Raw genomic sequence first — 57,671 nt, forward strand, 5'->3', positions numbered from 1 at the left:
CGGTTAATCGCGACGAGGGCGTCGCTCGCTACAACGATGTTGTGGTTTTATCGGCACGGGGGCGTGCCTCGCTACAATGATACGATATGACGTTTGTTTGTGGTTCAATCGCGACGGTGTGGTTTTTTGTAGGAGGCGTGCCCCCACGCCGATGGTGTGGTTATGGCGGTTAATCGCGACGAGGGCGTCGCTCGCTACAACGATGTTGTGGTTTTATCGGCACGGGGGCGTGCCTCGCTACAACGGTGCGATATGACGTTTGTTTGTGGGTTAATCGCGACGAGGGCGATGTTTTGTAGGAGGCGTGCCCTCACGTCGATGGTTTTGTTTTGTGGGGTTATCGGCACGGGATACCCAAAGGGCATGCTAGCGTGCTTCGCTACAAAGGTAGATATAAATCGTAGGGTGCCGGTGAGTTTTGCGAACCGCACCGGTGATGTTTGATGATTTTAATATACGGTTGTTTCCATTGGTGCGGTTCGTTCCTCACCGACACCCTACGCGAAATCGGTTGTATGGCTGCTCTGCATGGTGTTATTTTTTTCTGATAGACTCTGATTAATTATTATTTTTAAAGGTATTGATATGGCCGTTTTGGTGACGGGTGGGGCGGGTTATATTGGCTCGCATACAGTTGTGATGTTGCTTGAGGCAGGTTACGAGGTGGTGGTTTTTGACAACCTTTGTAATAGCCACCCGGAGGTATTTAATCGGATTGAAGTTATAACCGGTAAACGACCTGTTTTTATTGAAGGTGATATTCGGGATAGAGCGGCGATGGATCAGCTTTTTGCGGATCATTCGATCGAGACGGTGATTCATTTTGCTGGCTTAAAGGCCGTGGGGGAAAGTGCCAGAATCCCTCTTGAATATTATCAAAATAATTTTACCGGTTCGGTAGTTTTATGTGAAGCCATGGCCGCAGCCGGCGTTAAAAAGTTGGTGTTTAGTTCTTCGGCCACGGTTTATGGCGAAGATGCGCCGGTGCCTTATGAAGAAACCATGCCGCGGGGGAAAACCTCAAATCCTTATGGTAGCTCGAAATCGATGGTCGAATTAATGCTCACCGACTTGTGTGCTGCGGATCCTGAATGGTCGGTGGCGTTGCTTCGTTATTTCAATCCTATCGGTGCGCATCCAAGTGGTTTGATAGGTGAAGACCCACAAGGTATCCCCAATAACTTGATGCCGTTTATTAGTCAGGTGGCGGTAGGCAAGCGAGAGCAGTTATCCATATTTGGTAATGATTATTCGACAGACGATGGCACCTGCGTGCGTGATTATCTGCATGTGATGGATTTGGCCGATGGGCACCTTAAGTCTTTAAGCTGCTTGGCAGGCGCGGGTGTGCATATCTACAATCTAGGAACCGGTAATGGCCTATCTGTACTGCAGATGGTGAATAGCTTCAAGGCGGCGACAGGCATCGATATTCCTTATCAGTTTGCCTCAAGACGAGCGGGTGATTTAGCGGCCTTTTGGGCGGATGCGAGCAAGGCTAATCGTGAGCTGGATTGGTCTGCAAAATATAGCTTAGAAGACATGATGACTGATACTTGGAAGTGGCAGTCTCAAAACCCAGAAGGGTATCGGTAAGATTTTTTGCGCGTGATGTTTGTGTAGGAGGCGTGCCCTCACGCCGATGGGTTTGGTTATGGTGGTTAATCGCGACGGCGTGGTTTTTTTGTAGGAGGCGTGCCCTCACGCCGATGGTTTTGGTTATGGTGGTTAATCGCGACGAGGGCGTCGCTCGCTACAAAAATAATGCATTTGTGGGAGGCATGCTAGCGTGCCTCGCTACAACGATAGTATTTTAAGGAGGATAAGATGAAAGGGAATTCATCTGGGCTGCGTAAAGGACGTTATTCAGAGCTTGGTCGTATCTATTTGGTTACATTCGTAACCTTCGAAAGAAAACCTATTTTTAATGATTATGCTTTAGGTCGGCAGGTTGTTGATGTTCTTCATAAAGAAGCAGAATTTACCGACACATTAGCGTTTGTCGTCATGCCTGACCATGTTCACTGGCTGCTTCAGCTTGAATCGAAATCTTTAAGTGCAACCCTCAAAACGGTTAAGTCGATCTCTTCTAGAAAGGTGAAAAGAATAAGGGGTATGTCGAGTGATATTTGGCAAAAAGGCTTTCATGATCATGCGGTGAGGCGCGAAGAAGATTTAGTGAATATTGCCCGCTATATCGTGATGAACCCCGTTAGGGCGGGATTGGTAAAAAGCATTAGAGAATATCCGTTGTGGGATGCCGTCTGGTTGCAGTAGAGCCATGGCATAGGATTGTTTTGGTGATTTAATCGCGGCGGGGCGATGTTTTGTAGGAGGCGTGCCCTCACGCCGATGGTTTTGTTTTGTGGGGTTATCGGCACGGGGTACCCAAAGGGCATGCTAGCGTGCCTCGCTACAATGATGCGATATGACGTTTATTTGTGGGTTAATCGGCACGAGGGCGTGCCTCGCTACAATGATTCAATTTGTGGGTTTATCGCGGCGACGGGGCAATGTTTTGTAGGAGGCGTGCCCTCACGCCGATGGTTTTGGTTTGTGGGTTTATCGCGACAGCGTGTTTTTTTGTAGGAGGTGTGCCCTCACGCCGATGGTGTGGTTATGGTGGTTAATCGCGACGGGGTACCCAAAGGGCATGCTAGCGTGCCTCGCTACAATGATACGATATGACGTTTATTTGTGGGTTAATCGCGACGGGGGCGTGCCTCGCTACAATGATTCGTTATCGCGGTGGGGCGATGTTTTTGTAGGAGGTGTGCCCTCACGCCGATTTTTAAATTATGCTCTTAGCAAGCTAAGTAATTCGTCTGTTTTGGTTTTCATTAGGGCTTCATCACCGCGGGTTTCGACGTTGAGGCGGACGACGGGTTCGGTGTTGGATGAACGTAGGTTGAAGCGCCATTCGCCCATGTCTAGGCTGATGCCGTCGGTGTAGTCGATAGCGGTTGCGCTATCTTTGTAGGTATCGAGTACTCGTTCGATAGCCGCTTTGGGATCGTCTAGTTTACTGTTGATTTCACCGGGGGAGGGGTATTTGGTAATCCGATCATCCACCAGTTGTGACAGTGTTTGACCTTTTTTACTCACCAGTTCAGCGACCAGTAACCAAGGGATCATGCCGCTATCGCAGTAGAAGAAGTCACGGAAATAGTGGTGAGCACTCATTTCGCCGCCGTAGACGGCGTCTTCTTCGCGCATCCGTTCTTTAATGAAAGCATGGCCGGTTTTGCTTTGAATCGCTCTGCCTTGGCTGGCTTCCACGATATCGAGGGTGTTCCAGGTTAAGCGAGGGTCGTGGATAATGGCTGCGCCAGGGTTTTTGGCCAGAAAGGCTTCGGCCAATAAGCCAACGATATAATAGCCTTCGATAAAGCGGCCGTTTTCATCAAACAGGAAGCAGCGATCGAAGTCGCCATCCCAAGCAATCCCCATATCGGCTTTATGTTCTAATACGGCGGCGATGGTATCGGCACGGTTTTCTTCCAGAATCGGGTTAGGGATGTCGTTAGGGAAGGTACCATCGGGATGATGATGCACTTTAATAAATTCGATGGGCACGGCTGTCGCGGCAAATTGTTGCTCTAGGGCATCGATCACATGCCCAGCGACACCGTTACCTGCATTGACGACTAACTTTAAGGGTTTCAGGTCTTGCAGGTCGATATAGCCTTCTAGGTGTTCAACATAGGCGGCGAGGGTATCGATCTGTGTATAACTGCCACGTTTGGCTGCATCGGGGGTGCTGAAGTTATTATCGCGGGCGAGTTGTTCGATATCGTTCAGGCCGGTATCGCCGCTGATGGGGCGCGAGCCTTGACGCACCAGTTTCATGCCGTTGTAATCTTCGGGGTTGTGACTCGCGGTCACGACGATGCCACCGTCGGTGTTGAGGTGAGAGGTGGCAAAGTAGATCTCTTCCGTACCGCATAGGCCGATATCCAGGACATCAACCCCCGAGTCGCGTAGGCCGTTGGTGAGTGCCTGCTTCAGGGATTCAGTGGAGAGACGCATATCACCGCCGACCACGACGCTGCTGGGCTGAAGAAATTCGGCATAGGCGCGGCCGATACGGTAGGTTAAATCTTCATCCAGCTGAGTGCCAAGCTGGCCGCGGATATCATAGGCTTTGAAACAGGCTAGTTTGCTCATGGGCGTTTCTCTGAAGGTTGTAAGTTTGAAGAAGTTGAATAAAACGATTGTCTAACACGCCAGGCTAACCACGGCAGTGCAATGATGGCGATGCCTGTCAGATTGGCATACATATCATCGAGTGAAAAATACCGATGGGCTAACAGCCACTGTTGAATAAACTCGGCACTGCAGCCGAGCAAGGTTAGGCCGATGAGAAAGGGCGTCATAAACCGGCGCGAGACGGTCCAGAGGCCGACAAAGGTCATCGTTGCGAAGCCGGCTAGATGACCAAATTTATCCGACTGATCGAATAGCTGAGGCGGCGGTGTTTGACGAAATAGCCCGTAAAGCAGTGCGGCGGCGCAGAGACAGAAAAATATTTTTTTTAGAATCTGCATTAGCGGCCAATACCGATATAGGTGAAACCGTACATTTCGAGGGCTTCCTTATCGAAGATGTTACGCCCATCGATGATCAGTGGTCGGCGCATCGATTCGAGCAGTTGCAGATAATCCGGTGACCAGTATTCAGGCCACTCGGTGACCAGCAGTAGTGCATCGGCTTCGTCAATCGCCGCATAGGGGGCGGTACAGAAGCTGATCAGAGGCTCTTCAGCATAATAGCGCTGCAGGTTATTTAGGGCTTCGGGATCATGCACTCGGACGTTGACGCCCTGGGCTAATAACGCATCGATAATTTTGACGCTAGGTGCATTATCGATGCTGGCGGTACCGGGTTTGAACGATGCCCCCCAAATGGCGACGGTTTTACCTGCGAGATCTCCCTGATAGTGCTGCCATAGTTTTTTGAAGAGCAGCTCTTTTTGTATCTCGTTTTCTGAGATAACCGTTTTCAGCAGCGAGTTTTGACCCCGTTTTTCAAAAATATCCGAAAACTGAGAGATGTTCAGATTAAAGTTTTGACCGCCGAAACCGCAGCCGGGAGAGAGGTAGTGACTGCCGATTCTTGGATCGGTGCCCATGCCTTCACGAATGATATCGATATCGACACCCATTTGATCGGCAAGGTTAGCGATTTCGTTAATATAACCGATTCGTATCGCCAGCATGCCGGTGATCGCCAGCTTGGTAAATTCCGCTTCGCGGCTGGTCATGAGTAACAGTTGGTTAATATTCTGTAAGAAGGGACGGATCAGCGAGCGGGTCATGGTGATAGCCCAATTATTATCACTGCCGATAGTGATTCGCTTGGGTTGGCTGAAGCCCTGTAACGCTTTACCCTCTTGCAGATTGTTAGGAACATAAACAACCGCTTGTTTGGCGCTTTCGTTGAGGTGACGTTGCAACTGAGTCGTAGCGCCGACACCAAAATTACACTGATTGATGATTAAAAGCTTTTCCGCCACCTGCTTGGCTAGATGCTGCACAATACGTTCGGCGAGGGCGAATTCATTGTGCTCTAAGGCGAGCCAGTGAATCGTGGTTTCGCTATCTTCAGTGAGATTGCGCTTCAGTCGACCTTGCTGCATTTGTAGTTCGATCTGATCTAATAAGCCTGGCTCATCGCGTAACGCCGAGATATCCTGCAGCGGTTTATCTAACTGCGCCTCAGGGTTCTCGATACAGACATCATTACCCGCTCTGGCCAGACAGGCCGCCGCTACCCAAGCAGTCAGATTGGCACCATGCACCTTAACTTTCATGATTGTACTCCCTGTTGCTGCTGTACAAAGCGGATCAGGCCTGCGGTTGAACTATCGGTTTTGGCTGCCGTAGGGTGACTGAATTGATCGAGTAATGAGGTTGCCACTTGCTTGCCTAGCTCGACACCCCATTGATCGAAAGGGTTGATCTCCCAGATAACCGATTGCACATAGACTTTATGTTCGTACATGGCGATCAATGCACCGAAGCTTTCGGGCGTGAGCTCATCAATAATCAGGGTGGTGCTAGGTTGATTACCACGGTAGCGCTTGTGTGACGGCGCTGTATCGCCATCTTCTAGTACACTATCGCCCAAGGCTAATAAACGCGATTGCGCGAGACAGTTAGCCAAGGCGAGTTGATGTTGCGCTTGTAGATCATCGCCGTATTCTTGATACCGTCGTGCCGGTGCAATAAAGTCACACATCACGGATTCAGTGCCTTGATGCAGCAACTGATAAAAGGCGTGCTGAGCGTTAGGGCCGATCTCTCCCCAAAGTATCGGGCAGGTTGCGTAGTTCAGCTTATCACCCTTGAGGGTGACACTCTTGCCATTACTTTCCATTTCCAGTTGTTCGAGATAGGCCGGCAGATGTTGCAGACGACCATCATAAGGCAGCACCGCATGGGCGTGAATATCGAGAAAGTTAATATTCCAGATACCGATCATCGCCAGCAATACCGGCAAATTTTCCGTTAGCGGTGCGTGACGAAAATGACTGTCCATTTCATGCGCGCCCGCCAGCATTTTACGGAAGTTATCGTTGCCGGTGTGAAGCGCGATGGCCATGCCGATAGCCGACCACATCGAGTAACGGCCGCCGGTCCATTCCCAGAAGTGCAGCTGATTTTTTTCGGGAATACCCCATTCAGAGGCTTTAGCCTGATTGGCGGTAATACCGATAAAGTGATGCTGACTGATGAGTTCGAGGGATAACTCGCTGGCATCGATCAGCCATTCACGAGCGGTATTGGCATTGGCGAGGGTATCAATGGTGGAAAATGATTTTGAGGAGACGATAAACAGCGTCGATGCCGGGTCGAGGCTATTTAACAGTTGTGCCAGTTGGCTGCCATCCATCGAGGAAACAAAGTGTATATCGATATTGCGATTCGCCGGCGAAGTAAACAAATTCAATGCTCGGCAGGCCATCAGTGGGCCAAGGTCGGAGCCACCCACACCGATATTAACGACATGTTTGATGGGGCTGCCATCATAGCCTCGCCACTGACCATTGTGAATCTGCTCGACTAACGCTTCCATGCGTTCAAGCGAAGCGTGAATCTGTTTGGTGATATCCTCACCCTCCAATACCAGCGGTGCAGTTTTGGGCTGACGTAAGGCGGTGTGCAGCGCGGGGCGATTTTCGGATGGGTTAACGTGTTCGCCACCGAAAAGCGCTTCGATTTTTTGCGGTAGTTGTTGCTGTTCCGCAAGATCAATCAATCGCTGTAGCGTCGTGGCCGTGATACGTTGCTTGGAAAAATCAGCCAGACAGTGAGCGGCGCTAACGCTGAAGTTATCAAAGCGGTTAGCGTCTTCCGCGAACAATGTTTTCAGGTGCTTATGGCGCAGTTCATCGGCGTGGCTATTCAACGCCGCCCAAGCAGGAGATTGATCAACGGTCATCATTTTACTCCTGTTGCGCAAGGAACTGTTTAAAACCTTCGGCAGTATCGGGGTGTTGCAAGCCATAGGCGACGTTGGCCTGTAAGAAGCCGAGTTTATTACCACAATCGTAGGTTTTACCGGTCATGCGATACGCTTCAACCGTTTGTTCGCGTAACAGTTCATCGAGGGCATCGGTTAACTGAATTTCATTACCGGCACCAGGCTTGGTATTCGCCAGTAACGCCATAATACGTGTGGGCAGTACATAGCGACCGACGACGGCTAGATCGGAAGGGGCTTCATCCACGTTAGGCTTTTCCACCATCCCTTTGATTGGTGTCGATTCACCCGCGGCAGGCTTGATGCCGTTGCAATCGGTGATACCGTAGAGCTGTACCTGCTGCTGCGGCACTGATTCCACCATGATTTGGGCCGCATCGTGTTGTTCAAATGCTTGCACCATTTTTTGTAAATCATTCTCATCTTGCTGATAATTGTTGACTAACACATCGGGCAGAATGACCACGAAAGGTTCGTTATTGATCGCTTGTGCAGCACAGTACACCGCGTGGCCCAAGCCTTTCGCTTCAGGCTGACGTACGGAGATAATGGTGACGTCGTTAGGGATGATATTGCGCACTGAATCTAGAATAGCGGTTTTGTTTTTGAGTTCGAGTTGCTGCTCAAGTTCATAGTGGGAATCGAAGTGATCTTCGATAGCGGATTTACCACTACGGGTAACCAGAATGATCTCTTTGATACCGGCTTTAACGGCTTCTTCAACCACGTGCTGAATAACCGGTTTATCAACCACCGGTAACATTTCTTTAGGAATCGCTTTACTGGCCGGTAGTACCCGAGTTCCAAGACCTGCAACAGGGATTATCGCTTTACGTACGGTCGTCATAGTGGCTCCTAAGCGTTGAACTCGCTAACTTGAGCTCGTTTAACGTTGTGTTATTGTCAGTTTAATTGTCAGTCTTCAATTCATATCAGCTATTAACGGCGACATTTAAAAACCACACAGGCGTTTACGTTGCGCTGAGGTTTTTAATTGAGCACAGACTAAGTCCAGTTTATCTAGCGCCGCAATGCGCTGTTTAATATTTTTATGGTTACGGATAATACCGCGCTCGATGTTTAGTATGACGGCTGCTTGTGTCACGCTATCGAGCGTTGACCAGCCACGCATGCCCGCTTCGGTGACAGACACGTTGACGCCGTTTTCCCAGGGGCCTAGCGTGGTGGCTTGTATTAACGCGTGACGATACTCGGCATCAAATTGTTGTAGCGAGGCTTTCATTAGCGCAATATTCGCCCAACTATAAGGCCAGTTAGGGCGTAACTGAGTCGCTAGCTGATAGTCGGCTAACGATTGTTGCGTCTGTTGCACAAACTGATCTTGATTGCCTTGATAATAATGATCGATGGCTTGGTAATAATTCAACAGACCGTGCATGTCTCGATATTCGGCATGTAGAGGGTTCCAGTGGATAGCCGTAGTAATATTATTGAGTGCCTGATTTAGTTCTTCAGTCGGTGGGGTTTTCGCTTTTTTCTGCCAGTATTCTAAATGCTGTCGAGGACTGTAGGCATGGAGATCGGCGATACCGATACCAACAGCGAAGTAAGCCGCCACGCATAGCGCGATGATCAGCGGGGCGGTGATGAGTAAGCGCGGCTTAATCCGGTTATGCATGATGGAATACAATTTGCTCGGGTGTGTCGTTGACGAGGCGGTATGCGGCGGCTTCACCGATGATTTCAGCGGCGGCTTGTACGCCTTCGCTCAAAATCGGCGGGCGATGGGCTAAATTGTGAGCATCTGTTGCTAACACGGTTACCCAGTCTCGTGCGAGGAGTTCTTTGGCGATGGTGTAGGCGCTATCACCAAACCGGCCTGCGACCGACATCGCGGTTACTTGTAGCAAGCAGCCTTGTTCAATAAACGGGTTGATTTTATCAATATTATTGATGATCTCTTTATTCCGCTCGGGGTGAGCGATCATCGGGATAATATTCTGGGATTTTAACCAGCGAATCAGTTGATCGCTGCCGGGGGGGATATGATTGTGCGGCAGTTCGAGTAACAACACCTTCTGCCCTTGCCACTCGCCTAAAAAGGGCACGTGACCGGACGGAATCATGCTAATCATCTCGGCAGAGATGCGTAGCTCAGCCCCCATGGTTAATGTCAACGGGATCGAATGCTCAATCAAGGCCGCTTGTAAACGCTGTAAAACCGGCTCGATGGTCGCGATTTGATTATCATAGCGTCCGGGATGAATGTGAGGTGTCACCACCATATGCTTTATACCGTCACTGACCGCGGTGCGGGCCAGTGCCAGTGATTCATCCAATGTCCCCGGGCCATCATCGATACCCGGGAGGATATGATTATGCAGATCGATCATTAGGCTCTCTGTTCTGCGGCGGTGTAACCGTAAGTATCGTAATAACCATTATAATCATCACCATACTTAGCGGCTTTCTTAATATCGACCTGATTCAGTACCACACCAATAATGGGTGCTTTCACTTCGCCGAGTCGTTTAAGACCATTCTTCGCCAACTGATAGTTGGTTGAATCGGCTTTAACCACATAGATCATCGCGCCGACATGATGTGATAACACGAGCGCATCACTGACCGCTTGAGTCGGGGCGGTGTCGATAATAATACGGTCGTATTTAGTTTCCAGTAATGCCAATGCTTTAGCAAAACGTTCAGATGACAGCAGTTCCAGTGGGTTTGGCGGAATAATACCGGATGGCAAGACATCGATTCCCGATTTCTCATCCTTGTGAATGGTTTCTTCCAGTTTGGCCGTACCCGCCACCAAGTTCGACAATCCGGCAACCTTACCGGACAGGCCGAAGGCTTTGGCAATGGAGGGACGTCGCATATCCGCATCGATGAGCAAGACTTTTTCCATCTGCCCGAGAGAAAAGGCCATATTGAGTGTCAGTGACGTCTTACCTTCACCGGGTACCGATGAGGTAACGCATAGGACTTTATGCGGGTTATCCAATGCTGAGAGTACAATGCCGGTGCGAATAGTCCGCACGGACTCGGCAAAAGCAGACTGACCTTTATCTAAGTAAGCGGTATAGCTGACGTTATCGGTTTTATTCTTTTTAGCCAGTTTGGGTAATAAACCGAGCATGGTCGCGCCGAGCTTGTTTTCGACATCCTGAGCGGTTTTCAGCGTATTGTTCAGTGCTTCGAGTAAGAACGAGAACATGATACCGAACATGATGCTCACCACGAAGGCCAACGCCATAATCAGGCCTTTTTTAGGTTTTGCTGGATCCTGCGGTGGCTGTGCTGGATCCGAAATGCGCGCGTTTGCCGATTGTAGATCGCCGGTGGCATTAGTTTCGCTTAATCGAGTGAAGAAGGTGTCATAGAGCTGACGGTTGGCATCGACCTCTTTCTCGAGCTCTTTAAGACGGTAATCTTTACGGTTGATCGATTGCAGATCTCGCTTGGTCTGATCAACGGCGGCTTTCAAAGAGCGTTCAGCGGACAGAGCTAAGCGATATTCATTTTCAATACCATTGACGACCGATAGAATTTGAGCATTTAGGCTGCGTCTGGCGTTATCCAGTTCAGACTGTGCTGCCTTCATCTTCGGGTGTTTAGCTCCATAGCGCTTAGCGAGTTCAGACTTTTTAAGCTCAACCTGAAGCACTGAGCCTTTGAGGCTTTGTACCAGAGGATGTTGCAGTATGGCGGGAATGAGTTCGAAGTTCTCTGGATTACGCTTATCCAGCCGTTTAATTTGACGATTCAGGCTTTCTAGGGCCATCCGTTCGCGTCGAGCTTCAACATGTTTACTGGCGACCATGTCGAGTTCGTTATTAGCGATATCGAAGCCGCCATCACTGCCGACAATCTGTTCCTGTTCACGATACTGTTGTAGGTTTTGCTCGGATATCTTCAACTTTTCTCGTAAGCCGCTCAAACGCTCCATCAGCCAACCGGAGGCTTTGGTGGTGAGTTGTAGGCGTGCCTCAAGGTTGTTTTCAATATAGGCATCGCCAACGGCATTGGCTATCTGTGCCGATAGCATTGGATCAAAAGAATCGTAACTGATTTTAACTAATTGGGTTTTTCGAATAGGGGAGACGGATAAGTTCTCAATAAATTGAGCCGTTACTTGTTGCAACCTAACGCGTTTCTGTTCCTCTTCGCTGAGTTCTTCTTTAACCCCCAGCGGTATCAAATCTTTAATCGAGGCGATTGTCGTTGCCATAAAGCTTGGTGGCTGATTAAACTCAGGATTATTAATCAGATTGAGTTTATCGATGACTCGTTCCGCTAGTTGGCGTGACTTAAGAATTTCGAATTGAGTTAGATAATATTCACTATTACTTGAATCTAAGCCATACACTTCTTCAATAGAGACGACGTTGGCGTTTTGCGATTCGATCAATAGCGTCGCATCCGCACGATAGATCGGTTTCATGGAGAAGACCATCAAGGTGGTCAACATGGTGACCACGATGGCAAAGCCAAAGATGCCCCACTTATGCCGATTAATCGTATTCCAGTATTGGCGTAGGTCGATAACATCATCACTCATCAATTGGGAGATGTTTTCCTGAGATTTATGCGTTTCCATACTTTCCGGTTGGTCTCTTTTATGTGTATGCGGAACGTTGTTATCGTGCGTCTCTGCTGAATGAGTACTTTATAACACGCGTGTGGCTAGAAGAAGCTCTGTTCGATAGTAATAATATCGCCGGGCTTTATCTGAGTGTTCAGTTGCACCAAGCGAGGCTTAGTTGTTTCACCGTCATGGGAGACAAACAGTTTGCTTTTGGATGCCCGTTCGGTAAATCCACCGGCGAGTGCAACCGCTTTCTGTAATGTCAGCCCAGGTTGATAGGGGTAACCGCCCGGCTCTTCGACTTCGCCGTTGATATAGAATTGACGATATTCTAATACGGTAATACTCACTTGTGGATCGTGCAGGTAGCCGTCTGCTAAACCCTCTTGGATACGTTCGCTGAGGTTACCAATGGTCATATTGAGTATCTTTAACTCACCCAAGAAGGGGTAGGCAATGGTGCCGGCATCACTGAGACGTATTTCCATGCTCAGATCTTCTTCGCCGAATACCTGAATGCTCAACAGATCGCCCGAACCGAGACGATAATCGGAGAGTGTGGTTGATTCAGCCGCCGAAGTGACCGAGCAAAATAGTAACAGAGTAGCCATAAAGGCTACCCTGATCGTTTTATAACTGAGTAACATAGAGGTTTCTCGATTTAATCAGTTTAAAGCGCTGCGTTGACTGTCAGCATGACTAAGTTTTTAGTGTAATCTTCGGTGGCAATGTTGGAATCCACATCGCTGAATGTATAGCTCAAGCCAAAGGTTAACCAGCGGCGCATATCGTAGTTCATACCAACATTGATGGATGTTGTGTCATCCTCACGACCGTTAACATCACCTTCATAGGTTTCGCTAGTCATGCCGAGGCCGAGATCACTATTGATAACGTCGTTCCAAGCATGATTCCAGTTGATGTTGTAGTTTTTGGTATCGATGAAGTCGCCGGTGCCCGAGCTTTCAGCCGCTGAACGACTAGTGCTAATATCGACAACGGAGTATGTGCGGGGTGCCCAACGCACAGACGCTTCCCAACTGGCGCTGGTGAAATCTTCACGACTAGCGGACTCGAAATCTTTGTCGCTGACACCCACCTTAACCGTACCGGTGGTTTTGGCGGTGCCTTCCCACGTTGCACCGACTAGATATTTCCAAGTGTTATTGTCCAGTGAACTGCTTGGATCAACATCGTAGTCGATATCTTTGTTACGTACTTCGAACAAAAGTGATGTTTTAGGCATCACTTTATAATAAAAAACAGAGCCTAAGGTGACTTCGGTGTCATCACGACCGGTGGTAATGGTGCGGAAGTTGGTGAATTCACGTTCTAGGTGCTCGCCATAGAATTCAATACGTCCAGTCGCTTGTGGCGCGCCGTACATATATCTGAAGCTCGCGGTAGTCACATCATACTCAATGGGACTAGAGGTAACATAATCGTTAGACCCTCGGGCTTCATGACCCTTGTTATAAGCGGCTTTTAGATCTAACACACTACGTTGACTGAATTCGATATGAGCATCTGCCGACAGAGTGTGATCGGTATAGTTATCAGCGGTGTTGTTTTGATGGGTACCGTCGCTGAGTTGATAAACCACGCGGTAAGCATTTAAACCATCTTCGGCAACGACTTGTACAGACGGAGAGAGAACCGTAATGGTCTCATCTTCTTCATTGTCTGCAGTACTAAAAAAGTTATCATCATAGCCAACTTGTGCGGTTATCATTGGAATGATTTTTACGGGGCCTGCATCGATAGCTGCCGGTTCTATTGTTGCAGAAGCGGGCAGTGTAAATATCAAAGCGGAGGGGGCAATGAGGCTTACTAATGTTCGTTTTTTCATTGGCGGATATCCTTATATAAGTAGTCTGTTTGTTGCCGTCTCAGCTGAGCATTTGTATATTATTTATCTGATTTTTGAGCGCAAATAACATGAAAAGTGGCCTTACAATAATTTCTAATAGTATCATGGCTTTTTTTAAAGCGGAACTGTGATTGTTGCACTATGCGTCACTGCTGTGTGTTTTTTTGCTGTGCTGCAATATAAACCGCTATATCGCCTCGGTGATCGATTGAAAAAGTAGTGGCCTGTTGGTGTATTTGGGTTTTAATTCTACTGCTATCCATTTTTGCTGGTAGAGCTTATTTTAACGCTTTTATGTTGCATCTCAGTGACATGGCGTGATTTGGTGGGGATATATGAGTCATACAAAGAGTGAAGTATCTTTTCGGTCGTTACGCATTGCGGTACTGACGGTATCTGATACACGAACAGCGGATAACGATACTTCCGGTGATGCGTTGGTGGAAGGTTTGACTGCGGCGGGGCATAGCCTCGCACAGCGTGCGATCTGTCGAGATGATGTCTATCAGTTACGTGCGGTGGTGTCGCAGTGGATTGCCGATGAAACCGTGCAGGCGATACTGGTGACCGGTGGTACAGGTTTCACCCTGCGTGATACCACGCCTGAAGCATTAACGCCGTTATTCGATAAGGCGATTGAGGGCTACGGTGAGCTGTTTCGACAATTATCTTATGAGGAGATCGGCACCTCGACGATTCAATCTCGTGCGTTTGCTGGTGTGGCCAATCGAACAGTCATTTTCTGTATGCCGGGTTCCACGGGGGCTTGTAAAACCGCTTGGAACGGTATTATTCGTGAACAGTTGGATGCGCGTCATCGGCCCTGTAATTTTGTTGAGATGGTGATGACGGGGCAAACCGTTGACACGGCGTGTGGGCCTCGAGGATGAGTTGTGATCAATCTAATCCTGCCTTGATGCCGGTGACTGAGGCGCTGAGGGCACTGCTCGCGCAAGCTAAACCCCTAGTTGAAACAGAGGTACTGCCGATTAGTGAGGCGCTTGGGCGAGTGTTGGCAGAAGATCAGTGTTCAGCCGTTGATGTGCCGCCACAAGATAACAGTGCCATGGACGGTTATGCGCTGAATAGTGTGGCGCTCGCTGAGTTGAGTGATAACAGTTTGAGCGTTTCTCAGCGTATCCCGGCGGGGGCTGCGCCTGCGGCACTCGAAGCGGGAACGGCCGCAAGAATTTTTACCGGGTCTGAGATTCCGCTGGGTGCCGATACGGTGGTGATGCAGGAGAACATCCTTGTCAGCGAGGTTGATGGACAGGCTCGGATTGAGATTCTTGAGAGCCCGCCTGTGGGTAATAATATACGTCGGCGGGGGCAGGATATTCGTCAGGGGCAGGTGGTGATGACCGCGGGCACTCGATTGATGGCATCGCATCTCGGCGTGTTGGCATCGGTAGGTATCGCCGAGATTCAGGTGTATAAACCCTTGAAGGTGGCTGTACTTGCTACCGGTGATGAGCTGATCATGCCGGGTAATCCGTTGCAAGCTGGACAGATCTATAATTCAAACCTGTTTACGCTGAAGGGGTTGTTGCAAGGACTGAACTGTGATGTGGTCATCTCGACGATGGTTGAGGATACTCGGGAAGGTACCATTGCCGCGTTGAAGCAGGCGTCTGAGCAAGCGGATTGTATTATTACTAGCGGTGGCGTGTCTGTCGGAGAAGAGGATCATGTTAAAGCGGCGGTTGAATCTCAGGGGGAGTTGAAACTCTGGAAGCTGGCCATTAAACCGGGTAAGCCGATGGCATTTGGCTATGTTAATGGCAAGCCTCTGTTGGGTTTGCCGGGAAACCCTTCTGCCGTATTGGTGACCTTCACTATATTGGCACGGCCTTTTTTATTGCAATCAATGGGCGCTGACTCGTCACCACCGTTAACGCTGTCGGTTGAGGCGGGTTTTAGTCGTCCGCGGGCGATTGGGCGGCAAGAGTATCTTCGGGTCGATATTCAGGCGGGCAGAGCGGTGTTGGCTCATAGTCAAAGCTCGGGTGTACTGAGTTCGGCTGTTTCGGCAAAGGGCTATCTCGTGGTGCCGGCGCAGACGATCGTTAATGAAGGTGATCAACTCGCGTTTATTCCGTTTAGTGAAGTAGGGCTTTAGTGATCGAGCTGGCGAGTGAGGCTATCCTCTTTCGGTTATTTAAGTAGCTTAAAAAAGCTGGCTTAAAAAAGAATAGGTCGACTATGCAAGGCGGATCTAAAGGATGATGGATAACGCTTCTGTAAACGGCATAATAGTCGACCGATATCCGCATCATGATGTTAAGCTTGCCATGAGATGTGTATTGATGATGCTAAGTGTAGGGTGTGGTGATGGTTAAGGTGTTGTTTTTTGCTTCGTTACGTGAAGCGTTGGGGGTTGGGCAATTGGTTCATCAACCTGTCAATGGTGAGCGTGTTGTCGATCTGCTCGCGACCTTGAAGTTGCGAGGTGATCAATGGTGTCAGGCATTAGATGGCACGCTGCTTTGTTCGGTTAATCAAGAAATAGTGCCGTTAGAGACGGTGATTACTGAGGGGGATGAAGTGGGATTATTCCCGCCGGTAACCGGTGGATGAAAGGCCTCGCTCCCGTTGATGTGATTGTGCTGGCCGGTGGTGAAGGTCGGCGTATGGGTGGTCGAGATAAGGGCTTGGTGGCGTTTCGCTCGTTACCGATGGTGGGTTTTGCTGTGCAGCTTGCCAAGCCTTATGCGCGGCGATTGATTATTAGTTGTAATCGCCACCTGCCGGAATACGCTGATCTAGCTGATCAAGTTGTTATGGATGAGTTAGCTGGGTTTCAAGGCCCTTTGGCGGGTATCTTGAGTGGTCTTCATGTTTGTCATACTGAGCTTGTGTTGGTTCTGCCTTGTGATACGCCCCTGCTTCAAACTGAGTTAATTGAGCGTTTATTGCTGGCAGCCCAAGCAAAGCCGGATGCTATTACGGTTTTGTCAGAAGGGGATAAACTGCACCCGTTGCATGCGGTGATTCCTCGGCGGCTGACGGTGGATCTATCTAACTGGTTGGCAGGCGGTCAGCGAGCGGTGCAGCGATGGATGCGCAGCCATCCAATGCAACTCATTGATATCGTTGATATGGCGGATCAGTTATGTAATTTGAATACTGAGCAGGCCTTACGTGTTGCCGAAAAATCACCGCTGAACAATTAACTTTTGTTTCGATTACCTGCGAGTAGTATTTATTTCTGTATAATTGCCAGCTTTTTTATGCGTTGGGAGTAGCGGGTATGGATCCTCTAGGCAGTCTGATCGGTTCTTTTTTGCTGGTTTTTATGGCTGAATTTGGTGATAAAAGTCAGTTAGTGTGTATGACGCTGGCCACGCGATATCGCCCACTGCCGGTGGTGTTAGGAGCCGTGGTTGCGTTTGCTAGCTTGAACGTGCTGGCGGTTTTCGTGGGTTCTATGGCGTCAGCATGGCTGCCTCGCTCAGTCGTTTTGTGTCTGGTTGCGTTGTTGTTTCTCTGGTTTGGTCTGCAGTCGTTCAAAGTTGAAGAGGGTGATGAGGACGATAGCCCTGCGATGTCGGGCAAGAGTGTATTTTTATCCGCGCTGTTAATGCTATTTTTCGCTGAGTTGGGCGATAAAACCCAGCTGGCGGTGATAGGGCTGGCGAGTACCGAACCTGCTGTGCCGGTTTGGTTGGGCGCGACATTAGCGCTGCTGGCAACATCGGTGATTGGTGTTATAGCAGGGCGAGCACTGATGCGTTATATCTCGGTGGTTTGGCTGCATCGTGCCTCGGGTGTGTTGTTTATTATTTTTGCGCTTTATGCTGGCAGTGAGGCTTTTGTATTACTGCTGTAACGATTTGTTGGGGGCGATATGCTGGTTGGTTTTTTAATACTACTGCTGTTTCAATTCGCCGGAGAGTTGATTGTTATGGCATTGGCCATGCCGGTGCCTGGGCCAGTGGTGGGGATGGTATTGCTGCTGGTGTGTTTGATCATTAAGGGGGAGGTGCCCGAGTCGCTGCGGCTACCTTCCGAGGCGTTACTGAAGCATCTTGCCTTGTTGTTTGTTCCTGCGGGTGTGGGGTTGATGACGCATTTCTCTTTGTTGCAGGCAGACTGGCTGGCGATCTTGTTAGCCTTGATTGTGAGTACCGGGCTGACGATTATCGTTACGGCATTAATTTTGAATCCCTCGGCTAAAAAGCTACATCAGTTAGAAAAGGAATAGTATTGATGGCATTTTGGACCTTTTTCTCGGCGAAGCCGTTGCTTTGGCTGATCGTTACTATTGTCACCTTTATAGTCGCCTCCTGGTTGAATCGGCGTGTGGGTGGTACGCCCCTGTTGCACCCCGTGCTGGTGTCATTAACGTTGATTATCCTGTTTTTGTTACTGACGGGTACGCCTTACGAAACCTATTTTGAAGGCGCGCAGTTTATTCATTTTCTCTTGGGTCCGGCAACGGTCGCGCTGGCGGTGCCGTTGTTTGATCATCTTGAACGGGTTAAAAAAATGCTCTTGCCGCTGCTGCTGGCTTGTATGGCGGGTGCGGTGACGGCGGCGGCATCGGCTATTCTGGTGGCACAGGCGTTAGATGCTTCCTTAGAAACGCTGTTATCGATTGCGCCGAAATCGGTGACATCGGCGATAGCGATCGGCATAGCGGAAAAGCTGGGCGGCTATCCCTCGCTAGCATCGGGTTTGGTGTTGATCACCGGTGCCATTGGTTGTGTCTTAGCACCGCCTATTTATCGTATTCTCAATGTCACCGATGAGGCAGTAAAAGGATTTACCCTAGGCGTATCGGCGCATGGTATGGGCACCGCCTACGCCTTTGAATATGGTTTGATGGCAGGCGCTTTTGGGGGGTTAGCGATGGGCATGACCGGCGCTTTTACGGCGTTCATGTTGCCGCTATTGATTCCAGTGATGTCCTTGTAGGGTGTCGGTGAGTTCGACGAACCGCACCGATGGTGTGGATAGAATACCCACCAAGCCTTGTAGCGAGCGACGACTCGTCGCGATTGAACGGCAAATCAAAACAATCGCCTTGAGGGCACCCAGGGGCTATACCAGCAGGACTCTGACACCAACACCGCATCGCCGTGAGGGCACGGCTCCTACAGTTCGTCCGCTGGGTGTGTAATACCCACCGAGCCTCGTAGCGAGCGACGCCCTCGTCGCGACGAGGGTCCCCAAGGGTTATGCCAACGGTTCTGATACAAACACCGCATCGCCGTGAGGGCACGGCTCCTACAGTTCGGTGTATAGAATACCCGCCCAGCCTTGTAGCGAGCGACGCCCTCGTCGCGACGAGGGTTCCCAAGGGTTATGCCAACGGTTCTGATACAAACACCGCATCGCCGTGAGGGCACGGCTCCTACAGTTCGGTGTATAGAATACCCGCCCAGCCTTGTAGCGAGCGACGCCCTCGTCGCGACGAGGGTTCCCAAGGGTTATGCCAACGGTTCTGATACAAACACCGCATCGCCGTGAGGGCACGGCTCCTACAGTTCGTCCGCTGGGTGTGTAATACCCATCGAGCCTTGTAGCGAGCGACGCTAGCATGCCCTCTGGGTACTCGTCGCGACGAGGGTATCCAAGGGTTATGCCAACACGTTCCATAGGTTATTCGTTAGCGCAATATTTCGCGTGGGGTGTGGTGCGTTTGACGAACCGCATTCAACGATGTTGATGTGATAAATTCGCTGGTGCGGTTCGCAAGGCTCACCGACACCCTTGTTATTCTGAGGTGATGGTTTGTGGGGTGCGCTGAAGCATGAGTTGCAACGATGCCGCCTTTATCCCTTTGTTGCGTTGCAAAACCTAGTGGTGGGGAGTAAAGTGCCCAACCTTCTTTTATATCCTTTGATGATATCTGACATTAGCTTGAATGGTACGGTTTTTCGCATGACTCCTATTGCTCGTTATAAAAAAGACCTTGAACGGGAAGATTTTTCCTATGATGCCGCGCAGGAAGAGGCGGTTAAGCATCTGCAGCGCTTATATGATGACTTGGTGGCGAAAAAGGATGAGCCAAAGCCGGCTGGATTGATGGGGCGCTTATCTCGTAAATTGAAGAAACCTCAGCCGCTGGAGCCAGTTAAAGGGTTATATTTTTGGGGTGGCGTTGGCCGGGGTAAAACTTACCTGATGGATACCTTTTTCGATAGCCTGCCGTTTGAGAATAAAGAGCGTACTCACTTTCATCGTTTTATGCAGCGAGTGCATAAAGAGCTGAAGTTACTTGATGGTACGCCAAACCCGTTGGTCGAGATTGGGAAAAAGTATGCCAGCGAGTTTAAAATTATCTGCTTCGATGAGTTTTTTGTTACCGATATTACCGATGCGATGATTTTGGGCGGGTTGCTGGAAGAACTGTTCAAAAATGGTGTATCGCTGGTGGCGACTTCGAATATTGTCCCTGATGGCTTGTATGAGAATGGTTTGCAGCGGTCACGTTTTCTGCCCGCGATTGCAATGCTTAATCAGTTTACTGAAGTGGTTAATGTGGATAGCGGTGTTGACTATCGTTTGCGCACACTTGAGCAGGCTGAGTTGTATCACTACCCACTGGACGCAGCGGCAGATAAAAGCCTGAATACGAGTTTTGAAAGATTAGTGCCGGATCTCGATGAGGTGACTGAAGGATGCTCATTAGAGGTTAATGGTCGAAAGATTCAAGCGCGCCGGTGTTGCGAAGATGTTGCTTGGTTTGAGTTCTCAGAGCTGTGTGAAGGGCCGCGTAGTCAGAATGACTATATTGAACTAAGCAAGATATTTCATGCGGTGTTGATTAGTAATGTACCGCAGCTAGGTCGGACTAATGATGATGCCGCGCGTCGATTCGTTAACCTTGTCGATGAATTCTATGATTGCGGCGTTAAGTTAATTTTGACGGCCGAAAAGTCGATTTATGAGATTTATAGTGAAGGGCGGCTCGAGTTTGAGATTCAACGAACTCAGAGTCGTCTGTTAGAGATGCAGTCGCAAGAGTATCTGGCCCGCGAACATCGGGCTTAGATATTATTTGTTGGCGCGGTTCTCCACTTTATTTGTTGGCGCAGCATTTGCGCTGGGTGTCGGTGAGTTCGACGAACCGCACCGATAGTACAGATATGGACAGCACTCCGGTAATGTCCATCGAACCCTCATCGCGACGAGGGCGTCGCTCCCACACAAACAATAGCCGTGAGGCACCCAAGGGGTATGCCAGCACGGCTCTGACACAAACACCGCATCGCCGTGAGGCACCCAAGGGGCATGCCAGCACGGCTCCTACAGTTCGGTGGATAAGAATGCCCACCGAGCCTTGTAGCGAGCGATGCCCTCATCGCGATTGAACCGCAAACCCAGACATCATCGGCGTGGGATACCCAAGGGGCATGCCAACACGCCTTCTACAATTAAATGGTGTGGCGATAATCTTTTATTGGCATCTTTTTGTGATTGCAGTATAATCCGCGCTCCTTCGGATTGGTCCAAGGAATTTTGACGTTGTGAACTGCGGTTTACAACCAATAATTATAAGGTCGTCGAACCTAGCTGATCGCTTGATTGGCCTTGTTCAGACTGATGTATAGGTAAATTATCATGACTACATTTAGCGCTAAGCCTGCAGAGGTAAAACGCGATTGGTATGTTGTTGACGCTGAGGGTAAAACTCTGGGTCGTCTGGCTACCGAGATTGCACGTCGCCTGCGCGGCAAGCATAAAGCAGAATACACACCTCACGTTGATACCGGTGATTACATCATCGTTGTTAACGCTGAGAAAGTTAACGTAACGGGTAACAAGCGTAAGGACAAAATGTACTATCGCCATACCGGTTACCCTGGTGGTCTGCGTGAAACTTCTTTCGAGAAGATGGTTGAAGCTCAACCAACTCGCACCATCGAATTGGCCGTTAAGGGCATGCTGCCTAAAGGTCCCCTGGGTCGCGCTATGTACACAAAAATGAAAGTGTACGCTGGTGCAGAACATCCGCATGCGGCTCAACAGCCACAAGAACTGAACGTCTAAGGGACAGGTCAATATGTCTACAACTCAGTATTACGGCACAGGCCGTCGTAAATCCTCTACTGCCCGCGTATTTTTACGTCCAGGTACAGGTAAAATCACTGTTAACCAGCGTGAACTGGATGTTTACTTCGGTCGCGAAACTGCTCGCATGATCGTGCGTCAGCCTCTGGATCTGACAGGTAATGCAGAAAAATTTGATGTTTACATTACCGTTAAAGGCGGTGGTGGTTTCGGTCAGGCTGGTGCGATCCGTCATGGTATCACGCGTGCGCTGATGGAATATGATGAAACATTGCGTCCTGAACTGCGTGCAGCTGGTTTTGTTACCCGTGATGCGCGTGAAGTTGAGCGTAAGAAAGTGGGTCTACGTAAAGCACGTAAGAAACCACAGTTCTCCAAGCGTTAATTCGCAGCGATACAGTTTTGTATCGTGCAAAAGAAACGCCCGTGCCAGCAATGGTACGGGCGTTTTTTTGATTTTGGGGTGGTGCTTTGGGATGAGGTCAAAAGACGCTCGACTATAGGCGTAAAAAGGCGCTTTTGCGCCTAATTAGCCTTGTAAGAAGCAGGGAATTTCATTACTATTTGTGCCATTTTAAAAATCCGTTAATTCGGTATTCATTACTGAGCAACCCAATAATGACTGCGCTGCAATAGTGTGGGGTTATAGGTTGAGTGAGGGGAGAGAGTCTTAATGAGTAATGACGGCGTGAATAAGGGGCGGCGACGTCTCCTGATCGGTGCCACTTCTGCTGTTGGGGCAGTGGGTGCCGTAGGAGCAGCTGTTCCGTTCGTGGCTTCATGGAACCCGAGTGCCAAGGCTAAAACAGCTGGTGCTCCGGTTAAAGCGGATGTCAGTAAGCTGGAAATTGGTCAGCAGATGATCGTGAAGTGGCGTGGCAAGCCTGTATGGATTGTACGTCGTGGACCGGAAGCGCTGGCAAATTTGGTAAAGATTTCTGATCGTTTAGCAGATCCTGAGTCGACAGTGCCACAACAGCCAGATTATGTTCCGGGTACACCGGCGCGTGCGCTGCGTGAAGATATTGCGGTGATGGTTGGTATTTGTACTCACTTGGGCTGTTCGCCAACGTATCGTCCTGAACTGGCGCCTGAAGATCTGGGTGCTGATTGGGTAGGTGGTTTTTATTGCCCATGTCACGGTTCTCGTTTTGACCTGTCTGGTCGTGTATTGAAGGGTGTTCCGGCACCTACTAACCTGGTGATTCCGCCTCATTATTATGAGAGCGATAATGTGATCATCGTTGGTGTGGATCAGGAGACTGCATAATGGCTGGCGCACGCAATAAAGGAAATCCAGGCATCATTGGCTGGATTGATGATCGTTTCCCGCTGACGGCGATGTGGGATGATCACTTAGCAAAATACTACGCTCCAAAGAACTTCAACTTTTGGTATTTCTTTGGTTCTCTTGCCTTGTTAGTGCTGGTTAATCAGATATTAACCGGTATCTGGCTGACCATGAACTATAACCCAACGGCTGAAGGCGCATTTGCCTCGATTGAATACATCATGCGTGATGTAGATTATGGCTGGTTACTCCGTTATATGCACTCTACCGGTGCGTCGGCATTCTTTGCCGTGGTCTATCTACATATGTTCCGTGGTCTGCTGTACGGTTCTTACCGTAAGCCGCGTGAGTTGGTGTGGATCTTCGGTATGACAATCTATCTGGCTTTGATGGCTGAAGCCTTCATGGGTTACTTGCTGCCGTGGGGACAGATGTCTTACTGGGGTGCGCAAGTTATCGTCTCACTATTCTCGGCTGTGCCGGTGATTGGTCCTGACTTGGCAGAGTGGATTCGTGGTGATTACCTGATTTCAGGTATTACGCTGAACCGTTTCTTCTCTCTGCATGTTGTTGCATTGCCTATCGTTCTGCTGGGCTTAGTTGTAATGCATATCATTGCACTGCACGAAGTCGGTTCTAACAACCCAGACGGTATTGAGATTAAAGACAAAAAAGATGAGAACGGTGTGCCTCTCGATGGTATTCCATTCCACCCTTACTACACCGTTAAAGATATTGTCGGCGTGGTTGTCTTCCTGTTCGTGTTCTGCCTGATCATCTTCTTCTTCCCTGAGATGGGTGGTTACTTTATCGAGCAGCCTAACTTCGAACCCGCTAACGCGCTGAAGACTCCGCCGCATATCGCGCCGGTTTGGTATTTCACACCGTTCTACGCCATGTTACGTGCGATTCCGCCTATTGCGGCTTCTCAGTTCCCTGGTGTGGTAGTGATGGGTGGGGCGATTGCTATCCTGTTCGTGCTGCCTTGGTTGGATCGTAGTCCGGTTAAATCGATGCGTTATAAAGGCTGGATGAGTAAAGTTTGGTTGGTTATCTTTGCCATTAGCTTTGTGATTCTGGGTTATCTTGGGGTTGTTGCATCTTCTCCAGGCCGGACACTGGTGGCGCAGATCTGTACTGCACTGTATTTTGCATACTTTATCCTGATGCCGTTCTACACCAGAATGGAAAGCACTAAACCGGTACCAGAAAGGGTGACAGGCTAATGAAAAAGTTTTTTATCGCAATCTTGTTAGTATTGGCGCCAGTGACAGCTAGTGCGGCTACAGGTGGGGTTCATCTGGATGAAATGAATCCAGATCATGCGAATAAGGCGTCGCTGCAGCGTGGTATGGCGACCTTTGTCAACCATTGCATGGGTTGTCACTCGGCTGACTATCAACGTTATGAGCGTGCCGCTGTCGATTTGGGTATGCCGAGTGAGTTGGTGCAAGAGCATCTCATTTTTGGTGATACAAAAGTGGGTGAGCAGATGACTAACGCGATGCCAACAGCAGATGCTGCAGCATGGTTTGGTACACCGCCACCGGATTTGACACTGGAGACCCGTCTGCGCGGTGAGTCGTGGGTATATACTTACCTGCGTAGCTTCTATAAAGATCCAGCACGCCCTTGGGGTGTGAATAACGTGGTTTTCCCTGACGTCGGTATGCCTAATGTCTTGGAAGGTCTACAGGGGTTGCAGGTCAACCATTGCACGGCAGCAGAGATGGCTCATCAAGAGAAGACCATTGATCCTCTGACGGGTTTGCAAATGGGTGGCTGCTTGAGCATTGCTGAGAAAGGCGAGCTGTCAGTTGAAGAGTTTGATAAGACCATTTATGACCTCGTTAACTTCATGTCTTACATGGGTAACCCTGTTAAGCTTGAATCTGAATCGTTGGGTTATAAAGTGCTGATCTTCCTGGCCATCTTATTTGTCTTCGCGTTCGCGCTGAAGAAAGAGTACTGGCGCGACGTTCACTAAACGTGGCGAGTCAGGAATACCGATACGCGGGCCAATTATGTTGGTTCGCGTATATTTTTTTTTATGGAATAAGTGAAACGGGGTGATTTAATGGGTGTAGTGGCCAAGCGTTCTTCTATGACTTTTTACTCCGATGGCAATGATCATTATAGCCATCGGGTACGTATCGTTCTGGCTGAAAAGGGTGTTGCAGTTGAGATAAACGATTGCGATCCAAACAGTTTGCCTGAGGATCTGGCTTCACTGAATCCGTACAATAGTTTGCCGACCCTGCTGGATCGGGAACTGGTATTGTATGAGCCAAATGTGATGATGGAGTATCTGGATGAGCGTTTTCCTCATCCGCCGCTACTGCCTGTCTATCCTGTTGCACGTGCTGAAAGTCGTCTATATATGTATCGTATTCAGCGCGATTGGTGTTCTTTAGCCGATATAGTGCTGACGGCTGAAGATGCCGATGAGGCTGATGAAGCGCGTAAAGCGTTGCGTGATAGCCTTGTAGCTGTTTCACCTATCTTTGGTGAAAAAGATTTCTTTATGAGTGAAGAGTTTACCTTAGTAGACTGCTGTATTGCTCCGCTGCTTTGGCGTTTAGAGATTCTCGGTGTTGAATTACCAGAAGCTCAGTGTAAAGATCTTCTTAAGTATATGGAGCGTTTGTTTGAGCGTGAAGCGTTTCAGATTAGCCTGTCTGAAGAAGAACGTGAAATGCGTGACTGATGCGATACTATTAGTATTAAACAATAAAGGATGGGTTTTTACTCATCCTTTTTTTTGGAGTGAGTAATGCAATCGAGTCGTGGATATCTTATTCGTGCTCTGAATGAGTGGATTTTGGACAGTGGTTGGACGCCACATCTGGTCATCGATGCTGAAATTCAAGGGGTGATGGTACCGCAGCAATTTATCAGTGATGGCCAAATAGTTTTGAATATCGCGCCTTCAGCGGTACAGAATTTGTTGCTTGATAATGAAGCGGTCAGCTTTAATGCACGCTTCGGCGGAGTACCGATGAATGTTTTTGTGCCGATCGCTGCCGTGATGGCTATCTACGCGCGTGAGAATGGTCAGGGGATGGGTTTTGGTGCCGAGCCGGGTGTTGAGGCGCTTTTTGCCGACGAGCCGGAAACAGATCCAACACCGCCAGAAGCGCCCAAGCCGAAGGCAAAAAGCCGACCTTCGCTTAAGGTTGTGAAGTAAAAATAAGGTCAGTGTGGCTCAAGCGCGACAACGAGTGGCTTGTTATAGAGTACTAACGAATAGTCTATAGGGCCGTGCTGGCATGCCCCTTGGGTGCCTCACGGCGATGTGTTTGATGTGTGGTTCAATATTTGCCGTTCAATCGCGACGAGGGTACCCAGAGGGCATGCTACGTCGCTCGCTACAAGGCCGGGTGGGTATTCTATCCACACCAGCGCAAATGCTAATGGACGAACTGTAGGAGCCGTGCTGGCATGCCCCTTGGGTGCCTCACGGCGGGTGTTTGTGTCAGAGTCGTGTTGGCATGCCCCTTGGGTGCCTCACGGCGATGTGTTTGATGTGTGGTTCAATATTTGCCGTTCAATCGCGACGAGGGCGTCGCTCGCTACAAGGCTGGGTGGGTATTCTATCCACACCAGCGCAAATGCTGATGGACGAACTGTAGGTGCCGTGCTGGCATGCCCCTTGGGTGCCTCACGGCGATGTGTTTGATGTGTGGTTCAATATTTGCCGTTCAATCGCGACGAGGGCGTCGCTCGCTACAAGGCTCGGTGGGCATTCTATCCACCGAACTGTAGGTCACGGCGATGTGTTTGATTTATGGTTCAATATTTGCCGTTCAATCGCGACGAGGGTACCCAGAGGGCATGCTACGTCGCTCGCTACAAGGCTGGGTGGGTATTCTATCCACACCACCGCAAATGCTGATGGACGAACTGTAGGAGCCGTGCTGGCATGCCCCTTGGGTGCCTCACGCCGATGTGTTTGATGTGTGGTTCAATATTTGCCGTTCAATCGCGACGATGGTACCCAGAGGGCATGCTACGTCGCTCGCTACAAGGCCGGGTGGGTATTCTATCCACACCACCGGTGCGGTTCGTCAAGACCGCTGCACCTTTCGATCTATTTCTATTAATCGATATATTCGAAGATTTTGACGATTTTTTGGATGCCGTTAACGCGTCGGACCACTTCAATGGCTTTATCGGATTGGGCGCGGGTGACGAGTCCCATCAGATAAACAACGCCGTTTTCAGTGACGACTTTAATCTGAGTCGCGTCGATTTGTTTGTCGCCAATCATGTTGGCTTTGATCTTGGCGGTGATCCAGGTATCACTGGCGCGTGTCAGCGTCGAGGTGGGGCTGGTGATGGTCAGCTCGTTATGGATACGGCGAATTTTACGGACCTGACTAACAATTTGCTCCGCTTCTTGTCGACTGGCTTCGGTAGCGACCTGTCCGGCAATCAATACGATACCGTTAAAACTGGTGATGTTTATGTGGCTACTGCTGAGTTCGGCAGAGCCTTTGCTGATATTGACGTTGGATTTGATTTCGATAAGTTCGTCATCGACAAAGCTGCCGGTAGTTCGGCCTGTCGGGTCTTCTTGAATGGGTTCTTCTTTTAAGCTGCTGACAACGGTTGAACAGCCGGTGCTTAAAAGACCTAATAAAATCAGGGTTGTTATCCGTTTCATTTACTCTTCTCCACCAAAAAGTTGATAATCGATTAGATCGCACAGGGCGTGTAAAATTAGAGTCTGTGCGCCAAAAATAAGTGCAGGGTCATCTGCCGGAATACAAAACTCCACCTCGTCTGGCAGTAATAGAGAGTGAATATTGTCATTAGTTCCCCCAGTGAGGGCAATCACCAGCATATCCCGATCGTGGGCGGCTTGAATCGCTTGCACTAGGTTTGCCGCACGGCCATCACTCGAGATGATCAGCAGTAGATCGCCTGGTTGACCTAGGGCGCGAATCTGTTTCGAGAAGATATCATTAAACTGCCCATCTTGAGCGATGCCGGTTAACGCAGAGCCTTCGGCGCTGAGTGAAATGGCGGGCAGGCCTGGGCGTTCATGACGAAACTGATTCATCAGTAGGCTGCTAAAGTGCTGTGAAAGTGCCGCACTGCCGCCGTTACCGCAACAGAGAATCTTGTTTTCGGATATAAGGCAGCCGAGTAACAGTTCTCCGGCATGGGAGATCATCGGGGTGTATTCTTCGATGGTTTGGGCATTAACCTCCATGCTGTTATGAAATAGGCTAATGACTCGGTCTTGAAGTACCATCGGTGCTCCTGTCAGAAAGTGGCTTCAGGTCTGAAGGCGTCTTTATACCATACGGGGCAGGAATCTCCACTCCCGTTATCCTGATTGGCCTCAAATGCTATAACATCAAACCGACATATAGGTAGGTTACTGCCTTTTTGTTGGCTGAGAAAGTAACTGGCTGTTTTTATTAATTTCTTCTGTTTACGAAAATCGACAGATAAACTGGCACCGCCCCATTGGCGATGACGTCTGCTGCGGACTTCGACAAAGACGAGTTGATCTCTATCGCGCATAATCAAATCTATCTCACCAAATCGACAGTGAAAGTTTTTATCGATCAACTTCATGCCCTGTTTTTTTAGGTATTGTAATGCTTTTTGCTCGGCGTCCTTGCCGATTTGTTGTCTGTCCATAGCGGTCTCAGTCTAAAGGCTGGGCGAGTCCTTGTTTGAAGATGGCCCAATTGAGGGTACGTAAAATCTGGTTATGCTCACTCATGGAGAGTGAGCCAGTTTCGCCTTCTATCTTAGCAGACGTCGAGGCGGATAGTTGCGCTAGATAGGGGAAGAGACTGAAGGCGTCGATACCGAGCGCGTAGAGACGGCCAAAACGGCTATCGGTATCATCACGTAACTGAGCCAACTGTAAATGAGCCGTCGATGGAGGACTGCTCAGCCAAGGCGTGCTGACAAAACGGATATCATTAAGATCTTGATCTTCGATGGCCGATGCCGAACCGGTGTAGATATGCGATGTGGCATACACCGGCACATTACCCGCATAGTGGAATGCGAGTGTAGGCTTAATTTGACGGGCACTTTGCGGCAGGGCTGAGAGGAAGATAGCATCGACATCTTGACGGCGCCGGCTTTCGAAATGTGGCCGTTGCCCGATCACTCGAGTGAGTTGAGTATTGCGGAGGCTGCTATCGTCGGTATTGAGTAATCCGGCTATCTGTTCAGAATAGCTGCTGTTGTTATTATAACGAAGGCTATCGAGTACCGTGCCACCGAGTTCAGTAAAGCGTTGTGCGAAGGCGTTCGCGGCTCTATCTCCCCAATCGGTATCTGCGGTATAGATCAATACTTGACGCTTTTGATCCTGCCAGGCGCGATCGGCTGCTTGTGTTGCCTCATCTTCAATCGCTAGGCCAAATTGATAAATATTGCCTTGTTGTTGTCCTGGTGCCGTATTGAGGGTGAGTGTTGGAATCGGCGCGGGGCCATAGTTGATTAGGCTTTCGACCAGCTCTTTCTGTAGAGGGCCAATAATTAAGTCAATATGACGCTCTGTCGCGAGTTGATAAAGTTGCTCAGCCGTGGTGATTTTGGTCGAATCGAGAAAGGTGACTTTGGCGGTTGTTTTACCGGCTTCGACCGCATTATAGTGGGCGGTCATAAACCCGGTGATAATCGCTTCTGCGGGTTTTTTAAGATTGCCACTCATGGGAAGAAACAGCGCAATATGCTCGGCATTAAGGGTATCCGCAGCGGTGATGGTTAATAATGCATCCGGCGGGATCTGCTGTGCAGGGTGTGATTGCCAGAGTGTCTCCCATTGCTGTAACTGTGTGTTCTGCTGACTGAGATCGCGGACATTGTCTGCACTTAAGGCGAGCTCATACCAGCCTTGTTGGTAATAGCTGTTATCTACTTGTTGGCTAAGTTGTGTTAATTGCTCGATCGGCATCTGAGTGAGAAGCATCCAGATACGGTTATGCAGTGCTTTGGTTTTATCCGCAGAACGGTAGCCGCTTAAGCCGCTGAGTTGAATCAGTTGTTGTAATTCAAAATAGTCGTTTTGTTGATAACGATAGGCATCTGCTTGCATCTCACCGATTCTATATTGCTGTGCTGGCGGCAAGCTGTTGGTGGTGGTTGCGGGTAATTGCTGCAGATAGCGTAGGGCTCGTTGGCCGTCTTGCTGCGCGAGTGCGGTGCGCGCCTTTAATTCAGATATTTCAAACTGCAACGCTGGTGTCAGAAGTTGCATATCAATCTCATCGAGTAGCTTCGAGGCTTCCGCTTGTCGATTCTGGCTGATGAGAATACGCGCTGCTTGCGCTTTGAGTTGAGCGCGTTTAATCGGCGCAGCCACTTCGGCCTGTTGAATAAGGGCGGCAACCTGCTGCATAGGGTCGGTTGAGGTCTGAGTGACGGTATTTCCCGGTTGTACACCGCAACCGGAGAGAAAAAGTGCCACGCTGGCGGTGAGGACCAGAGACAGACGGCTTGGAAACGTCATATACTTTCACATCCTGAATTATAAATGGTTCGAATACTGATGTCCGAAGCAGTTTTGTATGTAGTCGCAACGCCAATAGGCAACTTGGAAGATATGACGCCGCGCGCGCTCCGTATATTGGAGTCGGTCGCATTGATTGCGGCAGAAGATACCCGTCATAGTGGTCGTTTGCTGTCACACTTTAATATCAAAACGCCGATGATAGCAGTTCATGACCATAATGAACGCCAGCAGCAGCAAAAAATTATCGAAAAATTGCAACAAGGGAACGATATCGCGCTGATTTCTGATGCTGGCACGCCGTTGATCTCCGATCCAGGCTTCGTTTTAGTGCGTGAGGTACGCTCGGCTGGTTTTCGCGTGGTGCCTCTACCGGGGTGTTGTGCTTTGGTGGTGGCTTTGAGTGCTGCGGGTGTTCCTTCTGATCGTTTTGCCTTTGAGGGCTTTCCGCCAGCTAAATCTCAGCAGCGACTGAATTTTTATACCGGGTTAGCCGCAGAAAACCGTACCTTGATGTTTTATGAATCGCCTCATCGGATTATCGATAGTTTGCGAGATATCGTGGCTGCGTTTGGGCCAGAGCGAAATATCGCCTTAGCGCGTGAGTTGACTAAGACGTTTGAAACTTTTCTCAATGGCACTGCTGAGGAGGTGCTGGCTCAGGTTGAGGCCGACCCTAATCAGCGTAAAGGTGAGTTTGTGTTGATGGTCGAAGGGGCACCTAAGCAGGATGAGACGCTGCTTGACCCTCGCAGTAGTGAGGTGCTGGATATCTTGCTGGAAGAGCTATCGGTAAAGCAGGCCTCGGCGTTGGCGGCGAAAATTACCGGTATTAAAAAGAAAGTGTTGTATCAAGCAGCGCTTGAACGGAAATAATTCATCGCTTGGATGATTGTTGTGCTTGCTTATAGTGTGCTTGCTGGTATCCTTTGCGCCGTAGAGTTCGCCAGACAATCGCTGCTTCCGTAAGGAAGGGGAGGAAAGTCCGGGCTCCATCGGGCAGGGTGCCAGGTAACGCCTGGGAGGCGAAAGCCTACGGCAAGTGCAGCAGAGAGCAAACCGCCTACGTTTCCTGTTTACAGGAAGCCGGTAAGGGTGAAAGGGTGCGGTAAGAGCGCACCGCGTGCGTGGTAACACGTCACGGCAAGGTAAACCCCACCTGGAGCAAGACCAAATAGGAATCCATGCGGCATGGCCCATGCTGGATTCGGGTAGGTCGCTTGAGGCCTGTGGCGACGCAGGCCCTAGATGAATGATTGTCCACGACAAAACCCGGCTTATCGGCGAACTCTACAATTCTTACCAGCTCACCAGCTTACCAGCTTACCAGCTTACCGATTTTTAGATTAATGCGAACAGAATGATTGTCCACGACAACTCCTTGTCAACACCTAGGGCTTATCGCCGTGGGGCACGGCTCCTACAAATGCATTGTTTTTGTAGCGAGCGATGCCCTCATCGCGATTGAATCGCAAACCCAGACATTATCGCCGTGAGGTACCCAAGGGGCATGCCAGCACGGCTCCTACAAATGTATTGTTTATGTAGCGAGCGATGCCCTCATCGCGATTGAAGCATAAATATTGAACCACCAATTAAGCGCATCGCCGTGAGGTACCCAAGGGGCATGCCAGCACGGCTCCTACAAATGCATTGTTTTTGTGGCGAGCGATGCCCTCATCGCGATTGAAACATAAATATTGAACCATCAATTAAGCACATCGCCGTGAGGTAGCCAAGGGGCATGCCAGCACGGCGCCTACAAATGCATTGTTTATGTAGTGAGCGATGCCCTCATCGCGATTGAACCGCAAACCCAGACATCATCGGCGTGGGATACCCAAGGGGCATGCCAGCACGGCGCCTACAAACGCATTGTTTATGTAGCGAGCGATGCCCTCATCGCGATTGAAGCATAAATATTGAACCACCAATTAAGCGCATCGTCGTGAGGTACCCAAGGGGCATGCCAGCACGGCGCCTACAAGCGCATTGTTTATGTAGCGAGCGATGCCCTCATCGCGATTGAACCGCAAACCCAGACATCATCGCCGTGAGGTACCCAAGGGGTATGCCTGCACGGCTCTACAGGTTATCAATCAATATCTTTTTAATATCTTGTTTTTATATTTGTTGGCGGCTGTTGAGTGTTTTTATCGTAGTGTTTTGAGCTGTTTTAAATGGCGTGGCTGGCGCTGCGATTATCGCTCGGTTTTAGGTGTTACTGATGACTGTCGCTATTATCTCTTTCTCTCAATCTTCAGGGTGTCGCTTTTTGATTGAATAACCTGAGTTCTGTCGCGTTATTTTATGCCTGCTTTATTTTCATATGCGTTAGCGTGTTTTCCGCTGTAGTGAATGCTTACTTATTTCAACTCGCTGTTTTTGTGATTGTTTTTTAAGATCGCTAGCGCTGGGCGATGAATGTTATTCGTCGAGTCGATCATCGGTTGATTTATACGCTGCTTTACAGCGCTTTCTTTCTTGCAAATAGAGGGCTTAATTCCTATAGTGTGCACTAGTGGGTAAATGTGGGTAAATGTGGGTTATTTTGATTTTTTCAGGAGGATTTTTTGTTTTTTCGAGGGGTCAATCCAATCAATCTGGATGCCAAGGGCCGAATGGCCATACCGGCACGCTACCGCGACAGGCTCTCGGAGCATTGCGGTGGGCAGATGGTTGCAACGATTGATACGGAAGAACGCTGTTTATTGCTATACCCACTAGCGGAATGGGAAGAGATTGAAGCCAAAATTGAAGCGTTACCCAGTTTTAAACCGGCGGTTCGGCGGATTCAGCGATTACTGATTGGCCATGCTACCGATATTGATATGGATGGCAATGGTCGTTTGTTATTACCCGCGACATTGCGAGACTATGCCGGCCTGAGTAAGAAGATAATCTTACTGGGGCAGGGGAGTAAGTTTGAAATCTGGAGCGAAGAGCACTGGATGGCAACCCGAGAAGAATATTTGGCTGAAGCCGATGCTGCAGAGCTACCGGATGAGTTACAAAATTTATCACTTTAAACCGACAGGGGTTAGCACATGAGTGCAGAGTTTAAACATATCACAGTATTGCTGAATGAGGCTGTGGATACCCTGGTCGAAGATCCGGATGGGTTTTATATAGACGGCACTTTTGGCCGTGGAGGTCATTCTGCGCTGGTATTGAGTCGTTTATCAGCACAGGGGCATCTGATGGCGATCGATAAAGACCCCGAAGCTATTGCCTGTGCCGCCGAGCGATTTGCTGATGAGCCGCGCTTTAGTATTGAACGTGGTTCATTTGCGCAATTAGAAGAGTTTGTGCGGCAGCGTGATTTGGCCGGTCAGGTGGATGGCGTATTGCTTGATTTGGGCGTTTCCTCGCCACAGTTGGATGATCCAAACCGTGGCTTTAGCTTTATGACCGATGGCCCTTTGGATATGCGCATGAATCCGGATGTCGGTGAGAGTGCGGCCGAGTGGATCGCGCGGGCGAGTGAGAAAGAAATTGCCGATGTGATGTATACCTATGGAGAAGAGCGTCATTCACGGCGGATGGCGCGGGCGATTATCAACGAGCGAGCGCTCGATCCGATTGTCACCACGGCCCGTCTAGCGAAGATTATTACTGAGGCTAACCCCGCCTGGGAGAAAGGGAAAAATCCAGCAACTCGGGCTTTTCAGGGTATCCGTATCTTTATTAATCGTGAATTAGAGGATCTGGAAGACTGCCTTGATCAAGCTCTCGATATGCTTAAGCCGGGTGGCAATCTGGTGGTGATCAGCTTTCATTCGCTGGAAGATCGGATCGTTAAGCGTTTTATTCGTAAATACGTTAAAGGCGATGAGCATCTGCCGCCGGGCATTCCGGTGACCGATGATATGTTGAATATTCGACTCAAAGCGGTCGGTAAGGCGGTGAAAGCGGGGCGTGACGAGGTGTCAGATAATCCGCGTTCACGTAGTGCCGTGATGCGAGTCGCTAAGAAAGTTCGATGAAACTGAATGTGTCGCTGCCGCCGTGGTTGCAGGCTAAACCCGAGCCTGCGATTAGTGGCTTAGTCGAACCGGCAGAGCTGATAAAGCCTGGGTTGCTTCTGTTTTGCTTGGTAGTGGCGTTGGTGGTGTCGGCGTTGCTGGTTATTTGGTCGGCACATCAGTATCGAATTTTGTTTAATCAGCAACAAGAACTGGTGCAGCAATGGGATGAGTTGCAAGTCGAGTGGGGGCAGCTATTACTCGAACAGGGTACGTTAGCGGCGAATAACCGGGTTGAATCAGTGGCCATTAAACGTTTAGGGATGCGAATTCCTGAGCAGGTTGAGGTGATCAGAGATGAGCGATGAGCAAGGCTTACAAGCTCGTGCAGCAAGAGGCTGGCGCTTATGGCTGGTGTTCTTTTTGCTGTGTCTGATTGCCACCGCCGTGGCTGGCAAGATGCTCTCGCTAAACGTGCATGAACAGGCGTTTTTAAAGCGTCAGGGTGATGCGCGCGTGCTGCGAACCGCGGTTATTCCTGCTCATCGAGGCATGATCAGTGATCGTAACGGTTTGCCTTTATCGGTGAGTGCGCCGGTTTCAACGGTGTGGATGAATCCGAAAGAGTTTGATCTGCAAAACGGTTCGCTTAATAAGTTAGCCAGTTTGATCGACAGCGATAAGACGGCGTTACTAAAACGGGTGTCGCGTTTTCGTGATAAGCAGTTTATCTACCTGAAGCGGCAAATGACGCCAGCTCAGGCTGAACAGGTTGAAGACCTGCATATTCCGGGCGTTTATGTCGATCGTGAATATAAGCGTTTTTATCCTGCGGCCGAAGTGGCGACGCATTTAGTCGGCTTTACTGGCTTAGATGGTGCGGGACAAGAAGGCATCGAGCTGGCGTTCGAAGATTGGCTGCAGGGCGTGCCGGGTAAAAAACTCGTGATGCGAGATCTGTTAGGGCGAACGGTTAAACATATCCGTGAATTAGAACCCATGGTGCAGGGTAAAGATCTGCAACTGAGTATCGATCTGCGGTTGCAATATTTAGCTTACCGTGAACTGAAGGCGGCGGTGCAGGCTCATAAAGCGGATTCGGCAGCGATGGTGGTGTTGGATGTACACACCGGCGAAGTGTTAGCGATGGTGAATCAACCATCTTATAACCCGAATGATCGCAGTAACTTAGGTAAGGGAATGGAGTCACTACGTAACCGAGCCGTGACCGATACCTTTGAACCGGGCTCAACGATGAAGCCGTTGACGATAGCGGCAGCCCTGATGAGTGGTAAATATAGCCTGGATAGTGTTATCGATACGTCACCGGGCTATCTTCGAGTGAAAGGCAAAACGATTCGCGATCATCGTAACTATGGCAAGTTGAGTATGGGACGCATTATTACTAAATCCAGTAACGTCGGTGCGACGAAGCTGGCCTTGAGTCTGCATGGCGATGCCGTGCGTAATGTGTTTCATAATGTAGGGCTGGGACAGGTACCAGGGACCGGTTTTCCTGGTGAACAGTCGGGTGTGCTGCCTTATTTATCAGAAAAACGTTTAGTCGAGCGCGCGACGATGTCGTATGGCTATGGTTTATCGGTGACCCCGTTGCAATTAGCACAGGCGTATTTACCGTTTGCCACCGGCGGATTGATGCGGCCAGCGTCGTTGTTGAAGTTAGATCGGCCCGAATCCAGCACTCGTGTGATGCCTGAAAGCGTGGCCACCGCTATCTTAAAAATGATGGAGACGGTGACACAAACCGGCGGTACGGGGCGTCGCGCCGCCATTGCGGGTTATCGAGTGGCGGGTAAAACCGGCACCGTGCATAAAGTCGGTAGCAATGGTTATGCCGATGATCAGTATATGTCTATTTTTGCCGGTGTCGCGCCTGTGGATAACCCAGAGATCGTTGCCGTGGTGATGGTAGATAACCCGAAGGGGCAAGAGTATTACGGTGGTGAAGTGGCCGCGCCATTATTTTCCCGAGTGGTGGGCGGCGCGCTGAGAATGTTGAATGTGGCGCCGGATAACTGGCAGCCCGCGGATTCTCGGATGGTGATGCAATGAATAATGTTAGTTACACGCTGGCTGAGTTGATGCCGTCGCTAGCCGACAGCAAGTTAGCGCCGCTGCTGATCAGCGGGCTTTGTCAGGATAGTCGTCAGGTAAAGTCAGGCGATCTGTTTTTCGCGCGTAATGGCGTGAGTCATAAAGGTATTGATTTTGTTTGCTCCGCTGCAGCAGAAGGGGCAGTCGCTGCGATCGTTGATGACGCAGAACTGGCTGCAGCGGACTCTATTGATGTGTCGATCCCGCTGATCGGGGTAGCCGATGTGGCTAGCGCGATCGGTGAGGTTGCTTCACGTTTTTACGGGGAACCCTCGCTTCATCTGCAAGTGATTGGCGTGACGGGCACAAACGGTAAGACCTCCTGCGCTCACTATGTTGCTCAGTTGTTGAGCTTTTGTGGTGAGACCTGTGGCTTGATCGGTACGGTAGGTAATGGGTTATTGGGGCAGCTTCAAGCAGCGACGCACACCACCCCGGATGCTATCGGCGTACATAAATTGTTAGCCGATTTTCGTCAACAGGGGGCAACGGCGGTGGTGATGGAAGTCTCTAGCCATGCGCTCGATCAGCAGCGTATTAGTGGCGTGCACTTTGTCGCTGCGGGCTTTACTAACCTGTCGCGAGATCATCTTGATTATCACGGTGATATGGCGAATTACGCGGCCGCTAAGGCGCGCTTGTTTAATGATTTGGCCATTGAGCATCAGGTGATTAATGTTGACGATGCCTTTGGTGTCAGCTTGCTGGCAGGGCAAACGGGGCATCAGCGAGTCGGCTTTGGTGAATCGCCTGAGGCCGATGTGAGAGCCACCGAGGTACAACTCTCAGCGAGTGGTATCCGTGCTCACATTGAGCTGCCTCGGGGCAGCTTCGAATTAGACAGTGGCATTATTGGTCGGTTTAATTTGAGTAATCTACTCCTGACGATCGCGATCACCGATCAGTTGGGTTATTCACTGCAGCAAATTGCTCAAGGAGTAGGACAGTTAAGCCCGGTGGCTGGGCGGATGGCGCTTGTTTCACGAGAGACACCGCAGGTGGTGATTGATTATGCGCATACCCCCGATGCTTTAGAGAAAGCCTTGCTCGCACTGCGGAGTCATTGTCACGGCCAGTTGTGGTGCGTGTTTGGTTGTGGTGGTGATCGAGATAACGGTAAGCGGCCGCAGATGGCAAAGGTCGCTGAACGTCTCGCGGGCCGTATTATCGTTACCAGTGATAACCCGCGTATGGAAGATCCAGAGCATATTATAGCCATGATCATGACGGGCTTTAGTGATACGGCCGCGGTGATTTGTCAGGTGGATCGACAACAGGCCATTGAACAAGCGATTGCGGCCTTAGCGCCTGACGATATTTTGTTGATCGCAGGCAAAGGACATGAAACTTATCAGGATATTCAGGGTGTGAAGTTGCCATTTGATGATTTAGCCGTGGCGCGTCAGGCGTTGGCTATGAAGCGCTCTGTCGCTGACGATGAGTCGCGACAGACGGGCGTGAGTGATAACGATAATGCGGAGCAGAATCAATGAACGGCCCGTTTTCGTTAAGTGAATTAGTCAAGCCGATGTCGGCTCGGTTAATCGGTGTCAGCTGTGAAGTGTTAGGCGTCAGCACTGATACACGTCATATCCGCCCAGGAGACCTATTTATTGCCTTACGCGGCGAGCATTTTGATGCCCATGAGTTTGTCGCTCAAGCGGTTGCTGATGGTGCGGTGGCGGTGGTTGTCGAACGTGAAGTCGATATCGATGTGCCTCAATTGCTGGTCAGTAATACGCGCATGGCGTTGGGCAATATTGCTGCATTTAATCGTGATCGGTTTAGTGGCTCGTTGTTTGCGGTTACCGGCAGCAGTGGCAAAACCACGGTGAAAGAGATGCTGGCATCGGTGAATCGGTTGCGTGGGCAAACGCTCGCCACACAGGGTAACTTAAATAACGATATTGGTGTGCCGCTGACCTTGTTGAGACTATCTGCCGGTGATCGTTATGCGGTGATTGAGATGGGCGCCAGTGGAGCCCATGAAATCGCCTACAGTACGCATCTTTCTAAGCCGGATGTAGCGATTCTGAATAACGCTTTTGGCGCACATCTTGAGGGCTTTGGTTCGCTCAAAGGGGTGGTGCTGGCCAAGGCTGAAATTTTTGAAGGCTTGTCAGAACATGGCACGGCGGTGGTGAATCTGGATGATCCTCATGCACATGTTTGGTTGGGGATGTTACAGCAGCAACCTTTGATGACGTTCTCGCTGGATAAGAGGGCAGCGACGGTATACGCCTCAGCCATTCGCTTACAGTCAACCGGCTGTTATGCCTTTGAACTGAATTACCGAGGCCATCAATATCCGGTTAGTCTGGCTTTGATGGGGCGACATAATATTGCCAATGCCCTCGCGGCAGCGGCGGCACTGTTGGCCGATCATTGCGACCCGCTGGTGGTGGCAAAGGGCTTGAGTCAGTGTCAGGCCGTTGCCGGTCGCATGAGACCGATTCGCTTAGATGAACAGACCTTAATCATCGATGACAGTTACAACGCTAATCCTGATGCCGTCAAAGCGGCATTGGATACGCTCGCCGAACTCGAGGGAGAGCAGGTGTTGGTGCTCGGTGATATGGGCGAGCTGGGCAGCGATGCAGACGAGAAGCATCGCGAGGTCGGCTTATATGCGGCGCAGAAAAATATCGATCGCCTTTTGAGTTGCGGTGTTTTAAGCCGTGCGACACAGGCAAGTTATCGTGCGGCGGGCGGTAAAAGTGCCGAGCATTTTACCGATAAAGCCGCGTTGTTGCGTTATCTACAACAACTACCAACGCAGCCGCGGGTTCTATTAGTTAAAGGCTCGCGCAGTGCCGGCATGGATAAAATTGTAACGGGCCTGACCAACGATGGCTCGACCGATGGGAGTAGTCACTGATGTTATTGTTTTTGGCCAATTGGCTGGCTGAATATAACAGTTTTTTCACCGTGTTTAGTTATCTGACCTTACGCGGCATACTCGGCGTGCTGACCGCACTGGCGATCTCATTAATGCTGGGGCCTGCTCTAATCCGCAAGTTGAAAAGTAAACAGATAGGTCAGACGGTGCGTAACGATGGTCCGGAATCGCACTTCAGTAAGGCAGGCACCCCGACGATGGGCGGTGCCTTGATCATTTTAGCGATTATGATCAGTAGCTTGTTATGGTCTGATCTGAGTAACCGTTATACCTGGATTGTACTGGGCGTGACCTTCATTTTCGGTGCCGTGGGTTGGGTTGATGATTACCGCATGGTGATTGAAAAAAGTACGCGAGGCTTACCGGCTCGCTGGAAATACTTCTGGCAATCGGTGGGTGGTCTCGGAGCCGCCATTGTACTCTATATGACGGCGCAATCGGCGGCAGAAACACAGCTCATTATTCCGATATTTAAAGATATCGTTATCGAAATGGGGCTGTTCTTTATTGTCTTTACCTATTTTGTGATTGTCGGCACATCCAACGCCGTTAATCTCACCGACGGTTTAGATGGCTTGGCTATTTTACCGACGGTATTGGTGGCCGGCGCATTGGGCTTTTTCGCTTATTTGGGGGGTAACGTTAACTTTGCCACTTACTTGCATATTCCCTATATCGCGGGGGCGGGTGAGTTAGTGATTATCTGTGCCTCGATTGTTGGTGCCGGTTTGGGTTTTCTCTGGTTTAACACCTATCCCGCTCAAGTTTTTATGGGGGATGTGGGCGCGCTTGCATTAGGCGCTGCGTTAGGTGTGATCGCCGTTATCGTGCGTCAGGAATTCGTACTGATGATCATGGGCGGTGTGTTTGTTATCGAAACGGTGTCGGTGATTTTACAGGTGGGCTCCTTTAAATTAACTGGCCGACGCATCTTTAGAATGGCACCGTTGCATCATCATTTTGAATTGAAAGGCTGGCCTGAGCCACGGGTTATTGTGCGTTTCTGGATCATTACCGTGGTGTTGGTACTGATTGGCTTAGCCACTTTAAAAATACGTTAACGGAGAGATTGTGAGCCTGATAGCGACGGATCAATTGCGGATTATCATCGGACTGGGACAGACCGGGCTTTCCTGTGCCCGCTATTTAGCGGCTAAAGGTTTACCGTTTATGCTCGTTGATACGCGGAATGCGCCGCCGAATCTTGCGTTGATTAAGGAAGAGTTTGCGGCGGTGGAAGTGCATTGCGGTGAATTGGATGCAACATTGTTGTGTCGCGCCAGTGAAATCCTATTGAGTCCCGGCGTAGCGAAAGATCAGCCTGCGATTCAGGCCGCCGTGGCGGCGGGCGTGAAACTCAGTGGCGATATCGATCTCTTCTGTCAGGCGGTGACGGCACCGATCATTGCCATTACCGGTTCGAATGCAAAAAGCACGGTGACAACCTTGGTGGGCCAGATGGCACGGGATGCGGGGATTGATACCGGCATTGGTGGCAACCTCGGTACCCCCGTGTTAGATATGCTCAGCGTGGGCGAGCAAGCGCTCTATGTGTTGGAACTCTCCAGCTTTCAGTTGGAAACGGTGAATGATCTGCGAGCGGCGGCGGCTACCGTGTTGAACGTCAGTCCCGATCATCTCGATCGCTATCACAATAGCCTAGCGCTGTATTATCAAGCGAAACATCGGGTCTTTAAAGGTGCCGCGAATGTGATCGTCAATCGTGATGATCCGTTAACCTCACCGTTGGTAAGCAGCGGCGTTAATATCCGTAGTTTTGGTTTGGGGCGGCCCGATCTGAATCAGTTTGGCCTACTGAATCAAGCGGGCGAGGTTTTTCTGGCTCGGGGTTTAACGCCACTGTTGGCGATCAGTGAACTCAAGATTCAAGGTCAGCATAATTTGGCTAATGCCTTGGCGGCATTGGCACTGGGTGAAGCGGTCGGTCTGCCGCTGGATTCTATGTTGCAAACGCTGCGAGACTTTACGGGGTTAAAGCATCGTTGTCAGTGGGTCGCCGATAAGCAGGGTGTGCATTATTTTAATGACAGTAAGGGCACTAATGTCGGCGCGACCGTGGCGGCGATTAATGGTTTATCCGCGAGTCTCGCGGAAGGTAACAAAATCGTTCTAATCGCGGGGGGCGTGGGTAAAGGGGCCGATTTTAGTGATCTCGATCAGCCATTACGGGCAGCGTCGAGAGGGCTAGTACTGATCGGTGAAGACGCGCCCTTGATTGCTGCTGCGGTGACGGATGTCGAGGCACATTACGCTGACAGCATGAGCGCGGCGGTACAACGGGCAGCACAGCTGGCTCGGCCCGGTGATATCGTGCTGTTGTCGCCGGCCTGTGCCAGTTTCGATATGTTTAGCGGTTTTCCCGCCCGTGGCGATGCCTTTATTGAGGCGGTGGAGGGACTATGAGTAGCGCCGTTTCAGCTGCGCTAAAAGGCTCGGCAACGATGCCAGTGAGGCTGAATGATCGGGTATTACCCTTCGATCCGTTATTGATGGCGGCCACCTTATGCCTGATTTTGATCGGTTTTGTCATGATCAGCTCGGCCTCTATTGAAGTGGCTGCGGTGCGTAATAGTAACCCGTTTTTTTATATGATTCGGCACGGAATCTTTATTCTGCTGGGCCTCACGGCGGCGATTATCGCCGTTAGAATTCCCATCGCTTTCTGGCAGAAGAGTGGCCCTTGGTGGCTATTGTTAGGTGCTGTTCTGTTGGTGTTAGTACTGCTAGTCGGTCGTGAAATTAATGGTTCGGTGCGCTGGATTCCATTAGGACCGATCAACCTGCAAGCATCGGAAGTGGCAAAGTTTGCCATGGTGATTTATTTGTCGGGTTATTTGGTGCGCCGCCTGAGTGAAGTGCGCAGCAGCTGGAAAGGCATTGCGAAGCCGGCGTTACCGCTGGCCTTTTTTGTCTTCTTGATTATTTTAGAACCCGATTTCGGTGCCGCGGTGGTATTGATGGGCAGTGTCATGGGGATGATTTTTCTCGGCGGTATGAAGTTTAGTCAGTTTGCCTTGATCGTGATTGGCTGTGCCGTGGTGATTCCATCGTTGGCGATGTTACAGCCTTATCGTGTGGTGCGCTTGAAGACGTTTCTCGATCCTTGGGCCGATCCTTTCGGTTCAGGCTATCAGTTGGCGCAAGCGCAGATCGCCTTTGGTCGAGGTGATTGGTTCGGTGCCGGCTTGGGTAATAGTGTGCAAAAGTTGTTTTATCTGCCAGAGGCACATACCGACTTTGTGTTTTCGGTATTGGCCGAAGAGATGGGCTTAGTGTTTGCGTTGCTGGTGGTAGTTTTATATGGCCTGATGGCACAACGGATGTTTCGCATCGGTCGGCGAGCGGAAAAGTTACAGCAATTTTTCATGGCCTATATGGTGTATGGCTTTGCCATCATGCTGACAGGGCAGGCGTTGATTAATATCGGCGTTAATGTCGGTGCGCTACCGACGAAAGGTTTGACGTTGCCCTTGGTGAGTTATGGCGGCAGTAGTTTGGTGATCAGTTGCGTCATGATTGCGATCGTGATGCGAGTCGATTACGAGTTGAAACGGTTACAGGTGAATGCGGTGAGTAAGCCGTCAGGGAAGCAGCAAAAATTGACAGCAGGTAACGCTGATGGATAACGCTCGTAAAGTCTTAATCATGGCCGGGGGTACCGGTGGACATGTGTTTCCGGCGCTGGCAACCGCCGATTGTTTACGTCAACAGGGGGTATCGGTTGAATGGCTGGGCACGGCGGCGGGAATTGAAGCGGATGTGGTACCTGCTGCAGAGATTAAATTGCACTGTATTGAGGTGAAAGGGCTGCGTGGTAAGGGCAAGTTAAGCTTACTGCTGGCACCCTTGCGCTTGCTGCAGGCGCTGTATCAAGCCTTCAGGGTGTTGCGTCGGGTTAAACCCGATGCGGTGCTGGGGATGGGCGGTTTTGCGTCTGGCCCAGGAGGACTGGCGGCCTGGTTGAGCGGTATTCCTGTCTTGGTGCATGAACAAAACGCCTATGCCGGTATGACCAATAAAATTTTATCGCGGCTGGCGCGGCGCGTGCTCGAAGCCTTTGGCGGCGCGTTTAGCGACAAGATTAACACCACCGTGGTGGGTAATCCGGTACGTGGTGATATTTTGCAACTCCCAGAGCCGGCGCAACGTTTTGCCGATCGAGATGGCCCGCTACGGTTGTTAGTCGTTGGTGGAAGCCTGGGTGCTAAGGCGATTAATGAATTATTGCCCGAGGTGATAAATGGCTTGCCTGAGGGAGTGACGCTGGAGGTTTTGCATCAGGTCGGTAAGCGTAATTTAGCCGAAACCCAAGCGCTGTATCGCGCGGTAGGGCTGACAGAGCGTGACACGATTCGTGTCGTGCCGTTTATCGAGCGGATGGATGAGGCTTATGGCTGGGCAGATTTAGTCTTATGTCGTTCAGGCGCCCTCACGGTGAGTGAGTTGAGCATTGCAGGCGTGGCTTCTGTGTTAGTGCCATTTCCATTTGCGGTGGATGATCATCAAACGGGTAATGCCCGCTATTTAGCCGAGGCAGGTGCGGCGATCTTGATACAACAGCGTGAATTGAGCCGAGATCGGCTAATCAATATTTTGACAGAACAATTGAATGATCGTCGGGTACTGCTGGATATGGCGCAAAAAGCGCGTCAACTGGGGCAGCCTGAAGCGAGTCAAACCGTTGCTAAGTTCTGTCTGGAGGTAATGAAGAAGTGACTGATAATATCGCCGAAATGTATGCAGTTCCCGAGATGCGCCGAATTCGTCGAATCCATTTTGTTGGTATCGGCGGCGTGGGTATGTGCGGTATCGCCGAGGTGTTGCTGAATCAGGGCTATCAGATTAGCGGTTCTGATATTAGAACATCGGTGACTACCGAGCGGCTGCAACAGATGGGAGCTGAAATCTTCATCGGTCATCTCGCTGAGAACGTTACCGCGGCGAATGTCGTAGTGACTTCAACCGCGGTCGGTGACGATAACCCGGAAGTAAGCGCTGCGCGTGAACGGCGTATACCGATTGTACGACGGGCAGAAATGCTGGCAGAACTGATGCGTTATCGTCACGGTATCGCGGTTGCCGGTACGCACGGTAAGACGACCACCACCAGTTTATTGGCCTCGGTGATGGCGCAAGCCGGCTTAGATCCGACGTTTGTGATTGGTGGGCGACTCAACAGTGCGGGCACCAACGCCAAGCTAGGCGGCAGCCGTTATCTGGTGGCCGAAGCGGATGAAAGCGATGCATCGTTTCTGCATTTACAACCGATGGTAGCGATTGTCACGAATATTGATGCCGACCATATGGATACCTATGGTGGCGATTTTGGCAAGCTGAAGCAGACCTTTATCGATTTTCTGCATAACCTGCCTTTTTACGGTTTGGCGGTGTTATGTACCGATGATCCGGTGGTACAGGAAGTGATTCCGCACGTGGGTCGGCCGATCGTCACCTATGGTGTGAATGAAGCGGCGGATTATCGCGCGCAAGCGATTGTTCAGCGGGGTATGCAAACCAGTTTTACGGTGAAACGTCCCGATGGCCGTGCTGATTTACAGGTTACGTTGAATATGCCGGGCCGACATAATGTCTTGAATGCTCTGGCGACGATAGCGGTGGCCAGTGATGAAGGCATTGATGATGCATCGATCTGTGCCGCGTTGAAAAAATTTGAAGGGGTGGGACGACGCTTTCAGGTATTGGGTGATATACCTGTTAAGGGAGGCTCGGCGATGCTGGTGGATGATTATGGTCATCATCCCCGTGAAGTTCAGGCGACTATTCGTGCAGTCAAAGAGGGGTGGCCCGATAAGCGTTTGGTGATGATCAATCAACCACACCGTTTTACGCGTACTCGCGATCTGTATGAAGATTTCGTGCAGGTATTATCGGAAGCCGATGTGCTGTTATTGATGGAAGTGTATGCCGCAGGCGAAGAGCCTATCGCTGGGGCGGATAGTCGTAGTCTGTGTCGTAGTATTCGTCAGCGGGGCAGTGTTGATCCGGTGTTTGTTGAATCGGTTGATGTGGTGCCGAGCGTACTCAAAAACCTGTTACAGCCGGGTGACCTGCTCCTAACGCAGGGGGCGGGTAATATCACCGCGCTGGCACATCAGTTATCGACGCTAGATTTAACGGCGGCTGAGTCTGCCGTGGAGACGGATTGATGGATTATTTTATGATATCTGCGCAGGAACGTGCCGAGTTTGGTCGAGTGGCGGTACTCTACGGCGGCTCGTCTGCCGAGCGTAGCATTTCACTAAAAAGTGGCGCCGAAGTGTTACGTGGCTTAAAACAAGCCAATGTGGATGCGTTTGGTATTGATCTTTGTGCCGCAGGGGCCGATCCGTTAGCGCAGTTGCAACAGGCCGAGTTTGATCGCGCTTTCCTGATTATGCATGGGCGTGGCGGTGAAGATGGCACGCTACAGGGCGTGCTAGAGATCATGGCTAAACCCTACACGGGCAGCGATGTGATGGCCTCGGCATTGGGCATGGATAAGGTTAAGTGTAAACAGATATGGCGGGCGGCAGGCTTACCGACACCTGCATATGCGGTGCCTGACGAGACCACTGATCTACAGCAGCTAGGCCAACAGCTGGGTTTTCCGATGATTATCAAACCGGCTCATGAAGGCTCTAGTATTGGCATGAGCAAGGTCGAGAGCGCGGCGCAATTGCAACAAGCGATTCAAGCGGCGCAGCAGTTTGATCGGGCGGTGTTGGCAGAAAGTTGGATCAATGGCCCTGAATTTACGGTGGCGGTGTTGAATGGTAAAGCGCTACCGGTGATCCGTTTGGAAACGTCGCACGCGTTTTATGATTTTGAGGCGAAATATCAGGCTAATGATACGCAGTATCATTTTGATAATGAGTTGACCGAAGCTCAGGAAGCCGAATTAAAGCGCTTATCGGAGCAAGCCTTTGAAATGGTCGGATGCCGTGGTTGGGGGCGCGTCGATGTTATGTTAGATCAGCAACGCGGCTTTCAGTTGTTGGAAGTCAACACCTTGCCGGGGATGACCGATCATAGCTTGGTGCCGATGGCAGCTCGACAAGCGGGAATGAGCTTTAACGAGCTGGTGGTGACTATTTTGCGAGGGAGCCTTTAAGGCATGTTAAAAAAACTGTTTTCTCATCAAACGCAAGCGCCGGAGGCTCCCAAAAGGGGGGCTTCGGCGACTGTGTATAAGAAAGCAGAGAGTAACACCGAGCAGAAAGCACGCGGCTGGATTAACCGCTTAAAGGTATTTAAGGCTTCGGAGAATGAGGCTGAGCAGACGCACTTAAATCGAGACACGATTACTGCGAATACAGCTGATAGCGGCAAAGACGCTGGCGGACGAGCCAAAGGAACGGCTAAAGACAGTACCAAAGCTAATGGCATCAATCGTGCGATAGATAATGCGAGTGCGATAGATCGTGCGATAGATAGTGCCATTGATGAGGACGGCGATTGGTGGATTAAACCCGCTACGCTGTTGACGGCGCTAGCGGTGTTTATTGCCTTGGCTCATTACAGTTTTGGTTCGCTGTATCGCTGGCTCGATCAACCGGTACAGCAGGTAACGTTTGCCGGCAGCACGCAACATCTTGATCGTCAGCAGGTGGCCGCCAAATCGGTGGCGCTGATGGATGGTGGTTTGCTCAGTGCCGATATTGAGGCGGTCAAAGCGGGTATACAGGCAGACCCTTGGGTATATCAAGTGGGGGTCAGTCGTCGTTGGCCCGCCGCTTTGTATTTAACGGTGACTGAAGAGGTACCCGTTGCGCGTTGGGGAGAGGATGGCCTGTTAAATCATGAAGGCGATATTTTTTGGCCTGATGATGTTGCTAAATACAGTGCGCTACCCCGTTTAAAGGGGCCATCGAGTCATACTGGGATGATGATGGCGGAATATTACGATCTAAATCAGATGCTGCGCAAAACGGGGTTACAATTAATAGAGTTGCAGTTGGAAGCGCGAGGCGCGTGGACCTTGTTACTCGATAATGGTATCCGTGTGGTGGTGGGACGCGATCAGGTAGTGGCTAGGTTAGAGCGGTTTTTGACCGTTTATCAGCAGCGTTTGCAAGCAGAAGCCGACGCTGGCCGGATAGAACAGATTGATATTCGATACAACAACGGCATTGCCGTTAAGTGGCGCCCACTGGCTGCCACCGATGAACAGCAGAAAGGTTGATACAGAGAATATGGCGATGAAGCCTGGAAATAATATGATCGTGGCACTGGATATCGGCACTTCAAAGGTGGTGTGTTTAGTGGGTGAGGTTAGCTTGGATGGCACGATTGATATCGTCGGTATCGGTTCCCACGAATCCCGCGGACTGAAGCGAGGCGTGGTGGTGAATATTGAATCCACGGTGCACTCGATTCAACGGGCGGTGGAGGAAGCCGAGCTGATGGCGGGGTGTAAAATTCACTCGGTCACGGTGGGGGTTGCCGGTAGCCATATTAAGAGCATGAATTCACACGGCATCGTGGCGGTACGCGAGGGTGAAGTGATGGAACATGATCTCGAGCGCGTCATCGATGCGGCCCGCGCGGTAGCCATTCCTGCGGACCAGAAAATCCTGCATATCTTGCCGCAGGAATATGTGATTGATAATCAGGAAGGTATCCGTGAGCCGCTGGGTATGTCCGGTGTGCGCTTAGAAGCGAAGGTTCATTTAGTCACCGGCGCGGTGAATGCGGTGCAGAATATTGAAAAATGTGTCCAGCGTTGCGGTTTGGCGGTGGATAATTCGGTGTTGGAGCAGTTGGCATCGAGTTATTCGGTATTAACCGATGATGAAAAAGAGCTGGGTGTCTGCATGGTGGATATGGGCGGCGGTACCACCGATATCGCTATCTTCACCGGCGGATCGATTCGTCATACGGCGGTTATTCCGATTGCTGGCGATCAAGTGACCAATGATATTGCGATGGCGTTGCGTACTCCGACACCGCACGCCGAAGAGATTAAAATTAAATACGCTTGCGCGCTCGCACAGTTGGCCAGTGCCGAGGATACCATTAAGGTGCCGAGCGTGGGTGATCGTCCCGCGCGGGATCTTTCGCGGCAGGCATTGGCGGAGGTGGTTGAACCCCGCTATGACGAGCTGTTTACCCTGGTGCAAGCTGAGCTGCGGCGCAGCGGATTTGAAGATTTGGTGGCGGCAGGTATCGTCTTAACCGGCGGTACTGCGAAGATGGAAGGCGCGGTTGAGTTGGCAGAAGAGATTTTTCATATGCCGGTGCGTTTGGCCTTGCCAAAAGGTGTCCGGGGGATGGGCGATATCTTGAATAGCCCGATCTATGCGACGAGTATTGGCTTATTACAATACGCTAAACAGGATAATCAGCATCTGACAGAAGCAGTGCCGGTTGACGAGAGCATTGAACACGTCAGCTTACTGCAACGGATGCAAAGCTGGTTTCAGGGGAATTTTTGATGAGTTGGTAAGCGTAGTGCAGAACGGATTCTAAGAATAATGATAGCGGGGCATGATACACGAGGTGTTATCCCTGAGTGATTGAAGTATTCACAGGAAGTGATGGTCAGAAATGAAACAGAATGCAACACAAAACAGGTGCGGGGCGGGCACTAAACCTGGAGGGAAGGGATATGTTTGAATTAGTGAATGACTTAGCACAGAGCGCCGTTATCAAAGTAATTGGTGTTGGCGGCGGTGGTGGTAATGCGGTAGAGCACATGGTCTCATCTGAAGTTGATGGGGTGGAGTTTATTTGTGCCAATACCGATGCGCAGGCGCTCAACAGTATGGGGTCGCGCAGTGTGCTGCAACTCGGCGGTGAGATCACCAAAGGGTTAGGGGCCGGGGCGAATCCAGATATTGGTCGTCAGGCGGCATTGGAAGATCGTGATCAGATCCTCGAGATGCTCAGTGGTGCTGATATGGTGTTTATCACGGCCGGTATGGGCGGTGGTACGGGCACGGGGGCGGCACCGATTGTCGCTCAAGTGGCGAAAGAGCTGGGTATTTTGACCGTCGCGGTGGTGACTAAGCCTTTCCCGTTTGAAGGCAAGAAGCGCATGTTGATTGCCGATCAGGGGATCAAAGAGCTATCGGAGCACGTCGATTCATTGATCATTGTGCCCAATGAAAAGCTGCTGCAGGTGCTGGGTAAAAACTGCACACTGATGAAAGCGCTCGATGAAGCCAATGATGTGCTTAAAGGCGCGGTACAGGGGATCTCCGATCTGATTATTCGTCCGGGTATGATCAACGTCGACTTTGCCGATGTACGTACCGTGATGTCAGAAATGGGTACCTCGATGATGGGTACCGGTATGGCTCGGGGTGAAAATCGAGCGATGGAAGCCGCGCAGGCAGCGGTGCGTAGTCCGTTACTTGAAGATGTCGATCTGATGGGCGCTCGCGGTATCTTGGTAAATATCACTGCCGGTCTGGATTTAGGCTTGGGTGAGTTTAGCGATGTGGGTCAAGTGATCGAAGAGTTTGCTTCTGACAACGCTATCGTCGTCGTGGGTACCGTTATCGATGCCGAAATGACCGATGATATTAAGGTGACGGTGGTCGCTACGGGGTTGCAGAAAGCGGAGCCTGCCGATACCACCGTTAAGGTCGTCAGTCATAACCGTAAACCGGATGGTCAGTTAGATCTTGATCAGCTTGAGTTGCCGGCGGTGCATCGGCGTAAGGCTGACCATATCAGTGCTGAAAAAAATAAAGTGTCACAGAGGGAACTTTCTCGCACAGAGCAGTCCAAAAATAGCGCTGAAGGAGAAAGCGATTCATATCTGGATATCCCGACATTTCTGCGGCGTCAGGCAGACTAACGGCTTTAAACCGTTAGTCTGATGTTCTCGGTGTTACGCTGAATCAGTTATTGCTGATATAGGCGTAATTTTGCTAAAATGGTGCGTTAATCGCCACAACATAACCTTGGCAGGAAATATGATCGGACAACGTACATTACGCAACAGCATTAAAGCAACAGGCGTGGGCCTCCACACTGGGCAGAAGGTGTATTTGACATTAAAACCTGCGCCTGTGGATACCGGTATTGTTTTCCGTCGTGTCGATCTTGACCCCGTGGTCGAAATTCATGCTTGTGCAAAGAATGTCGGTGATACGACTCTATCAACCAATCTACAGAAAGGCGATGTTCGAGTCTCTACCATCGAACATCTGTTGTCGGCTATGGCTGGGTTGGGTATTGATAATATTATCGTTGAATTGAGTGCTGAAGAAGTGCCGATTATGGACGGTAGTGCTGCGCCGTTTGTGTTCCTGATTCAATCTGCCGGTATTCAGGAACAGGATGCGCCGAAACAGTTTATTCGCATTAAAAAAGAGATTCGCGTCGAGTTAGAGGATAAATCGGCCACCTTTAAACCGTTTGAAGGGTTTAAAGTGGGCTTTACCATTGAATTCGATCATCCCGCGTTTTCTGAGCGGAATATGCAAGCGAGTCTTGATTTTTCGAGCACCTCATTTGTTAAAGAGGTGAGTCGCGCCCGTACCTTTGGTTTTATGCGCGATATTGAATATTTGCGGGCTCAGAATTTGGCGCTCGGCGGCAGTATGGATAATGCCATCGTGGTCGATGATTATCGCATTCTCAATGAAGATGGTCTGCGCTATGACGATGAGTTTGTTAAACATAAAGTACTGGATGCCGTGGGCGATCTTTATCTGCTGGGTAAAAGCCTGATCGGTGAGTTTCATGGCTTTAAATCCGGCCACTATTTGAATAATCTTCTGTTACGTAAGCTATTAGAAACAGAAGATGCATGGGAAGTCGTAACCTTTGAAGGGCGAGAACAAGCGATGCCTATTTCATATCTTCAGCCTGCTGCTATTAGCTGAAACACCTCAATCTAATAAAAACCGGACTCTCTAGTCCGGTTTTTTACTATTTTAACGAGCATTTTTAGTCGTCGAAAAAATATACCTATTGAGATTCAATTTGATGCCCCAATAGATGTAGAATGTTGCGTTAATTTAATACTTTAACCGGCTCAAGCCCGCCGTTGCTAACAGGTAAATAATCAGATTATGTTCACTTCGATGTTTAAGAAGGTTTTTGGTAGTAAGAACGATCGCGTACTCAAACAGATGAGTAAGGTCGTTAAGCAGATCAATAGCTATGAAAGCGAAGTTGAACAACTCTCTGATGAGGATTTGAAAGCTAAGACCGCCGCGTTTAAAGCGCGTTTGGCTCAGGGTGAAAATCTCGATGGGATTTTACCCGAAGCCTTTGCCGTGGTGCGCGAAGCGTCTCGTCGCGTGATGGGGATGCGACATTTCGATGTGCAGATGATCGGTGGTATTACGCTGCATGAGGGTAAAGTGGCTGAGATGCGTACCGGTGAAGGTAAAACCTTGGTGGCTACGCTACCGGTTTATCTCAATGCACTGGCGGGCCGCGGCGTACATGTTGTCACCGTGAACGATTATCTGGCCAGTCGTGATGCCGAATGGATGCGACCACTGTATGAGTTTTTGGGTATGAGTGTCGGTGTGGTGTTGTCGGGACAAGAGCCGCAAACCAAGCGTGACGCTTATCATTGTGATATTACCTACGGTACCAATAACGAATTTGGTTTCGATTATCTGCGCGATAACATGGCCTTCAGTGTTGAAGATAAAGTACAGCGAGACTTTTTCTTCTCGGTGGTCGATGAAGTTGACTCCATCTTGATCGATGAGGCGCGTACGCCGTTGATTATCTCCGGTGCCGCCGAAGATAGCTCGGAAATGTATCGTAAGATGAATACCCTGATTCCGGTATTGGAAAAGTTCGAGGGTGAGATCGATCCCAAGGAAGAGATTGAGATCGATGGTGATTTTGCCGTTGATGAGAAAAACCGTACCGTCGAACTAACGGAACGTGGTCATCAGCGTATTGAGGAGATGCTTGCTAAAGAGGGCCTCTTGGCAGAGGGTGAAAGCCTGTATGCGCCACAAAATTTATCGATGCTGCATCATGTATTGGCAGCGCTACGGGCGCATAACCTGTTTCAGCGGGATGTCGATTATATCGTACAGAACGGTGAAGTGGTTATCGTTGATGAGCATACCGGTCGGATTATGCCTGGGCGTCGTTGGTCTGAAGGCTTGCATCAGGCGGTGGAAGCCAAAGAAGGTGTCAAGATTAATCAGGAAAGTCAGACGTTGGCGTCAACTACTTTCCAGAACTATTTCCGTTTGTATGAAAAGCTGTCCGGTATGACCGGTACCGCCGATACCGAAGCGTTCGAATTGAATCAGATCTATGGCTTGGATGTCGTGGTGATTCCGACCAATGTGCCGGTGGCACGGATCGATTATAACGACTTGGTATTCCTCACCATTGAAGAGAAATATGAAGCGATTTTAAAAGAGATCGAACACTGCGTTGAAGAAAAACGTCCGGTACTGGTGGGTACTGCCTCGGTTGAATCATCCGAACTGATCTCTAACTTCCTGAAGAAGAAAAACTTCCCCCATAATGTTCTAAATGCCAAAAACCACGGCAAAGAAGCGACCATTATTGCCGATGCAGGCCGTGCCGGTGCGGTGACCATTGCCACTAACATGGCCGGTCGGGGTACCGATATTGTCTTGGGCGGTAAGTTTGAATCCGTGCTCGAAACCTTGGATAACCCAACCGAAGCGCAGATTGCGGCGGCGAAAGCCGAATGGCAAGAACGTCATGATGCGGTGCTGAAGGCCGGTGGTTTGCATATTATTGGTACCGAACGGCATGAATCTCGGCGTATCGATAATCAGTTAAGAGGCCGTGCGGGTCGTCAGGGTGATAACGGTTCATCGCGTTTCTTCCTATCGCTGGAAGATGATCTGATGCGTATCTTCGCCTCAGACCGTGTGCGTCAGTTCATGAAAGCACTAGGCATGGAGAAGGGTGAGGCGATCGAGCATAAGATGGTCTCCAATGCGATTGAAAAGGCACAACGCAAAGTCGAGGGACGTAACTACGATATTCGTAAACAGTTGCTCGAATATGATGATGTCGCCAACGATCAACGTCGCGCGGTATATGATCAGCGTAATGAGCTGATGGCCACCAATGATATTTCAGAAACCATTGAAGCGGTGCGCGCCGAGGTGGTTGAAAATGCGATTAGCGACTATATCAAGCCGCAAAGCTTGGAAGAACAGTGGGATGTGCCAGGTTTAGAAAAGCATTTAGAATCTGAGTTTGGCTTGGAAATGCCGATTCAGGAATGGCTGGATAAGGATGATACGCTGCATGAAGATACCCTGCGTCAGCGTATTCTGCGTGATATCGTCGAAGACTATCAGGCCAAAGCCGCGATTGTTGGGGTGGAAAACATGCGCCTGTTTGAGAAACAGGTGATGTTGCAGGTGCTCGATACACTGTGGAAAGAGCATCTTCAATCGATGGATATGTTGCGTCAGGGAATTCATCTGCGCGGTTATGCACAGAAAAATCCGAAACAGGAATATAAGCGTGAATCCTTCATCCTGTTTGAGCATCTGTTAGAAAATATTAAGATCGATGTGATTAAAATTCTCAGCCATGTTCAGGTGCGTCAACCGGAAGAGCTGGAAGAAGTCGAGCGTCAACGTCGTGAACAGGCGGCTCAGCAGCAGATGAACTTTCAGCATGCCGCCTCGTCTGCGTTAGAGGTTGATGAGGCTGAAGCCGACGTGGCCGCGGCGTCAGAGCCTGAAGCGCAGCCCGAGGTTGAAACCTTTGTGCGTGAAGGTAAAAAAGTGGGCCGTAATGATCCTTGTCCTTGTGGCTCGGGTAAGAAATATAAGCAGTGTCACGGTAAGTTGAACTGATCGCAGCAGGGGCGTCTGTACCCTGATCCGGTGATTGAATAATCGATAGAAAGCAGCCAAGCTGCTTTCTTTTTTTAAGCTTTAAGGAGTTGGTAATGGCAGTAGGTTCTGGCACGCTTCCGACGCTGCACCCGGTTGCAGGGTTTCGTATAGGTACAACATCCGCTGGCGTAAAAACGCCAGGCAGGAAAGATCTGGTGCTAATGGAAATCGCTGAGGGTGCGAGCACGGCAGGCGTTTTTACCTTGAATCAATTTTGCGCCGCGCCAGTGAGTATCTGTAAGCAACATCTGCAACAGGGGATGCCGACTTATTTCGTCACGAATACGGGTAATGCCAATGCCGGTACGGGCAAAGAAGGCTATCAAGATGCCCTCGATGTGTGTCAGGCAGTAGCCAGCCAGGCGAACATTAACGCGACTCAAGTCCTGCCATTTTCGACCGGTGTCATTGGTGAAAAACTGCCGAAAGAACGCATTATCGCGGCGATCCCTGCGGCTTTCGATGCTCTCTCCGATAACGGTTGGTTAGCCGCCGCTAGCGGTATTATGACCACCGACACTCGACCTAAAGCATATTCGATGCAGATTGAATATCAGGGCCAATTAATCACCCTCACCGGTATCTCCAAAGGTGCAGGGATGATTAAGCCGAATATGGCGACCATGCTGGCTTATATCGCCACCGATGCGAAAATCGAGCCTGCGCTGTTACAAACGCTGTTGAGTGGTGCGGCCGATCGGTCATTCAATCGCATCACCATCGATGGCGATACCTCCACCAATGATTCTTGTATGTTGATCGCAACGGGTGCGAGCGGTATTGAGGTTAGTAAACAGAACGATGAGCTGTTAGCGCAGTTTGATGTGGCACTGAATAAAGTGCTGCTTGAGTTAGCGCAAGCGATTGTACGTGATGGTGAAGGCGCCACAAAATTTGTCACCATCAGTGTCGAGCAAGCGGCTAATGCTGAAGAAGCTTTGAAAACCGCTTATGCGGTGGCGCATTCACCGCTGGTGAAAACCGCGTTGTTTGCCAGTGATCCGAACTGGGGGCGTATTCTAGCGGCGGTTGGTTATGCGGGCGTGGATAATCTCGATGTTGATGCCTTGCAGATCTGGCTTGGGGAAGCCTGTATTGTCGAGAACGGTGGCCGTGCGGCGAGTTATACTGAGGCGGCAGGGCAAGCCGTGATGGCGCGGGAAGAGATTACCATCCGTATTCTGCTCAACCGAGGCGATCATCAAGAGACGCTGTGGACCACCGATCTGAGTAAAGATTATGTGGCGATCAATGCGGATTACCGTTCTTAAGTCGTTATTGATGCTGGTTTTACCTGGGGAAACGAGGGGTACATGGGTCAAATAGGAAAATGGCGTGTCTAAATTGATTCATGTAGCGGCTGCGGCGATCTTTAATCCCGCCGGTGAGCTACTGCTGGCGCTGCGTGATACTCAGCAGCATCAGGGTGGCCTATGGGAATTTCCCGGAGGTAAGGTTGAAGAGGGTGAGTCGGCGCGCGATGCGCTGGCTCGGGAACTCGCAGAAGAGTTAGGCATTGAGATTGATCAAGCAGCTACCATGCCCTTGATTCAGGTGCCTTATCACTACCCAGATAAATCTGTGTTATTGGATGTGTTTCGGGTTAATGGTTTTAGTGGCACAGCCTATGGGCGAGAAGGTCAGCCACTGAAATGGATTCAACTCGCTGAACTAACCGATTATCAATTTCCGGCGGCTAATAAGCCGATCGTTAATGCCTTGTTACTGCCCAATCGCATCGCGATTACCCCTGAACTGCCCTGCGAGCAATATACCTCGTTTGTTGAGCAGGCATTGCAACAAGGTGCCGATAAGGTGATGCTGCGGGCTAAACACCTGTCAGATGCAGTGCAACGATCGCTCTATACACAGCTAGCGACAACCTTTGAGGGACTGATCATCTGGAATACCTCGCTAGAGGAGGCTAATGCTTTCCATGCCTCAGCGGTTCACCTCAGTAGTGATCGATTACAACAACTGGATAATCAAGGGCTTCAGCGTCGTGAGTTGTTTACTGGCCGATGGTTAGGGGCCTCGTGTCACAGCATCGAGCAGATTCGTCAAGCGGAACGGGTAGAGGTCGATTATATTACCCTATCGCCGGTGCAGCCGACGCGCAGTCATCCGCATACTCCGCCATTAGGCTGGGATGAATTTCGGCGCTTGGTCAGTGAGACCCGTGTGCCAGTGTATGCCCTCGGTGGCGTGTCGCTCGAGCATCTTGCAACAACCATCGACGCCGGTGGTCAAGGCATCGCCGCCATTAGCGGTTTTCAACCTCCTGTAGGTGCGACATAGTAATGCATTGTTTTTGTAGCGAGGCACGCCCCCGTGCCGATAACCATCGCCGTGAGGAACGGTACCTACAGAAAGCGGTACGATCATTTGTAGCGAGCGACGCCCCCGTCGCGATTAACCATCGCCGTGAGGGCACGGCTCCTACAAATGCATTGTTTTGGTAGCGAGGCACGCCCCCGTGCCGATAACCTAATATTGAACAGGGTGGCAAAAGGCGAACCTTATCGCCGTGAGGTACCCAAAGGGTATACCAGCACGGCTCCTACAGAAAACGGCACCATCATTTGTAGCGAGCGACGCCCCCGTCGCGATTAACCATCGCCGTGAGGGCACGGCTCCTACAAATGAATTGTTTTGGTAGCGAGGCACGCCCCCGTGCCGATAACCTAATATTGAACAGGGTGGCAAAAGGCGAACCTTATCGCCGTGAGGTACCCAAGGGGCATGCCAGCAGGGTACCTACAGCGAGCGATGCACTCGTCGCCATTGTTCATCGCCGTGAGGTACCCAAAGGGCATGCCAGCACGGCTCCTACAGCGAGCGATGCGCCGTCGCGATTCCTGTTTTTAGGTCAATCTGGTTAATGTAATGGCCGGTCGAGGTAATCGTTGCCTTCGGCATCTTCAAAGCTGCTGCTGTAATCATCGACGCTTGGTTCGGCTGCAATCTGATACTCTTCAGCGGCCCAAGCGCCCAGGTCGATCATTTTACAGCGTTCGCTGCAGAAAGGTCTGAAGGGGTTATCGCTACTCCATTCTTGCTCTTTTTTACAGCAAGGGCAGGCAACCCGTGGTTTATTGCTGAGGGTTTTGTTGCGAGGATTATTGGCCAAGATCAAGCTC

The 57,671-nt window shown here is 50.3% G+C and carries 53 protein-coding genes and 1 other RNA gene (1 of these 54 running past the window's edge); 38 read left to right on the plus strand and 16 right to left on the minus strand.

The features are described from left to right. Window positions 1-585: 585 nt before the first annotated feature. Window positions 586-1,596, plus strand: a complete 1,011-nt coding sequence (galE, locus tag Q4488_RS05555; protein ID WP_303579476.1) for a UDP-glucose 4-epimerase GalE — start codon at window positions 586-588, stop codon at window positions 1,594-1,596. Between the two features lie 231 nt (window positions 1,597-1,827). Continuing rightward, window positions 1,828-2,277, plus strand: coding sequence for a transposase (locus tag Q4488_RS05560; protein ID WP_303579477.1), 450 nt, complete (start codon window positions 1,828-1,830; stop codon window positions 2,275-2,277). Between the two features lie 519 nt (window positions 2,278-2,796). Here the strand turns inward: Q4488_RS05560 and Q4488_RS05565 are convergent. The 10 genes from Q4488_RS05565 to Q4488_RS05610 form a co-directional block, all read right to left on the minus strand. Further along, window positions 2,797-4,167 carry a phosphomannomutase CpsG gene (locus tag Q4488_RS05565; RefSeq protein ID WP_303579478.1) on the minus strand — a complete coding sequence of 457 codons (1,371 nt, stop codon included), beginning with the start codon at window positions 4,165-4,167 and terminating at the stop codon, window positions 2,797-2,799. Continuing rightward, window positions 4,164-4,547, minus strand: a complete 384-nt coding sequence (locus tag Q4488_RS05570) for a hypothetical protein (protein ID WP_303579479.1) — start codon at window positions 4,545-4,547, stop codon at window positions 4,164-4,166. The genes Q4488_RS05565 and Q4488_RS05570 overlap by 4 nt, the downstream gene beginning before the upstream one ends. Next, on the minus strand, window positions 4,547-5,812 hold the full coding sequence (locus tag Q4488_RS05575) for a nucleotide sugar dehydrogenase (protein WP_303579480.1): 1,266 nt from the start codon (window positions 5,810-5,812) through the stop codon (window positions 4,547-4,549). Before Q4488_RS05575 ends, Q4488_RS05570 begins: the two co-directional genes overlap by 1 nt. After that, window positions 5,809-7,443 carry a glucose-6-phosphate isomerase gene (gene pgi, locus Q4488_RS05580; RefSeq protein WP_303579591.1) on the minus strand — a complete coding sequence of 545 codons (1,635 nt, stop codon included), beginning with the start codon at window positions 7,441-7,443 and terminating at the stop codon, window positions 5,809-5,811. The genes Q4488_RS05575 and pgi overlap by 4 nt, the downstream gene beginning before the upstream one ends. Before the next feature lie 4 nt (window positions 7,444-7,447). Then, a complete protein-coding gene (gene galU, locus Q4488_RS05585; RefSeq protein WP_303579481.1) occupies window positions 7,448-8,332 on the minus strand; it encodes a UTP--glucose-1-phosphate uridylyltransferase GalU in 885 nt (294 codons plus the stop codon). Between the two features lie 105 nt (window positions 8,333-8,437). Continuing rightward, window positions 8,438-9,124 carry a hypothetical protein gene (locus Q4488_RS05590; RefSeq protein WP_303579482.1) on the minus strand — a complete coding sequence of 229 codons (687 nt, stop codon included), beginning with the start codon at window positions 9,122-9,124 and terminating at the stop codon, window positions 8,438-8,440. Then, window positions 9,117-9,839 (minus strand): tyrosine-protein phosphatase, encoded by a 723-nt coding sequence (locus Q4488_RS05595; RefSeq protein ID WP_303579483.1) that lies wholly within the window; start codon window positions 9,837-9,839, stop codon window positions 9,117-9,119. The genes Q4488_RS05590 and Q4488_RS05595 overlap by 8 nt, the downstream gene beginning before the upstream one ends. Then, window positions 9,839-12,052: a polysaccharide biosynthesis tyrosine autokinase gene (locus tag Q4488_RS05600; RefSeq protein WP_303579484.1), complete on the minus strand. Its 2,214-nt coding sequence runs from the start codon at window positions 12,050-12,052 to the stop codon at window positions 9,839-9,841. The genes Q4488_RS05595 and Q4488_RS05600 overlap by 1 nt, the downstream gene beginning before the upstream one ends. Before the next feature lie 86 nt (window positions 12,053-12,138). Next, the gene (locus Q4488_RS05605; protein ID WP_303579485.1) at window positions 12,139-12,651 is read right to left on the minus strand and encodes a polysaccharide biosynthesis/export family protein; all 513 of its coding nucleotides are present in this window, start codon (window positions 12,649-12,651) and stop codon (window positions 12,139-12,141) included. 59 nt (window positions 12,652-12,710) lie between these two features. Then, entirely contained in the window at window positions 12,711-13,889 is a 1,179-nt protein-coding gene (locus Q4488_RS05610; RefSeq protein ID WP_303579486.1) for an outer membrane beta-barrel protein, read from the minus strand. Between the two features lie 356 nt (window positions 13,890-14,245). On the opposite strand from Q4488_RS05610, the gene moaB reads away from it, so the two are divergent. The 15 genes from moaB to Q4488_RS05685 all read left to right on the plus strand — a co-directional run bounded on the left by moaB (window position 14,246) and on the right by Q4488_RS05685 (window position 26,407). Next, a complete protein-coding gene (gene moaB, locus Q4488_RS05615; RefSeq protein ID WP_303579487.1) occupies window positions 14,246-14,800 on the plus strand; it encodes a molybdenum cofactor biosynthesis protein B in 555 nt (184 codons plus the stop codon). After that, complete coding sequence (glp, locus tag Q4488_RS05620; RefSeq protein ID WP_303579488.1) at window positions 14,797-16,029, plus strand: gephyrin-like molybdotransferase Glp; 1,233 nt, start codon at window positions 14,797-14,799, stop codon at window positions 16,027-16,029. Before moaB ends, glp begins: the two co-directional genes overlap by 4 nt. Window positions 16,030-16,241: 212 nt before the next feature. Then, window positions 16,242-16,487: a MoaD/ThiS family protein gene (locus Q4488_RS05625; protein ID WP_303579489.1), complete on the plus strand. Its 246-nt coding sequence runs from the start codon at window positions 16,242-16,244 to the stop codon at window positions 16,485-16,487. After that, the gene (mobA, locus tag Q4488_RS05630) at window positions 16,484-17,083 is read left to right on the plus strand and encodes a molybdenum cofactor guanylyltransferase MobA (RefSeq protein WP_303579490.1); all 600 of its coding nucleotides are present in this window, start codon (window positions 16,484-16,486) and stop codon (window positions 17,081-17,083) included. The genes Q4488_RS05625 and mobA overlap by 4 nt, the downstream gene beginning before the upstream one ends. A 77-nt stretch (window positions 17,084-17,160) precedes the next feature. Next, window positions 17,161-17,739: a TMEM165/GDT1 family protein gene (locus Q4488_RS05635; RefSeq protein ID WP_303579491.1), complete on the plus strand. Its 579-nt coding sequence runs from the start codon at window positions 17,161-17,163 to the stop codon at window positions 17,737-17,739. An 18-nt stretch (window positions 17,740-17,757) separates the two neighbouring features. After that, complete coding sequence (locus tag Q4488_RS05640; protein ID WP_303579492.1) at window positions 17,758-18,114, plus strand: CidA/LrgA family protein; 357 nt, start codon at window positions 17,758-17,760, stop codon at window positions 18,112-18,114. A gap of 5 nt (window positions 18,115-18,119) precedes the next feature. After that, entirely contained in the window at window positions 18,120-18,827 is a 708-nt protein-coding gene (locus tag Q4488_RS05645; RefSeq protein WP_303579493.1) for an LrgB family protein, read from the plus strand. 969 nt (window positions 18,828-19,796) lie between these two features. Next, window positions 19,797-20,909: a cell division protein ZapE gene (gene zapE, locus Q4488_RS05650; RefSeq protein ID WP_303579494.1), complete on the plus strand. Its 1,113-nt coding sequence runs from the start codon at window positions 19,797-19,799 to the stop codon at window positions 20,907-20,909. A 570-nt stretch (window positions 20,910-21,479) separates the two neighbouring features. Beyond that, window positions 21,480-21,908 carry a 50S ribosomal protein L13 gene (gene rplM, locus Q4488_RS05655; RefSeq protein WP_303579495.1) on the plus strand — a complete coding sequence of 143 codons (429 nt, stop codon included), beginning with the start codon at window positions 21,480-21,482 and terminating at the stop codon, window positions 21,906-21,908. A gap of 13 nt (window positions 21,909-21,921) precedes the next feature. Continuing rightward, a complete protein-coding gene (rpsI, locus tag Q4488_RS05660; protein ID WP_303579496.1) occupies window positions 21,922-22,314 on the plus strand; it encodes a 30S ribosomal protein S9 in 393 nt (130 codons plus the stop codon). Between the two features lie 288 nt (window positions 22,315-22,602). Continuing rightward, window positions 22,603-23,199, plus strand: coding sequence for a ubiquinol-cytochrome c reductase iron-sulfur subunit (petA, locus tag Q4488_RS05665; RefSeq protein ID WP_303579497.1), 597 nt, complete (start codon window positions 22,603-22,605; stop codon window positions 23,197-23,199). After that, window positions 23,199-24,446 carry a cytochrome bc complex cytochrome b subunit gene (locus tag Q4488_RS05670; protein WP_303579498.1) on the plus strand — a complete coding sequence of 416 codons (1,248 nt, stop codon included), beginning with the start codon at window positions 23,199-23,201 and terminating at the stop codon, window positions 24,444-24,446. Before petA ends, Q4488_RS05670 begins: the two co-directional genes overlap by 1 nt. Further along, entirely contained in the window at window positions 24,446-25,207 is a 762-nt protein-coding gene (locus Q4488_RS05675) for a cytochrome c1 (RefSeq protein WP_303579499.1), read from the plus strand. Before Q4488_RS05670 ends, Q4488_RS05675 begins: the two co-directional genes overlap by 1 nt. A 90-nt stretch (window positions 25,208-25,297) precedes the next feature. Beyond that, a complete protein-coding gene (sspA, locus tag Q4488_RS05680) occupies window positions 25,298-25,927 on the plus strand; it encodes a stringent starvation protein SspA (RefSeq protein ID WP_303579500.1) in 630 nt (209 codons plus the stop codon). Window positions 25,928-25,993: 66 nt separating this feature from the next. Beyond that, complete coding sequence (locus Q4488_RS05685; RefSeq protein WP_303579501.1) at window positions 25,994-26,407, plus strand: ClpXP protease specificity-enhancing factor; 414 nt, start codon at window positions 25,994-25,996, stop codon at window positions 26,405-26,407. A 912-nt stretch (window positions 26,408-27,319) separates the two neighbouring features. On the opposite strand, the gene Q4488_RS05690 is transcribed toward Q4488_RS05685, so the two are convergent. From Q4488_RS05690 to Q4488_RS05705, 4 genes are read right to left on the minus strand one after another with little or no spacing between them, the layout of a single operon-like run. Then, window positions 27,320-27,886, minus strand: a complete 567-nt coding sequence (locus tag Q4488_RS05690; RefSeq protein WP_303579502.1) for a BON domain-containing protein — start codon at window positions 27,884-27,886, stop codon at window positions 27,320-27,322. Beyond that, the gene (locus tag Q4488_RS05695; protein WP_303579503.1) at window positions 27,887-28,480 is read right to left on the minus strand and encodes an SIS domain-containing protein; all 594 of its coding nucleotides are present in this window, start codon (window positions 28,478-28,480) and stop codon (window positions 27,887-27,889) included. 11 nt (window positions 28,481-28,491) lie between these two features. Continuing rightward, window positions 28,492-28,875 (minus strand): YraN family protein, encoded by a 384-nt coding sequence (locus tag Q4488_RS05700; RefSeq protein ID WP_303579504.1) that lies wholly within the window; start codon window positions 28,873-28,875, stop codon window positions 28,492-28,494. Window positions 28,876-28,882: 7 nt separating this feature from the next. Beyond that, on the minus strand, window positions 28,883-30,706 hold the full coding sequence (locus tag Q4488_RS05705) for a penicillin-binding protein activator (RefSeq protein WP_303579505.1): 1,824 nt from the start codon (window positions 30,704-30,706) through the stop codon (window positions 28,883-28,885). Between the two features lie 39 nt (window positions 30,707-30,745). On the opposite strand from Q4488_RS05705, the gene rsmI reads away from it, so the two are divergent. From rsmI to Q4488_RS05810, 21 genes are all read left to right on the plus strand, one after another. Further along, window positions 30,746-31,582, plus strand: a complete 837-nt coding sequence (rsmI, locus tag Q4488_RS05710; RefSeq protein WP_303579506.1) for a 16S rRNA (cytidine(1402)-2'-O)-methyltransferase — start codon at window positions 30,746-30,748, stop codon at window positions 31,580-31,582. A gap of 62 nt (window positions 31,583-31,644) precedes the next feature. Beyond that, an RNA gene (gene rnpB / locus Q4488_RS05715) (RNase P RNA component class A) lies at window positions 31,645-32,002 on the plus strand. A 1,277-nt stretch (window positions 32,003-33,279) separates the two neighbouring features. Continuing rightward, window positions 33,280-33,735, plus strand: coding sequence for a division/cell wall cluster transcriptional repressor MraZ (mraZ, locus tag Q4488_RS05720; RefSeq protein ID WP_303579507.1), 456 nt, complete (start codon window positions 33,280-33,282; stop codon window positions 33,733-33,735). An 18-nt stretch (window positions 33,736-33,753) separates the two neighbouring features. Next, complete coding sequence (gene rsmH / locus Q4488_RS05725; RefSeq protein WP_303579508.1) at window positions 33,754-34,692, plus strand: 16S rRNA (cytosine(1402)-N(4))-methyltransferase RsmH; 939 nt, start codon at window positions 33,754-33,756, stop codon at window positions 34,690-34,692. After that, complete coding sequence (gene ftsL, locus Q4488_RS05730; RefSeq protein ID WP_303579509.1) at window positions 34,689-35,039, plus strand: cell division protein FtsL; 351 nt, start codon at window positions 34,689-34,691, stop codon at window positions 35,037-35,039. Before rsmH ends, ftsL begins: the two co-directional genes overlap by 4 nt. Further along, the gene (locus Q4488_RS05735) at window positions 35,029-36,744 is read left to right on the plus strand and encodes a penicillin-binding protein 2 (protein ID WP_303579510.1); all 1,716 of its coding nucleotides are present in this window, start codon (window positions 35,029-35,031) and stop codon (window positions 36,742-36,744) included. The genes ftsL and Q4488_RS05735 overlap by 11 nt, the downstream gene beginning before the upstream one ends. After that, on the plus strand, window positions 36,741-38,279 hold the full coding sequence (locus Q4488_RS05740; protein ID WP_303579511.1) for a UDP-N-acetylmuramoyl-L-alanyl-D-glutamate--2,6-diaminopimelate ligase: 1,539 nt from the start codon (window positions 36,741-36,743) through the stop codon (window positions 38,277-38,279). The genes Q4488_RS05735 and Q4488_RS05740 overlap by 4 nt, the downstream gene beginning before the upstream one ends. Next, entirely contained in the window at window positions 38,276-39,664 is a 1,389-nt protein-coding gene (murF, locus tag Q4488_RS05745; protein WP_303579512.1) for a UDP-N-acetylmuramoyl-tripeptide--D-alanyl-D-alanine ligase, read from the plus strand. Before Q4488_RS05740 ends, murF begins: the two co-directional genes overlap by 4 nt. After that, complete coding sequence (gene mraY / locus Q4488_RS05750; protein WP_303579513.1) at window positions 39,664-40,746, plus strand: phospho-N-acetylmuramoyl-pentapeptide-transferase; 1,083 nt, start codon at window positions 39,664-39,666, stop codon at window positions 40,744-40,746. Before murF ends, mraY begins: the two co-directional genes overlap by 1 nt. A gap of 10 nt (window positions 40,747-40,756) precedes the next feature. After that, entirely contained in the window at window positions 40,757-42,109 is a 1,353-nt protein-coding gene (gene murD / locus Q4488_RS05755; RefSeq protein WP_303579514.1) for a UDP-N-acetylmuramoyl-L-alanine--D-glutamate ligase, read from the plus strand. Continuing rightward, the gene (gene ftsW, locus Q4488_RS05760; RefSeq protein WP_303579515.1) at window positions 42,106-43,332 is read left to right on the plus strand and encodes a putative lipid II flippase FtsW; all 1,227 of its coding nucleotides are present in this window, start codon (window positions 42,106-42,108) and stop codon (window positions 43,330-43,332) included. Before murD ends, ftsW begins: the two co-directional genes overlap by 4 nt. Beyond that, complete coding sequence (gene murG, locus Q4488_RS05765; RefSeq protein ID WP_303579516.1) at window positions 43,325-44,422, plus strand: undecaprenyldiphospho-muramoylpentapeptide beta-N-acetylglucosaminyltransferase; 1,098 nt, start codon at window positions 43,325-43,327, stop codon at window positions 44,420-44,422. The genes ftsW and murG overlap by 8 nt, the downstream gene beginning before the upstream one ends. A 17-nt stretch (window positions 44,423-44,439) precedes the next feature. Further along, complete coding sequence (gene murC / locus Q4488_RS05770; RefSeq protein ID WP_303579592.1) at window positions 44,440-45,873, plus strand: UDP-N-acetylmuramate--L-alanine ligase; 1,434 nt, start codon at window positions 44,440-44,442, stop codon at window positions 45,871-45,873. Continuing rightward, window positions 45,873-46,817 carry a D-alanine--D-alanine ligase gene (locus Q4488_RS05775; RefSeq protein WP_303579517.1) on the plus strand — a complete coding sequence of 315 codons (945 nt, stop codon included), beginning with the start codon at window positions 45,873-45,875 and terminating at the stop codon, window positions 46,815-46,817. The genes murC and Q4488_RS05775 overlap by 1 nt, the downstream gene beginning before the upstream one ends. Before the next feature lie 3 nt (window positions 46,818-46,820). Then, a complete protein-coding gene (locus Q4488_RS05780; RefSeq protein WP_303579518.1) occupies window positions 46,821-47,888 on the plus strand; it encodes a cell division protein FtsQ/DivIB in 1,068 nt (355 codons plus the stop codon). Window positions 47,889-47,904: 16 nt separating this feature from the next. Further along, the gene (gene ftsA, locus Q4488_RS05785; protein ID WP_303579593.1) at window positions 47,905-49,140 is read left to right on the plus strand and encodes a cell division protein FtsA; all 1,236 of its coding nucleotides are present in this window, start codon (window positions 47,905-47,907) and stop codon (window positions 49,138-49,140) included. Between the two features lie 173 nt (window positions 49,141-49,313). Continuing rightward, window positions 49,314-50,510 (plus strand): cell division protein FtsZ, encoded by a 1,197-nt coding sequence (gene ftsZ / locus Q4488_RS05790; RefSeq protein ID WP_303579594.1) that lies wholly within the window; start codon window positions 49,314-49,316, stop codon window positions 50,508-50,510. 118 nt (window positions 50,511-50,628) lie between these two features. Further along, on the plus strand, window positions 50,629-51,543 hold the full coding sequence (gene lpxC, locus Q4488_RS05795; RefSeq protein WP_303579519.1) for a UDP-3-O-acyl-N-acetylglucosamine deacetylase: 915 nt from the start codon (window positions 50,629-50,631) through the stop codon (window positions 51,541-51,543). A gap of 189 nt (window positions 51,544-51,732) precedes the next feature. Then, window positions 51,733-54,489, plus strand: coding sequence for a preprotein translocase subunit SecA (gene secA / locus Q4488_RS05800; RefSeq protein WP_303579520.1), 2,757 nt, complete (start codon window positions 51,733-51,735; stop codon window positions 54,487-54,489). Window positions 54,490-54,584: 95 nt separating this feature from the next. Then, window positions 54,585-55,802, plus strand: a complete 1,218-nt coding sequence (gene argJ, locus Q4488_RS05805; RefSeq protein WP_303579521.1) for a bifunctional glutamate N-acetyltransferase/amino-acid acetyltransferase ArgJ — start codon at window positions 54,585-54,587, stop codon at window positions 55,800-55,802. Between the two features lie 64 nt (window positions 55,803-55,866). Then, the gene (locus Q4488_RS05810; protein WP_303579522.1) at window positions 55,867-56,829 is read left to right on the plus strand and encodes a Nudix family hydrolase; all 963 of its coding nucleotides are present in this window, start codon (window positions 55,867-55,869) and stop codon (window positions 56,827-56,829) included. Window positions 56,830-57,409: 580 nt separating this feature from the next. On the opposite strand, the gene Q4488_RS05815 is transcribed toward Q4488_RS05810, so the two are convergent. Both Q4488_RS05815 and coaE read right to left on the minus strand, forming a co-directional pair. Then, complete coding sequence (locus Q4488_RS05815; protein ID WP_303579523.1) at window positions 57,410-57,661, minus strand: DNA gyrase inhibitor YacG; 252 nt, start codon at window positions 57,659-57,661, stop codon at window positions 57,410-57,412. Next, window positions 57,651-57,671 carry the 3' portion of a dephospho-CoA kinase gene (coaE, locus tag Q4488_RS05820; RefSeq protein WP_303579524.1) on the minus strand. 600 nt of this gene lie beyond the right edge of the window, so 21 of the gene's 621 nt are visible here — the last part of the coding sequence; the start codon falls outside the window, past its right edge — the gene reads right to left on this strand; the stop codon is at window positions 57,651-57,653. Before coaE ends, Q4488_RS05815 begins: the two co-directional genes overlap by 11 nt.

The sequence above is a fragment of the Amphritea sp. 1_MG-2023 genome, from assembly GCF_030547545.1.
In the GTDB taxonomy this organism is placed as follows: Bacteria; Pseudomonadota; Gammaproteobacteria; order Pseudomonadales; family Balneatricaceae; genus Amphritea.

What these genes read in the sequence shown, in the direction of transcription:
- Q4488_RS05740 (WP_303579511.1), top strand. Translation starts at nt 36,741, where the DNA reads ATGAATAATGTTAGTTACACGCTGGCTGAGTTGATGCCGTCGCTAGCC.
- ftsW (WP_303579515.1), top strand. Translation starts at nt 42,106, where the DNA reads ATGAGTAGCGCCGTTTCAGCTGCGCTAAAAGGCTCGGCAACGATGCCA.
- Q4488_RS05775 (WP_303579517.1), top strand. Translation starts at nt 45,873, where the DNA reads ATGGATTATTTTATGATATCTGCGCAGGAACGTGCCGAGTTTGGTCGA.
- ftsL (WP_303579509.1), top strand. Translation starts at nt 34,689, where the DNA reads ATGAAACTGAATGTGTCGCTGCCGCCGTGGTTGCAGGCTAAACCCGAG.
- Q4488_RS05645 (WP_303579493.1), top strand. Translation starts at nt 18,120, where the DNA reads ATGGCATTTTGGACCTTTTTCTCGGCGAAGCCGTTGCTTTGGCTGATC.
- Q4488_RS05570 (WP_303579479.1), bottom strand. Translation starts at nt 4,547, where the DNA reads ATGCAGATTCTAAAAAAAATATTTTTCTGTCTCTGCGCCGCCGCACTG.
- murC (WP_303579592.1), top strand. Translation starts at nt 44,440, where the DNA reads ATGTATGCAGTTCCCGAGATGCGCCGAATTCGTCGAATCCATTTTGTT.
- Q4488_RS05640 (WP_303579492.1), top strand. Translation starts at nt 17,758, where the DNA reads ATGCTGGTTGGTTTTTTAATACTACTGCTGTTTCAATTCGCCGGAGAG.
- Q4488_RS05590 (WP_303579482.1), bottom strand. Translation starts at nt 9,124, where the DNA reads ATGCATAACCGGATTAAGCCGCGCTTACTCATCACCGCCCCGCTGATC.
- rsmH (WP_303579508.1), top strand. Translation starts at nt 33,754, where the DNA reads ATGAGTGCAGAGTTTAAACATATCACAGTATTGCTGAATGAGGCTGTG.
- rplM (WP_303579495.1), top strand. Translation starts at nt 21,480, where the DNA reads ATGACTACATTTAGCGCTAAGCCTGCAGAGGTAAAACGCGATTGGTAT.
- ftsA (WP_303579593.1), top strand. Translation starts at nt 47,905, where the DNA reads ATGAAGCCTGGAAATAATATGATCGTGGCACTGGATATCGGCACTTCA.
- Q4488_RS05605 (WP_303579485.1), bottom strand. Translation starts at nt 12,651, where the DNA reads ATGGCTACTCTGTTACTATTTTGCTCGGTCACTTCGGCGGCTGAATCA.
- galU (WP_303579481.1), bottom strand. Translation starts at nt 8,332, where the DNA reads ATGACGACCGTACGTAAAGCGATAATCCCTGTTGCAGGTCTTGGAACT.
- mobA (WP_303579490.1), top strand. Translation starts at nt 16,484, where the DNA reads ATGAAAGGCCTCGCTCCCGTTGATGTGATTGTGCTGGCCGGTGGTGAA.
- Q4488_RS05600 (WP_303579484.1), bottom strand. Translation starts at nt 12,052, where the DNA reads ATGGAAACGCATAAATCTCAGGAAAACATCTCCCAATTGATGAGTGAT.
- Q4488_RS05705 (WP_303579505.1), bottom strand. Translation starts at nt 30,706, where the DNA reads ATGACGTTTCCAAGCCGTCTGTCTCTGGTCCTCACCGCCAGCGTGGCA.
- mraY (WP_303579513.1), top strand. Translation starts at nt 39,664, where the DNA reads ATGTTATTGTTTTTGGCCAATTGGCTGGCTGAATATAACAGTTTTTTC.
- lpxC (WP_303579519.1), top strand. Translation starts at nt 50,629, where the DNA reads ATGATCGGACAACGTACATTACGCAACAGCATTAAAGCAACAGGCGTG.
- Q4488_RS05575 (WP_303579480.1), bottom strand. Translation starts at nt 5,812, where the DNA reads ATGAAAGTTAAGGTGCATGGTGCCAATCTGACTGCTTGGGTAGCGGCG.
- Q4488_RS05675 (WP_303579499.1), top strand. Translation starts at nt 24,446, where the DNA reads ATGAAAAAGTTTTTTATCGCAATCTTGTTAGTATTGGCGCCAGTGACA.
- Q4488_RS05700 (WP_303579504.1), bottom strand. Translation starts at nt 28,875, where the DNA reads ATGGACAGACAACAAATCGGCAAGGACGCCGAGCAAAAAGCATTACAA.
- murG (WP_303579516.1), top strand. Translation starts at nt 43,325, where the DNA reads ATGGATAACGCTCGTAAAGTCTTAATCATGGCCGGGGGTACCGGTGGA.
- Q4488_RS05780 (WP_303579518.1), top strand. Translation starts at nt 46,821, where the DNA reads ATGTTAAAAAAACTGTTTTCTCATCAAACGCAAGCGCCGGAGGCTCCC.
- zapE (WP_303579494.1), top strand. Translation starts at nt 19,797, where the DNA reads ATGACTCCTATTGCTCGTTATAAAAAAGACCTTGAACGGGAAGATTTT.
- Q4488_RS05735 (WP_303579510.1), top strand. Translation starts at nt 35,029, where the DNA reads ATGAGCGATGAGCAAGGCTTACAAGCTCGTGCAGCAAGAGGCTGGCGC.
- murF (WP_303579512.1), top strand. Translation starts at nt 38,276, where the DNA reads ATGAACGGCCCGTTTTCGTTAAGTGAATTAGTCAAGCCGATGTCGGCT.
- sspA (WP_303579500.1), top strand. Translation starts at nt 25,298, where the DNA reads ATGGGTGTAGTGGCCAAGCGTTCTTCTATGACTTTTTACTCCGATGGC.
- moaB (WP_303579487.1), top strand. Translation starts at nt 14,246, where the DNA reads ATGAGTCATACAAAGAGTGAAGTATCTTTTCGGTCGTTACGCATTGCG.
- ftsZ (WP_303579594.1), top strand. Translation starts at nt 49,314, where the DNA reads ATGTTTGAATTAGTGAATGACTTAGCACAGAGCGCCGTTATCAAAGTA.
- secA (WP_303579520.1), top strand. Translation starts at nt 51,733, where the DNA reads ATGTTCACTTCGATGTTTAAGAAGGTTTTTGGTAGTAAGAACGATCGC.
- Q4488_RS05595 (WP_303579483.1), bottom strand. Translation starts at nt 9,839, where the DNA reads ATGATCGATCTGCATAATCATATCCTCCCGGGTATCGATGATGGCCCG.
- Q4488_RS05560 (WP_303579477.1), top strand. Translation starts at nt 1,828, where the DNA reads ATGAAAGGGAATTCATCTGGGCTGCGTAAAGGACGTTATTCAGAGCTT.
- Q4488_RS05690 (WP_303579502.1), bottom strand. Translation starts at nt 27,886, where the DNA reads ATGAAACGGATAACAACCCTGATTTTATTAGGTCTTTTAAGCACCGGC.
- galE (WP_303579476.1), top strand. Translation starts at nt 586, where the DNA reads ATGGCCGTTTTGGTGACGGGTGGGGCGGGTTATATTGGCTCGCATACA.
- Q4488_RS05625 (WP_303579489.1), top strand. Translation starts at nt 16,242, where the DNA reads ATGGTTAAGGTGTTGTTTTTTGCTTCGTTACGTGAAGCGTTGGGGGTT.
- glp (WP_303579488.1), top strand. Translation starts at nt 14,797, where the DNA reads ATGAGTTGTGATCAATCTAATCCTGCCTTGATGCCGGTGACTGAGGCG.
- pgi (WP_303579591.1), bottom strand. Translation starts at nt 7,443, where the DNA reads ATGACCGTTGATCAATCTCCTGCTTGGGCGGCGTTGAATAGCCACGCC.
- Q4488_RS05695 (WP_303579503.1), bottom strand. Translation starts at nt 28,480, where the DNA reads ATGGTACTTCAAGACCGAGTCATTAGCCTATTTCATAACAGCATGGAG.
- petA (WP_303579497.1), top strand. Translation starts at nt 22,603, where the DNA reads ATGAGTAATGACGGCGTGAATAAGGGGCGGCGACGTCTCCTGATCGGT.
- Q4488_RS05670 (WP_303579498.1), top strand. Translation starts at nt 23,199, where the DNA reads ATGGCTGGCGCACGCAATAAAGGAAATCCAGGCATCATTGGCTGGATT.
- rsmI (WP_303579506.1), top strand. Translation starts at nt 30,746, where the DNA reads ATGTCCGAAGCAGTTTTGTATGTAGTCGCAACGCCAATAGGCAACTTG.
- Q4488_RS05685 (WP_303579501.1), top strand. Translation starts at nt 25,994, where the DNA reads ATGCAATCGAGTCGTGGATATCTTATTCGTGCTCTGAATGAGTGGATT.
- Q4488_RS05610 (WP_303579486.1), bottom strand. Translation starts at nt 13,889, where the DNA reads ATGAAAAAACGAACATTAGTAAGCCTCATTGCCCCCTCCGCTTTGATA.
- Q4488_RS05565 (WP_303579478.1), bottom strand. Translation starts at nt 4,167, where the DNA reads ATGAGCAAACTAGCCTGTTTCAAAGCCTATGATATCCGCGGCCAGCTT.
- rpsI (WP_303579496.1), top strand. Translation starts at nt 21,922, where the DNA reads ATGTCTACAACTCAGTATTACGGCACAGGCCGTCGTAAATCCTCTACT.
- Q4488_RS05635 (WP_303579491.1), top strand. Translation starts at nt 17,161, where the DNA reads ATGGATCCTCTAGGCAGTCTGATCGGTTCTTTTTTGCTGGTTTTTATG.
- argJ (WP_303579521.1), top strand. Translation starts at nt 54,585, where the DNA reads ATGGCAGTAGGTTCTGGCACGCTTCCGACGCTGCACCCGGTTGCAGGG.